This window comes from Methylobacterium sp. TK31 (genome assembly GCF_055361545.1).
Genome location: NZ_CM143964.1, coordinates 1580077 through 1634692, shown reverse-complemented (window position 1 = coordinate 1634692; position 54616 = coordinate 1580077). Strand labels below are relative to the sequence as shown.

53 protein-coding genes (1 of these 53 cut by a window edge) are annotated in these 54616 nt (G+C 72.5%); 31 read left to right on the top strand and 22 right to left on the bottom strand.

What is annotated here, in order from left to right; genetic code table 11:
• Nucleotides 1–30 precede the first annotated feature (30 nt).
• Nucleotides 31–1083 carry an HpcH/HpaI aldolase/citrate lyase family protein gene (locus ACXJY8_RS07510; RefSeq protein WP_463778217.1) on the bottom strand — a complete coding sequence of 351 codons (1053 nt, stop codon included), beginning with the start codon at nt 1081–1083 and terminating at the stop codon, nt 31–33.
• A 205-nt stretch (nt 1084–1288) separates the two neighbouring features.
• Here ACXJY8_RS07510 and ACXJY8_RS07505 point away from each other — a divergent pair, with 205 nt between their 5' ends.
• Nucleotides 1289–2572, top strand: coding sequence for a patatin-like phospholipase family protein (locus ACXJY8_RS07505; RefSeq protein ID WP_463778213.1), 1284 nt, complete (start codon nt 1289–1291; stop codon nt 2570–2572).
• Here ACXJY8_RS07505 and ACXJY8_RS07500 read toward each other — a convergent pair whose 3' ends face one another.
• Nucleotides 2573–3784 (bottom strand): FAD-dependent monooxygenase, encoded by a 1212-nt coding sequence (locus ACXJY8_RS07500; RefSeq protein WP_463778210.1) that lies wholly within the window; start codon nt 3782–3784, stop codon nt 2573–2575. It abuts the gene before it with no gap.
• A 186-nt stretch (nt 3785–3970) separates the two neighbouring features.
• On the opposite strand from ACXJY8_RS07500, the gene ACXJY8_RS07495 reads away from it, so the two are divergent.
• Nucleotides 3971–5362 (top strand): GntP family permease, encoded by a 1392-nt coding sequence (locus tag ACXJY8_RS07495; RefSeq protein ID WP_463778207.1) that lies wholly within the window; start codon nt 3971–3973, stop codon nt 5360–5362.
• A 56-nt stretch (nt 5363–5418) separates the two neighbouring features.
• On the opposite strand, the gene ACXJY8_RS07490 is transcribed toward ACXJY8_RS07495, so the two are convergent.
• The gene (locus ACXJY8_RS07490) at nt 5419–5631 is read right to left on the bottom strand and encodes a hypothetical protein (protein ID WP_463778203.1); all 213 of its coding nucleotides are present in this window, start codon (nt 5629–5631) and stop codon (nt 5419–5421) included.
• Nucleotides 5632–6013: 382 nt separating this feature from the next.
• Here ACXJY8_RS07490 and ACXJY8_RS07485 point away from each other — a divergent pair, with 382 nt between their 5' ends.
• A complete protein-coding gene (locus ACXJY8_RS07485) occupies nt 6014–6988 on the top strand; it encodes a quinone oxidoreductase family protein (RefSeq protein ID WP_463778200.1) in 975 nt (324 codons plus the stop codon).
• Nucleotides 6989–7032: 44 nt separating this feature from the next.
• Entirely contained in the window at nt 7033–7665 is a 633-nt protein-coding gene (pncA, locus tag ACXJY8_RS07480; protein ID WP_463778197.1) for a bifunctional nicotinamidase/pyrazinamidase, read from the top strand.
• 287 nt (nt 7666–7952) lie between these two features.
• On the opposite strand, the gene rimO is transcribed toward pncA, so the two are convergent.
• The gene (rimO, locus tag ACXJY8_RS07475; protein ID WP_463778195.1) at nt 7953–9320 is read right to left on the bottom strand and encodes a 30S ribosomal protein S12 methylthiotransferase RimO; all 1368 of its coding nucleotides are present in this window, start codon (nt 9318–9320) and stop codon (nt 7953–7955) included.
• Between the two features lie 307 nt (nt 9321–9627).
• On the opposite strand from rimO, the gene pabB reads away from it, so the two are divergent.
• From pabB to ACXJY8_RS07455, 4 genes are read left to right on the top strand one after another with little or no spacing between them, the layout of a single operon-like run.
• Complete coding sequence (gene pabB, locus ACXJY8_RS07470; RefSeq protein ID WP_463778192.1) at nt 9628–11055, top strand: aminodeoxychorismate synthase component I; 1428 nt, start codon at nt 9628–9630, stop codon at nt 11053–11055.
• The gene (locus ACXJY8_RS07465; protein ID WP_463778189.1) at nt 11052–11672 is read left to right on the top strand and encodes an anthranilate synthase component II; all 621 of its coding nucleotides are present in this window, start codon (nt 11052–11054) and stop codon (nt 11670–11672) included. The genes pabB and ACXJY8_RS07465 overlap by 4 nt, the downstream gene beginning before the upstream one ends.
• On the top strand, nt 11659–12489 hold the full coding sequence (locus ACXJY8_RS07460) for an aminotransferase class IV (protein ID WP_463778185.1): 831 nt from the start codon (nt 11659–11661) through the stop codon (nt 12487–12489). The genes ACXJY8_RS07465 and ACXJY8_RS07460 overlap by 14 nt, the downstream gene beginning before the upstream one ends.
• Nucleotides 12486–12929: a DoxX family protein gene (locus ACXJY8_RS07455; RefSeq protein WP_463778181.1), complete on the top strand. Its 444-nt coding sequence runs from the start codon at nt 12486–12488 to the stop codon at nt 12927–12929. Before ACXJY8_RS07460 ends, ACXJY8_RS07455 begins: the two co-directional genes overlap by 4 nt.
• Here ACXJY8_RS07455 and mazG read toward each other — a convergent pair.
• A complete protein-coding gene (gene mazG, locus ACXJY8_RS07450) occupies nt 12895–13731 on the bottom strand; it encodes a nucleoside triphosphate pyrophosphohydrolase (protein WP_463778177.1) in 837 nt (278 codons plus the stop codon). The two genes, ACXJY8_RS07455 and mazG, sit on opposite strands and share 35 nt — an antisense overlap.
• A 631-nt stretch (nt 13732–14362) precedes the next feature.
• Between mazG and ACXJY8_RS07445 the strand changes: the two genes are divergently transcribed.
• Both ACXJY8_RS07445 and ACXJY8_RS07440 read left to right on the top strand, forming a co-directional pair.
• Nucleotides 14363–15457 (top strand): replication protein RepA, encoded by a 1095-nt coding sequence (locus ACXJY8_RS07445; RefSeq protein WP_463778175.1) that lies wholly within the window; start codon nt 14363–14365, stop codon nt 15455–15457.
• Nucleotides 15458–15573: 116 nt separating this feature from the next.
• A complete protein-coding gene (locus ACXJY8_RS07440) occupies nt 15574–16065 on the top strand; it encodes a hypothetical protein (RefSeq protein ID WP_463778172.1) in 492 nt (163 codons plus the stop codon).
• 22 nt (nt 16066–16087) lie between these two features.
• On the opposite strand, the gene ACXJY8_RS07435 is transcribed toward ACXJY8_RS07440, so the two are convergent.
• The 5 genes from ACXJY8_RS07435 to ACXJY8_RS07415 form a co-directional block, all read right to left on the bottom strand.
• Nucleotides 16088–17860, bottom strand: a complete 1773-nt coding sequence (locus tag ACXJY8_RS07435; protein WP_463778168.1) for a methanol/ethanol family PQQ-dependent dehydrogenase — start codon at nt 17858–17860, stop codon at nt 16088–16090.
• Between the two features lie 145 nt (nt 17861–18005).
• The gene (locus ACXJY8_RS07430) at nt 18006–18326 is read right to left on the bottom strand and encodes a GCG_CRPN prefix-to-repeats domain-containing protein (protein WP_463778166.1); all 321 of its coding nucleotides are present in this window, start codon (nt 18324–18326) and stop codon (nt 18006–18008) included.
• Nucleotides 18327–18398: 72 nt separating this feature from the next.
• Nucleotides 18399–19598 carry an acyltransferase family protein gene (locus ACXJY8_RS07425; protein WP_463778163.1) on the bottom strand — a complete coding sequence of 400 codons (1200 nt, stop codon included), beginning with the start codon at nt 19596–19598 and terminating at the stop codon, nt 18399–18401.
• Nucleotides 19595–20914, bottom strand: coding sequence for an O-antigen ligase family protein (locus ACXJY8_RS07420; RefSeq protein ID WP_463778158.1), 1320 nt, complete (start codon nt 20912–20914; stop codon nt 19595–19597). The genes ACXJY8_RS07425 and ACXJY8_RS07420 overlap by 4 nt, the downstream gene beginning before the upstream one ends.
• A 113-nt stretch (nt 20915–21027) precedes the next feature.
• Nucleotides 21028–21735, bottom strand: coding sequence for a DJ-1/PfpI family protein (locus ACXJY8_RS07415; protein WP_463778155.1), 708 nt, complete (start codon nt 21733–21735; stop codon nt 21028–21030).
• A gap of 57 nt (nt 21736–21792) precedes the next feature.
• Here ACXJY8_RS07415 and ACXJY8_RS07410 point away from each other — a divergent pair, with 57 nt between their 5' ends.
• The 5 genes from ACXJY8_RS07410 to ACXJY8_RS07390 all read left to right on the top strand — a co-directional run bounded on the left by ACXJY8_RS07410 (nt 21793) and on the right by ACXJY8_RS07390 (nt 26452).
• Nucleotides 21793–22908 (top strand): GlxA family transcriptional regulator, encoded by a 1116-nt coding sequence (locus ACXJY8_RS07410; protein WP_463778153.1) that lies wholly within the window; start codon nt 21793–21795, stop codon nt 22906–22908.
• A gap of 123 nt (nt 22909–23031) precedes the next feature.
• Entirely contained in the window at nt 23032–24771 is a 1740-nt protein-coding gene (locus ACXJY8_RS07405; RefSeq protein ID WP_463778150.1) for an ArnT family glycosyltransferase, read from the top strand.
• Between the two features lie 20 nt (nt 24772–24791).
• Entirely contained in the window at nt 24792–25517 is a 726-nt protein-coding gene (locus ACXJY8_RS07400) for a glycosyltransferase (protein ID WP_463778146.1), read from the top strand.
• A gap of 3 nt (nt 25518–25520) precedes the next feature.
• Nucleotides 25521–25862 (top strand): lipid-A-disaccharide synthase N-terminal domain-containing protein, encoded by a 342-nt coding sequence (locus ACXJY8_RS07395; protein WP_463778142.1) that lies wholly within the window; start codon nt 25521–25523, stop codon nt 25860–25862.
• A complete protein-coding gene (locus tag ACXJY8_RS07390) occupies nt 25859–26452 on the top strand; it encodes a pyridoxamine 5'-phosphate oxidase family protein (RefSeq protein ID WP_463778138.1) in 594 nt (197 codons plus the stop codon). Before ACXJY8_RS07395 ends, ACXJY8_RS07390 begins: the two co-directional genes overlap by 4 nt.
• Nucleotides 26453–27140: 688 nt before the next feature.
• On the opposite strand, the gene metC is transcribed toward ACXJY8_RS07390, so the two are convergent.
• The 3 genes from metC to ACXJY8_RS07375 form a co-directional block, all read right to left on the bottom strand.
• Complete coding sequence (gene metC / locus ACXJY8_RS07385; RefSeq protein WP_463778134.1) at nt 27141–28328, bottom strand: cystathionine beta-lyase; 1188 nt, start codon at nt 28326–28328, stop codon at nt 27141–27143.
• Nucleotides 28329–28793: 465 nt separating this feature from the next.
• Nucleotides 28794–29081, bottom strand: coding sequence for a GIY-YIG nuclease family protein (locus tag ACXJY8_RS07380; RefSeq protein ID WP_463780463.1), 288 nt, complete (start codon nt 29079–29081; stop codon nt 28794–28796).
• A 249-nt stretch (nt 29082–29330) separates the two neighbouring features.
• Nucleotides 29331–30281 (bottom strand): IS110 family RNA-guided transposase, encoded by a 951-nt coding sequence (locus tag ACXJY8_RS07375; RefSeq protein ID WP_463778131.1) that lies wholly within the window; start codon nt 30279–30281, stop codon nt 29331–29333.
• A gap of 423 nt (nt 30282–30704) precedes the next feature.
• On the opposite strand from ACXJY8_RS07375, the gene ACXJY8_RS07370 reads away from it, so the two are divergent.
• The 7 genes from ACXJY8_RS07370 (at nt 30705) to ACXJY8_RS07340 (ending at nt 37783) form a co-directional block, all read left to right on the top strand.
• Nucleotides 30705–31736: an amino acid ABC transporter substrate-binding protein gene (locus tag ACXJY8_RS07370; RefSeq protein WP_463778129.1), complete on the top strand. Its 1032-nt coding sequence runs from the start codon at nt 30705–30707 to the stop codon at nt 31734–31736.
• A 306-nt stretch (nt 31737–32042) separates the two neighbouring features.
• Nucleotides 32043–33191 carry an amino acid ABC transporter permease gene (locus ACXJY8_RS07365; protein WP_463778126.1) on the top strand — a complete coding sequence of 383 codons (1149 nt, stop codon included), beginning with the start codon at nt 32043–32045 and terminating at the stop codon, nt 33189–33191.
• Between the two features lie 13 nt (nt 33192–33204).
• Nucleotides 33205–34356, top strand: a complete 1152-nt coding sequence (locus ACXJY8_RS07360; RefSeq protein ID WP_463778122.1) for an amino acid ABC transporter permease — start codon at nt 33205–33207, stop codon at nt 34354–34356.
• Nucleotides 34353–35081, top strand: a complete 729-nt coding sequence (locus ACXJY8_RS07355) for an amino acid ABC transporter ATP-binding protein (protein ID WP_463778119.1) — start codon at nt 34353–34355, stop codon at nt 35079–35081. Before ACXJY8_RS07360 ends, ACXJY8_RS07355 begins: the two co-directional genes overlap by 4 nt.
• Before the next feature lie 111 nt (nt 35082–35192).
• On the top strand, nt 35193–35654 hold the full coding sequence (locus ACXJY8_RS07350; protein WP_463778116.1) for a hypothetical protein: 462 nt from the start codon (nt 35193–35195) through the stop codon (nt 35652–35654).
• A gap of 171 nt (nt 35655–35825) precedes the next feature.
• Entirely contained in the window at nt 35826–36683 is an 858-nt protein-coding gene (gene rarD, locus ACXJY8_RS07345) for an EamA family transporter RarD (protein WP_463778114.1), read from the top strand.
• 71 nt (nt 36684–36754) lie between these two features.
• Nucleotides 36755–37783: a P1 family peptidase gene (locus ACXJY8_RS07340; protein WP_463778112.1), complete on the top strand. Its 1029-nt coding sequence runs from the start codon at nt 36755–36757 to the stop codon at nt 37781–37783.
• A gap of 42 nt (nt 37784–37825) precedes the next feature.
• On the opposite strand, the gene ACXJY8_RS07335 is transcribed toward ACXJY8_RS07340, so the two are convergent.
• The gene (locus tag ACXJY8_RS07335; RefSeq protein ID WP_463778109.1) at nt 37826–38110 is read right to left on the bottom strand and encodes a hypothetical protein; all 285 of its coding nucleotides are present in this window, start codon (nt 38108–38110) and stop codon (nt 37826–37828) included.
• A gap of 22 nt (nt 38111–38132) precedes the next feature.
• Nucleotides 38133–38339 (bottom strand): hypothetical protein, encoded by a 207-nt coding sequence (locus ACXJY8_RS07330; RefSeq protein WP_463778107.1) that lies wholly within the window; start codon nt 38337–38339, stop codon nt 38133–38135.
• A 399-nt stretch (nt 38340–38738) separates the two neighbouring features.
• Between ACXJY8_RS07330 and ACXJY8_RS07325 the strand changes: the two genes are divergently transcribed.
• Entirely contained in the window at nt 38739–40307 is a 1569-nt protein-coding gene (locus ACXJY8_RS07325; protein WP_463778105.1) for a helicase HerA domain-containing protein, read from the top strand.
• Between the two features lie 27 nt (nt 40308–40334).
• Here the strand turns inward: ACXJY8_RS07325 and ACXJY8_RS07320 are convergent, their stop codons facing one another.
• Nucleotides 40335–41366, bottom strand: coding sequence for an ABC transporter substrate-binding protein (locus ACXJY8_RS07320; protein WP_463778103.1), 1032 nt, complete (start codon nt 41364–41366; stop codon nt 40335–40337).
• A 353-nt stretch (nt 41367–41719) separates the two neighbouring features.
• Here ACXJY8_RS07320 and ACXJY8_RS07315 point away from each other — a divergent pair, with 353 nt between their 5' ends.
• Nucleotides 41720–42133 carry a DUF3597 domain-containing protein gene (locus ACXJY8_RS07315; RefSeq protein WP_056468570.1) on the top strand — a complete coding sequence of 138 codons (414 nt, stop codon included), beginning with the start codon at nt 41720–41722 and terminating at the stop codon, nt 42131–42133.
• A gap of 144 nt (nt 42134–42277) precedes the next feature.
• On the opposite strand, the gene ACXJY8_RS07310 is transcribed toward ACXJY8_RS07315, so the two are convergent.
• The 3 genes from ACXJY8_RS07310 to ACXJY8_RS07300 form a co-directional block, all read right to left on the bottom strand.
• Complete coding sequence (locus ACXJY8_RS07310; protein ID WP_463778100.1) at nt 42278–42610, bottom strand: BrnA antitoxin family protein; 333 nt, start codon at nt 42608–42610, stop codon at nt 42278–42280.
• Nucleotides 42573–42944 (bottom strand): BrnT family toxin, encoded by a 372-nt coding sequence (locus ACXJY8_RS07305; protein ID WP_463778096.1) that lies wholly within the window; start codon nt 42942–42944, stop codon nt 42573–42575. The genes ACXJY8_RS07310 and ACXJY8_RS07305 overlap by 38 nt, the downstream gene beginning before the upstream one ends.
• A gap of 69 nt (nt 42945–43013) precedes the next feature.
• Nucleotides 43014–43919, bottom strand: a complete 906-nt coding sequence (locus tag ACXJY8_RS07300) for an ATP-binding protein (RefSeq protein ID WP_463778094.1) — start codon at nt 43917–43919, stop codon at nt 43014–43016.
• Between the two features lie 258 nt (nt 43920–44177).
• Between ACXJY8_RS07300 and yajC the strand changes: the two genes are divergently transcribed.
• The 5 genes from yajC to ACXJY8_RS07275 all read left to right on the top strand — a co-directional run bounded on the left by yajC (nt 44178) and on the right by ACXJY8_RS07275 (nt 48710).
• Entirely contained in the window at nt 44178–44513 is a 336-nt protein-coding gene (yajC, locus tag ACXJY8_RS07295; RefSeq protein WP_056468563.1) for a preprotein translocase subunit YajC, read from the top strand.
• A 78-nt stretch (nt 44514–44591) separates the two neighbouring features.
• Nucleotides 44592–46202, top strand: a complete 1611-nt coding sequence (gene secD, locus ACXJY8_RS07290) for a protein translocase subunit SecD (protein WP_463778091.1) — start codon at nt 44592–44594, stop codon at nt 46200–46202.
• Between the two features lie 266 nt (nt 46203–46468).
• Nucleotides 46469–47416: a protein translocase subunit SecF gene (gene secF / locus ACXJY8_RS07285; protein WP_463778089.1), complete on the top strand. Its 948-nt coding sequence runs from the start codon at nt 46469–46471 to the stop codon at nt 47414–47416.
• A 9-nt stretch (nt 47417–47425) separates the two neighbouring features.
• The gene (locus ACXJY8_RS07280) at nt 47426–47815 is read left to right on the top strand and encodes an Mth938-like domain-containing protein (RefSeq protein ID WP_463778085.1); all 390 of its coding nucleotides are present in this window, start codon (nt 47426–47428) and stop codon (nt 47813–47815) included.
• Nucleotides 47816–47828: 13 nt separating this feature from the next.
• Entirely contained in the window at nt 47829–48710 is an 882-nt protein-coding gene (locus ACXJY8_RS07275; RefSeq protein ID WP_463778083.1) for a phytoene/squalene synthase family protein, read from the top strand.
• 133 nt (nt 48711–48843) lie between these two features.
• Here the strand turns inward: ACXJY8_RS07275 and ACXJY8_RS07270 are convergent, their stop codons facing one another.
• Nucleotides 48844–49767 (bottom strand): manganese catalase family protein, encoded by a 924-nt coding sequence (locus ACXJY8_RS07270; RefSeq protein WP_463778079.1) that lies wholly within the window; start codon nt 49765–49767, stop codon nt 48844–48846.
• A gap of 312 nt (nt 49768–50079) precedes the next feature.
• On the opposite strand from ACXJY8_RS07270, the gene ACXJY8_RS07265 reads away from it, so the two are divergent.
• Complete coding sequence (locus tag ACXJY8_RS07265; RefSeq protein ID WP_463780461.1) at nt 50080–51798, top strand: L-lactate permease; 1719 nt, start codon at nt 50080–50082, stop codon at nt 51796–51798.
• 183 nt (nt 51799–51981) lie between these two features.
• On the top strand, nt 51982–52512 hold the full coding sequence (locus tag ACXJY8_RS07260) for a GNAT family N-acetyltransferase (RefSeq protein WP_463778077.1): 531 nt from the start codon (nt 51982–51984) through the stop codon (nt 52510–52512).
• Here ACXJY8_RS07260 and ACXJY8_RS07255 read toward each other — a convergent pair.
• Both ACXJY8_RS07255 and trmFO read right to left on the bottom strand, forming a co-directional pair.
• Nucleotides 52493–53842 carry an MFS transporter gene (locus ACXJY8_RS07255; RefSeq protein ID WP_463778075.1) on the bottom strand — a complete coding sequence of 450 codons (1350 nt, stop codon included), beginning with the start codon at nt 53840–53842 and terminating at the stop codon, nt 52493–52495. The two genes, ACXJY8_RS07260 and ACXJY8_RS07255, sit on opposite strands and share 20 nt — an antisense overlap.
• Before the next feature lie 137 nt (nt 53843–53979).
• Nucleotides 53980–54616, bottom strand: the 3' portion of a protein-coding gene (gene trmFO, locus ACXJY8_RS07250; RefSeq protein WP_463778073.1) for a methylenetetrahydrofolate--tRNA-(uracil(54)-C(5))-methyltransferase (FADH(2)-oxidizing) TrmFO. Its footprint extends 782 nt past the window's final position; 637 of the gene's 1419 nt are visible here — the last part of the coding sequence; its start codon lies beyond the right edge, outside the window; the stop codon is at nt 53980–53982.

The window sequence follows — 54616 nt, the reverse complement described above, 5'->3', positions numbered from 1 at the left end:
CGCCGATGACGAAGGAGACGGGAAAAACGCTCAGGCGAGACCGTAGGTCTTGGCCAGCTCCGGGTCCTTCTCGGCGACGAGCCTGGCGAGATCGACGATGACCTTGGCCTGCTTCCAGGTGGCGTCGTCCTGCATCTTGCCGTCGAGCATCACCGCGCCGGTGCCGTCGGGCATCGCCTCGACGATCCGCACCGCGAAGGCGACCTCCGCCGGATCGGGGGCGAAGACGCGCTTGGCGATGGCGACCTGGTTCGGGTGCAGGGTCCAGGCCCCGGCGCAGCCCATCAGGAAGGCGTTGCGGAACTGGGCCTCGCAGGCCTCGCCGTCGGAGAAGTCGCCGAAGGGGCCGTAGAAGGCCTTGAGGCCGTTCGCCATGCAGGCGTCGACCATCTTCGCGATCGTGTAGTGCCAGAGGTCCTGCTGGGCCGAGGCGCGGGCGGCGCCGTCGCTCGTCGGGTCGGCGATCACCCGGTAGTCCGGGTGGCCGCCGCCGACCCGGGTGGTCTTCATGCCGCGGGAGGCCGCGAGATCGGCGGGGCCGAGGCTCATGCCGTGCATGCGCGGCGAGGCGGAGGCGATGGCGTCGACGTTGGCGACGCCCTCGGCGGTCTCGAGGATGGCGTGGACGAGGATCGGCTTGCGCACGCCGTGCCGGGCCTCGAGCTGGGCGAGCAGCTGGTCGACGTAGTGGATGTCCCACGGCCCCTCGACCTTGGGCACCATCACGACGTCGAGCTTGTCGCCGACTTCGGAGACGATCTCGAACAGGTCGTCGAGAATCCAGGGCGAGTTCAGGGCGTTGATGCGGGTCCAGAGGCCGGTGCCGGAGGCGGCGAAGTCGGTGGCCCGGGCCATGGCGACGAAGCCCTTGCGGGCGGCCTCCTTCTGGTCGATCGGCACCGCGTCCTCGAGGTTGCCGAGCACCACGTCGACGGTGGCGGCGAGGTCCGGCACGCGGGCCCGGACCTTCTCGTTGTGGGGCGGCACGAAGTGGATCATCCGCTCCAGCTTGACGGGGAGCTCGCGGAAGGGAGCCGGTGCGCCGGTGGCGAGCGGCTGGAAGAAGCGGCGTGGCAGTTTCATGGGCGTTTCTGGCTCCCGGAGATTTCTTTGTGAGATCGGCGTCCCGAACCAGCGGTTAGGGCAAGGCCGGCCCCGCCGTAAAGGTGCGCGGGCGCACGCAAGCCGTTTGCCATGCCGACGCCGCGGGCCGGGCGGCGGAACGCCGGTCCCCGGCTCACGTTCTCACGATCGAGGGGGGCACCTCACCGAATACGAAGGACGACCCATGTCCGGATCATCGACGAGGCGGACCGGCTTCCGTCATCCGGCGCTGCTCGGGGCAGCCCTGATCGGCCTCGGCCTTCCGCAGACCGCCTTCGCCGCCGAGCGCGCCAAGCCGCCGGCCGAGAAACAGGTCCCGGCCGAGACGCAGGCCGGGCGCATCGCCTTCACGGCCGCCGAGGCCGCGACGGCACGCCCCGACGGGCTGGCCCCGGGCTTGCGCATCCCGGGCGACGATGCCGCCGCCTTCCGCACACTCATCGACGGAGCATCGGCCGCGGACCGGCCCTGGCTCGTGCTCTCCGGCGGCGGCGAGAACGGCGCCTACGCGGCCGGTCTCCTCAACGGCTGGAGCGAGGCCGGCACCCGACCGGATTTCGGTGTCATCACCGGCGTCAGCACCGGCGCGATGATCGCGCCCTTCGCCTTCATCGGCGCCTCCGGCGACGCCGCCCTGCGCCAGAACTACACCGAGATCTCCGCCGCCGACGTGTTCGAGTTCGGGGGCACGAACGAAGCCCTCACGGACACCTGGCCGCTCAAGCGCCGGATCGACCGGGCGGTGACCCCGGCCCTGCTGAAGGCGGTGGCCGCGGAGCACGCCAAGGGCCGCCGGCTCCTGGTGGCGACCACGGCGGTGGACGGCGAGCGGCCGGTCCTGTGGGACATGGGCGCCATCGCGCAGACCGGCGGCCCGAAGGCGCTGGCGCTGTTCCGCTCGGTGATCCTGGCCTCCTCGGCGGTGCCCGGCGTGTTTCCGCCGGTGATGATCGACGCGGTGGCGGGGGACGGCAAGCGCTTCCAGGAGATGCACGACGACGGCGGCACGACCGCGCCGTATTACCTCGCCCCGGAATCGATGCTCCTGGCGGCGAACCCGGCGCCGCTGCCGACGCGCCAGGTCTATCTCGTCGTCAACAACAGCCTGGCACCGGACTTCCAGATGGCGTCGCGCACCACCTTGAGCGTGCTCGGACGTTCGATGTCGGCGGCGATCAAGGCGCAGACGCGGGCCGCGCTCGCTCTCAGCCAGGGCTTTGCCCGGCGCACGGGCCTCGACCTGCAGGTCACCCAGATCGACGGGCGCTTCGGGAAGACCTCCGCCGCGCCGTTCGACCAGGGCTACATGAAGGCCCTGTTCGACCACGGCGTCGCCCTGGGCAGGGGCGGCACCGCCTTTCAGGACGGCCCGGCGGACCCGGCGGAGATCGCCACCGGCTCTCTGGACCGGAGAGCCGCGCAGGACGGCCAGGCCCCGCCGGCGGTCCGGAGCATGGCCGGGCGCTGATCAGCGCATCAGGCTCGGGGCACCGAGGCGGGGCAGCACCCCCTCGCGCATGACGATGCGGCGCAAGGGGCCGATCGTCGTCATGGCGAGGAGGCCGAGGCCGCGCAGGGCGTCCACCGGCAGGAGGTCGGCGAGCAGGCTGCGGTTGAGCGCGTCGACGGCGGTCGACCGCAAGCGCGCGTCGAGGTCGCGCCCGCGGGCGAAGCCGGCCAGGGCCGCGCGCGAGCCAGGGTCGCGTCCGTCGTCCACCGCCCGCATCACCGCGTCGCGCAGCGAGGCCGCGTCGCGCAGGCCGAGGTTCAGGCCCTGCGCGCCGATGGGCGGGAAGACGTGGGCGGCCTCGCCGACCAGGGCGAGGCGGGCCGCGACCGGGCTCGGCACGGACAGGCCCCGCATCGGCACGAGGCCGCGCGGGCCGTCGATGCGCATCGGGCCCAGCATCGCCTGGGCCTGGTGCTCGACCGCCCGGGCGAGGGCATCGTCGTCGAGGGCGGAGAGACGCTTGGCCGGGCCCTCGCCCATCACCCAGACCAGGCTGGAGCGGAGCCCGCCGGGCAGCGGCACCAGGGTGAACGGCCCCTGCCGGGTGTGGAACTCGGTGGAGACGTCCCGGTGCGGCCGGGTATGGGCGAGGATCGTGGTGAGGGCGCTCTGCGGGTAGGACCAGGTGCGCGGCCGGATCCCGGCGGCCTCGCGCAGCCGCGAGCGGGCGCCGTCCGCCCCGGCGACGAGGCGGGCCGACAGGGTGGCGCCGTCGGCGAGCGTGATCGTGGCCGCGTCGGCGCCGGCCGCGAAGCCCGCGGCATCCGCCTCGACCAGGGTCAGGTTGGCGGCCGCCCTCGCCTCGGCGCGCAGGCCCTCGACCAGGCGGGCGCTCTCGACGTTCCAGCCGAAGGCGTCGAGGCCGATCTCGGTGGCGACGAAGCGGGACGGGGGCGGGCGGAACAGGCTGCCGGTGTCGTCGACGATATGGAGCTCGGCCAGCGGGCTCGCATGGGGCGCGATCGCGGCCCAGACCCCGAGGGCATCGAGGAAGCGGACCGAGCCGTCGAGGAGCGCCACCGTGCGCCCGTCGGCCACGGGGGCGTGCCGGCCGACGAGGGCGGTGGCGACGCCCGCGCGGGCGAGCGCCAGGGCGAGGCTGAGGCCCGCGGCGCCGGCGCCGACCACGGCGACCGCGAAGGATTCGGATTTCGGAGGAAGTGTCGCCACGGGCTCGCGGTCTCCTGCACGGCATCGGGCCCGCCGGCGTTGTCCGGACCGACGCAGCCCCCTGGACCCTGACGCTTACAGAGGCCTGTCACCCCGCCGGTCAAGGCCGCAATGGTGCCGCAGGGACGGGGCTTGTAGCATCCGGCCCAGGGCCGTGGACATCGGCTGCCCGGAGGCCACCCGACCATGAGCCTGTTGATCGCGCTGCTGGCGCTCGGCTTCCTGATGCTCGTCGCCTATCGCGGCTTCAGCGTCATCCTGTTCGCGCCGGTGGCCGCCCTGCTGGCGGTGCTGCTCACCGATCCCGCCGCGGTGCTGCCGGTCTTCTCCGGCCTGTTCATGGAGAAGATGGTCGGCTTCGTGAAGCTGTACTTCCCGGTGTTCCTGCTCGGGGCGGTGTTCGGCAAGGTCATCGAGATGTCGGGCTTCTCCCGCTCGATCGTGACCGCCGTGATCGACCTGGTGGGCGCCCGGCGGGCCGTGCTCTCCATCGTGCTGGTGTGCAACCTGCTCACCTACGGCGGCGTCTCGCTCTTCGTGGTGGTGTTCGCGGTCTATCCCTTCGCGGCGGAGGCCTTCCGCCTCAGCGACATCCCCAAGCGCCTGATCCCCGGCACCATCGCGCTCGGCGCCTTCTCCTACACGATGGACGCGCTGCCCGGCACGCCGCAGATCCAGAACATCATCCCCACCACCTTCTTCGGCACCAACACCTGGGCCGCCCCCTGGCTCGGGCTGATCGGCGCGGCCTTCATCCTCGTGGTCGGCGTCGCCTATCTCGACCGGCGCATCGCCTCGGCCAAGCGCCGGGGCGAGGGCTACGGCACCGGCCACGGCAACGAGCCGCAGGTGATGGACGAGGCCGCACGCACCCATCCGGCCATCGCCCTGCTGCCGCTGGTCGTGGTGGGCCTGTCGAACCTCGCCTTCACGGCCGCGATCCCACGCCTCTACGGCACGAGGGCCGAGACCGCGCTCGCCGGCCTCGACAAGCCCATCGTCACCGCGGTCTCCCCGGTGACCGCGATCTGGGCGGTGGAGCTGGCCCTGCTCGCCGGCATCCTCACCGTGCTGGTCTTCGCCTGGCGCCCGGTCTCGCAGGGCTTCGCCGAGGGCAGTCGCGCGGCGGTGGCGGGCTCGCTGCTGGCCGCCATGAACACCGCCTCCGAATACGGCTTCGGCGCGGTCATCGCGGCCCTCCCGGGCTTCCTCGTCATCCGCGACGCCCTCTCGGCCATCCCCAACCCGCTGGTGAACGAGGCCGTGACGGTGACCGCGCTCGCCGGCATCACCGGCTCGGCCTCGGGCGGCATGAGCATCGCGCTCGCGGCCATGTCCTCCACCTTCATCGCGGCGGCGCAGGCCGCGAATATCCCCATGGAGGTGCTGCACCGGGTCGCCGCCATGGCGAGCGGCGGCATGGACACCCTGCCGCATAACGGCGCCGTCATCACCCTGCTGTCGGTGACGGGCCTGACCCACCGGCAGGCCTATGCCGACGTCTTCGCCATCACGCTCCTGAAGACCGCGGCGGTGTTCCTGGTGATCGGGGTCTACTACCTCACCGGCATCGTCTGAGCCGGCGCACCACCCGAGACCGGCCGGCCCTGAGAGACCACCCGTCCCGGCAGGGATCAGTCCGGTCCGGTCCGCCCCGGCGCCGCCTCCGTCTCGACGAGCCGCAGGGTGAGCTCGGTGAAGGGCCGGATGTCCCAGGCCGGCCCGGCATGGAACATCATCACCACGGGCCGGCGCGCCAGGACGCGGAATTCCGGCAGCCCCGCATCCGGGCGCAGGATCGTGCCCGGCTGGACGGCGGGGTCGTACCCGGCGGGACGTATCCACACGATCTCATCCATCCCGCCGACCCGCCGACCCGCCCTCCCGATCGTACCGGCCGGACCCGGTTCGGCCGTCTCCCGATGCGCCCGCGCCCGCCGGACGCGGCGCGGGCGCAGGGGTTAACCTGCGTTAATCACGCGCCCGCCGCCGATGCAATCGGATCGCGCGGGGAGGGCCGTGGCCGCCGGGTCCGGTGCGCGGGCGCACATGGCGGGAGGGCGGCGGGATGAGAGCCTGCGCCATTGCTGGAATGCCAGGCGCGACTATGTCGCTGTCCGTCGGGGACGGCGTCCCCGCGCCGACCCCGGCGACGATCGGCCCAAACTTCAAGACAAGATCTCAAGACCAGCCCGAACCGGCTGACGACCCAGAGCGAGGAGCGAGACGATGCCGAAGGCGATCCAGGTTCACGAGTACGGCGGCCCCGAGGTGATGCGCTACGAGGACGTGACGCTGCCGGCCCCGGGCCCCGGCCAGATCCACGTCCGCCAGACCGCCATCGGGGTCAACTTCATCGACATCTACTTCCGCTCGGGCGCCTACAAGGCGCCGCAGCTGCCCTTCACCCCCGGCAAGGAGGGCGCCGGCGTGATCGTGGCGCTCGGCGAGGGCGTCACCGACTTCCGGGTCGGCGAGCGGGTGGCCTACGGTTCGGCCGCCAGCACCTATGCGGAGGAGGTGGTGATCGAGGCGAGCGCCGCCGTGCACCTCGCCGACGGCGTCGACGACAAGACGGCCGCCGCGATGATGCTCAAGGGCCTCACCGCCGAGTACCTGCTGCACCGGACCTACGCGGTGAAGCCGGGCGACACCATCCTGTTCCACGCCGCCGCCGGCGGCGTCGGCCTCATCGCCTGCCAGTGGGCCAAGCACCTCGGCGCCACGGTGATCGGCACGGTGGGCTCGGAGGAGAAGGCGGAGCTCGCCCGCGCCAACGGCTGCGACCACGTCATCCTGTACCGGAACGAGGATTTCGCGGCGCGCGTCAAGGAAATCACGGGGGGCAAGGGCGTGCCGGTGGTCTATGACGGCGTCGGCAAGGACACCTTCCCGGCCTCCCTCGACTGCATCAGCCCGCTCGGCATGTTCGTCAGCTTCGGCTCGGCCTCCGGCCCGGTGGACGATTTCAGCCTGGCGCTGCTGGGCCAGAAGGGCTCCCTCTACGCCACCCGCCCCTCGCTCTTCGCCCATGCGAGCAAGCGCGAGACCCTCGACGCCATGGCCAAGAACCTGTTCTCGGTGGTGGCGAGCGGCGCCGTGAAGATCCCGGTCCACAACACGGCCAGGCTCGCCGACGTGCAGCAGGTCCACCGGGACCTCGCCGCCCGCAAGACCACCGGCGCCACGGTGATGATCCCGTGATCCGGGACTCCCAGGATCGGGGGCTCCCGGGATCGGGGGATGCCGTGATCCCGGGGGAGCGGGACGTCCTCCTCGTCATCGACGTGCAGGCGGACTTCCTGCCCGGCGGGGCGCTCGCGGTGCCCGACGGCGATGCCGTGATCGCCCCGGTCAACCGCCTTCTGCGCCTGTTCCCGCACGCGGTGCTGACGCAGGACTGGCATCCGCCGGGCCACGTCTCCTTCGCGACGAGCCATCCCGGCCGGGCGCCCTTCGACACCGTGCCGTTGGCCTACGGCCCGCAGGTGCTGTGGCCGGAGCATTGCGTGCAGGGGAGCGCCGGGGCCGCCCTCGCCCCCGGCCTCGCGGCGGACCGCGCCGAGCTGGTGATCCGCAAGGGCCATCACCGCCACGTCGACAGCTACTCGGCCTTCCTGGAGGCCGACCGGCGCACGCCCACGGGGCTGGCCGGCTACCTGCGCGAGCGCGGCTTCACCCGGGTGGTCCTGTGCGGCCTTGCCACCGATTACTGCGTGGCCTGGAGCGCCCTCGACGCGCGGGCGGCGGGCTTCGAGGCGCTGGTGGTCGCGGACGCCGTGCGGGGCATCGACCTGGACGGCTCGCTGGCGCGGGCCTGGGCCGACATGCAGGCGGCCGGGGTCGGGCAAATCACGAGCGAGGCGATCGGAGGCGGGTAGGCCTCCGAGGTCTTCTCTCGGCAGCGCCGACCTCTCCCTTGGGACAGGATGATCGCCGATGCCGATAAGCTCTCCGGAAACCCGCCCGCAGCCCCACGTCATCCCGGGGCCGCGCAGCGGAACCCGAGATCCAGACGCGCAGATGGTGCAGGACCTGACGCCGTCAGCGGTTCTGGATTGCACGCCGCTGGCGCGCTCCTTCGGGTCCGGGTTCGCCTTCGGCGCCCCGGAAGGACGGAGCGCCATCGGCGATCGACCCGCCCTTGGGGAGCGGGACGCGTCGCGGTCTACACAGCGCTCCCATAGAGATCGTACGCATCCGCGCGCTCGATCTTCACGGTGACGATGTCGCCCGCCCGCAGGGGGCGGCGCGCCGTGACGTGGACGTTCCCGTCGATCTCGGGGGCGTCGTATTTCGAGCGACCCTTGGCGACGGTGCCGTCGGCCGCATCGATGATCACGGGCAGGCGCTTGCCGATCCGGGCCTTCTGCAGGCGGGCGGAGACGCCCTGCTGCGCCTCCATGAACCGGCGCTTGCGCTCGGCCTTCACCTCCGGGGGCACCGGGTCGCCGAGGCCGTTGGCCACCGCCCCGCCCACCGGCTCGAACTCGAAGCAGCCGACGCGCTCGAGCCTGGCTTCGCGAATCCAGCTCAGCAGCTCCTCGAACTCGGCCTCGGTCTCGCCGGGGAAGCCGACGATGAAGGTCGAGCGGATGGCGAGGTCCGGGCAGATCTCGCGCCAGCGCCGGATGCGCTCCAGCTGCTTCTCCTGGTTGCCGGGCCGGCGCATGCGGCGGAGCACCGAGGGGCTCGCGTGCTGGAGCGGCATGTCGAGGTAGGGCAGGATCTTGCCCTCCGCCATCAGGGGGATGACCTCGTCCACGTGCGGGTAGGGGTAGACGTAGTGCATCCGCACCCAGGCCCCGAGCTCGCCGAGCTCGGCGGCGAGGTCATAGAACTTCGCCCGCACCGCCCGGTCGCGCCAGGGGCTCGTGGCGTAGCGGATGTCGACGCCGTAGGCGCTCGTGTCCTGCGAGACCACCAGCAGTTCCTTGACGCCGGCCTTCACCAGCTTCTCGGCCTCGCGCAGCACGTCGCCCGCCGGCCGGCTGACGAGGTCGCCGCGCAGGGACGGGATGATGCAGAAGGTGCAGCGGTTGTTGCAGCCCTCGGAAATCTTCAGGTAGGCGTAGTGGCGCGGGGTGAGCTTCACCCCCTGCGGCGGCACGAGGTCGAGGAACGGGTCGTGGGCCGGGGGCACCGCCTCGTGCACCGCCGCCACCACCGATTCGTAGGCCTGCGGCCCGGTGACCGCGAGCAGGTTCGGATACTTTTCGCGAATTTCCTCGGGCTGGGCGCCCATGCAGCCCGTGACGATGACGCGGCCGTTCTCCGCCATGGCCTCGCCGATGGCCGAGAGCGACTCGGCCTTGGCCGAATCGAGGAAGCCGCAGGTGTTGACGATGACGACGTCCGCGCCGTCATGCCGCCGGGCGAGCTCGTAGCCCTCGGCGCGCAGGTGCGTGAGGATGCGCTCGGAATCCACCAGCGCCTTCGGGCAGCCGAGGGAGACGAAGGAGATCTTCGGAGCGCCGTTGGCGGCGGCCTTGGGCGCCGCCTCGGCGGCGGGCGATGACAGGGGGGATGCGGTCATGGATGCTCGTCGGGCCGGCGCGGCTGCGGGAACCGGACCGGCCGTGGAATCGGGGGAGGGCGGGACAAAGAGGTTGACAGCCCTATAACGGGATTCGCCCGCCGAGGCGAGCCGGGCGGGTCCGAGCCATGCGCGGATCGCGCTTTTGCCACGCCGTCGCGCATGCCACCTGTGCATGATATCGCAGGCCGCGACGGATGCTTCGACCCCGGCGCTCGGGCTCCCGGGCTTCCGCCCCAAACCTTCCCCCGAGGATTCCACCCCTCGGGATCGTTGGTCCGTCGCCGCCCCAAACCTTCGAGTCGTCATGTGGATTGCTGACATCCCGTTCGTCGAGCCCGTCGCGGCGGCCGAAGCCCTGGCCGCCCTGCCGGGGCTCGCCTTCCTCGACAGCGCCATGCACCACGACACCCTGGGGCGGACCTCGACCCTGGCGGCGGACCCGTTCGGGCGCTTCCGGTTTCGCGATGGCCGAGCGACGCTGGACGGACGCCCCGTGCCGGGCTCCGGCCTGGAGGCGCTGCGCGCCTGCCTCGCCCCCTACCGCACGGCACGCGACCCGGACCTGCCGGACTTCGCGGGCGGCGCCATCGGCTACGTCGCCTATGATTTCGGCGCGGCCCTGGAGCGGGTGGCGCCCCCGGCCCGGCGGGCGGGCCTCTGCGACGACATCGCCTTCAACCTCTACGACACGGTGCTGAGCATCGACCACGGCACCGGGCGCTGCCGCCTCCTCGCCACCGGCTTTCCCGAGACCGCGCCGGCGGCGCGCGAGGCCCGGGCCCGGGCCCGGCTGGCGCAGTTCGGCGCATGCCTGGCGGAGGCCCGGCCGAGCCCGGAGCCGGCGGCGCAGGGGCCCCTCGCCTGGCGCTCGAACTTCAGCCGCGCGGGCTACGAGGCGGCGGTGGAGCGGGTGCGCGACTACATCCGCGCCGGCGACATCTACCAGGCCAACATCGCCCAGCGCTTCGAGGCCGACCTGCCGGAGGGCTTCGACCCGTTCGGGCTCTACCGGCGCCTGCGCGCCACCAACCCGGCGACCTTCGGCGCCTATCTCGACTTCGACACCCTGCGCGTCGCCTCGAGCAGCCCCGAGCGCTTCCTCAAGCTCAGCGGGCGGGCGATCGAGACCCGGCCGATCAAGGGCACGGTGCGGCGCGTGGCCGACCCGGCGGCCGACGCGCGCCTGGGCGAGGCGCTGCAGGCCAACGCCAAGGAGCGGGCCGAGAACATCATGATCGTCGACCTGCTGCGCAACGACCTCTCGCGCATCTGCGAGCCCCACAGCGTGCGGGTGCCGGTGCTGTGCGGCCTCGAATCCTACGCCTCGGTCCACCATCTCGTGTCGGTGGTCACCGGAACCCTGAAGGCGGACATGGATGCCCTCGACCTGATCGCCGCCACCTTCCCGGGCGGCTCGATCACCGGCGCGCCGAAGCTGCGCGCCATGGACATCATCACGCAGATCGAGGGCGACGCGCGCGAACTCTATTGCGGCGCCATCGGGGCGCTGGGCTTCACCGGCGACCTCGACACCGCGATCGCCATCCGCACCGTGTTCATGGACGGGAGCCGGGCCGTGCTCCAGGCCGGCGGCGGCATCACCCTGCTGTCCGAGCCGGGACCCGAATACGAGGAGACCCTGACCAAGGCCGCCCGGGTGTTCCAGGCCTTCGAGCCCGATGCCCGCGATCCCACCTGCGAACCCGACACCGGGGCGGGGAGGGCGCCGTGATCCTCGTCATCGACAACTACGACAGCTTCGTCTTCAACGTGGTGCGCTACTTCGAGGAGCTGGGCGAGACCGTGCGGGTGGCGCGCAACGACGCCCTCGACGTCGCCGGCATCCGCGCCCTCGCCCCGGAGGCGATCGTGATCTCGCCGGGCCCCTGCACCCCGGCGGAGGCCGGCATCTCGCTGCCCGCCATCCGCGAGCTTTCCGGCGCGGTGCCCCTGCTCGGCGTCTGCCTCGGCCACCAGGCCATCGGCGCGGCCTTCGGCGGCCGGGTCGCGCGGGCCGGGCGCCCCCTGCACGGGCAGGCGACCCCGATCCGTCACGACGGCGCCGGGCTCTTCACCGGCCTGCCCGACCCGATGCAGGTCGGGCGCTACCACTCGCTCATCGTCGCGCCGGAGCCCGGCATGGCCGACCGCCTCAGCGTCGACGCGGTCTCGGCGGAAGGGGAGGTGATGGCGCTCTCGCACCGGAGCCATCCGACCTGGGGCGTGCAGTTCCACCCGGAATCGGTGCTCACCGAGAACGGCCACGCCCTCTTCGCCAACTTCCTGCGCCTCGCCCGCGACTGGCGCGCCGACCACGCCCTGCCGGCCAAGACCGATGCTGTGGTTTGACGGCGGCCTCACCGAGGGGCCGGTGCCCTTCGACCTCGCCGACCGGGGCCTGACCCTCGGGGACGGGGTGTTCGACACCGCGCTGGCCCGGCACGGCCGCATCCTGTTCGCGGCAGCCCATGTCGACCGCCTCGCCGCCGCCACCGCGACCCTGGGCTTTGCCGTGGCGCCCGAGCGCATCGCGGGAGCCATGCGGGCGCTCGCCGAAGCGATGGGCCGGGCGCATCCCCTGGCGGCGATCCGCACCACCGTGACCCGGGGCTCCGGCCCGCGCGGGCTCAGCCCCCCGGCCGAGCCGCGGCCGGTGCTGTGGGCCAGCGCCGCCCCGGTGGGAGCGGCGCTCGCCTTCGCGCCCCTGACCCTCCACCCGACGCAGATCCGCCGCAACGAGACCTCGCCGGCCGCGGGCCTGAAGACGCTGGGCTACCTCGACGCGGTGCTGGCCGCGGGCGCGGCCCGGGCCGCCGGCTTCGACGAGGCCCTGTTCCGGAACACGCGGGGGGCCGTCGCCTGCGCCGGCACGGGCAACCTGTTCGCGGTGATCGACGGCACCCTCGTCACCCCGCCCCTCTCGGACGGCGTGCTGCCCGGCATCCTGCGCGCCGAGATTCTGGCGCGCGCGCGACGGCTGGGCCTCGCCGTCGCCGAACGGAGTTTCGACCTCGACGCGCTCCTGCACGCCGAAGCGGTGGTGGTGACCAATTCCCTGCGGGGCCTCGCCCCCGTGACGGCGATCGGCGAGACCGCCTTCGCCAGCCCGGCGCATCCCGTCGTGACGGCCCTCGAGGCCGATCTGCGGAAGACCTTCGCGCCATGAGGGCGTCGCGCCTCCGGTGGCGCCTGCCCCTGATGGCGGCCTACGGCTTCATCGGAATCGTGCATCTCGCCGCCCCCGACGCCTTCCTGCCGATCATGCCGGGCTGGGTGCCGGAGCCCCGCCTCGTGGTGATCGCCACCGGCCTGTGCGAACTCGCAGGCGTGCTCGGCCTCGCCTGGGGCCCGACCCGGCGCTGGGCCGGGATCGGGCTGGCCCTCTACGCGGTCTGCGTCTTCCCCGCCAACCTCAAGCACGCCCTGGAGGGGATCGTCGTGCCGGGGCTGCCCGACAGCTGGTGGTACCACGGGCCCCGGCTGGCGTTTCAGCCGGTCTTCGTCTGGTGGGCGCTCTATGCCGGCGGCGTCATCGACTGGCCGTTCCGCCGCCCGGCCGGACCGCCCGCGGTCAGCTCTTCTCAGGGCCCTTCTCGGACACCTTGACCGCCGCCCAGGCCGCCTCCATCGCGTCGAGGTCGCTGTCGGCGAGGCCGGTCCCTCGCGCCTCCAGGGCCGCCGCCATGGCGTTGAAGCGGCGCTCGAACTTCATATTCCCTTTTTGTAGGGAATATTCCGGATCGATACCGAGGTGGCGGGCGAGGTTGGCCACCGAGAACAGCAGGTCGCCGAGTTCCTCCGCCACCGCCGCCCGGGTCCCGTGGGCCATGGCGTCGGCGACCTCGTCGATCTCCTCGCGCACCTTCAGCACCACCTGTGCCGGGTCGGTCCAGTCGAAGCCGTAGCCGGCCGCCCGGGCCGAGAGCTTCTCCGCCCGGGTCAGGGCGGGCAGGGGCAGGGGGATGCCCGCCAGCAGTCCCGGCTCCCGCGGCGGCTTCGACCGGCGCTCCTCGGCCTTGATCGCCGCCCATTGGGCGGCCACGGCCTCCGGGTCGCGCCGGGGCGAGCCCGCGGGCAGGAGGGAGCCGTCCGGCGCGAAGACGTGCGGATGGCGCCGGACCATCTTCGCCATCACCGCCCGGACCACGTCCGGAAACGCGAAGAGCCCGGCCTCCTCGGCGAGGCGGGCGTGGAAGACCACCTGGAACAGCAGGTCGCCGAGCTCGTCGCGCAGGTCCTCCGCGTCGCCCCGCGCGATGGCGTCGGCCACCTCGTAGGCCTCCTCCACCGTGTAGGGCGCGATGCTGGCGAAATCCTGGGCCACGTCCCAGGCGCAGCCGGTCTCCGGGTCGCGCAGCTGCGCCATCAGCGCCAGCAGATCCTCGATCCTCACCCCGTACCTCCGCATCCGGCCTCGATCCGCCTCCCTTAGCGGATTGCGGGCCAAGCCGTGAGGCTGGGGATGGAGGCGGGAGAGGCGGTGGCTTCGTCTGGAAAATTCCCATGAAAAAGCCTTGGCCGGGGGTGTGTTCGTTCTTCCGAACGGCTCCCGGACCCTTAGGAAAGGTATCAGTAAGAGATTCTCAGAGAGTCATTTCTGAGAGTTATATGGAGGCGCCGAAACCCCTTTGTCTCCCTGGGCTTGGCGGCTGTTCGCGTATCGAACTCTGCGCGGGTGCGTATCGAACTCTGCGTGTCGGCGTATCGAAGTCTGCGTGCCGAAACCCGGCCGGCGCATGCGATTCTGCGTGGATGCGTATCGAGTTCGGCGTGGATCGGGGTGAGGGCGGTGAACTCTGGGGATCGTGCCGGATCCGGCCCCGTATTGAACTCTGCGTCGCGCTTCGTCGACGGGATCGGACCCGCGGGCCGGCCGGGATTTCGCCCGTCCCGGCCGGTGGATAGCCGGGATGACGTCCGGATCCGGCTTCGGCCGCCGAGACTCCCGGGCGGGGAATCGGGCATGGTCGCCGCGCGGCACGGTCCGGGCTCGATGGAGCCGGGCTCGCTCGGGCCGGGATCGATTGGGGCGGCGTCTGTTGGGGATCGAGGACACATTGGCGGGCATCCGCGACGCCGACCTCCTCGCCGAGGTCGAGGCGGCCCGCGGCAGCTTCCTGTTCGCCACCATCGCGGAGACCATCCTGCACCGGCAGCGGGCCCGGGACGCGGAGGCCGCCGCCCGCGGGGCCGTGGCCGGCCGGCGCCAGGCCATGGGCCGGGACCAGCGCCGGCGCGACGCCATCCGCGAGGTCATCGAGACCGAGCCCACGGGGCCGGAGAACCTGCAGCACATCCATTCCGTGCTGGCGCTCTGCGGCCTGCCCTATCGCGATCCCGGGGACACCCGCGAATTCTTCCGGGAATACGGGCGCAATTCCCTCAGTCTCCTGGCGGGGCGCCTCAAGAACCCCGCCACCGGCGAGATGGAATTCCAGGGCCTGCCCTACGGCCCCAAGGCCCGCCTCGTCCTGCTGCACCTCTGCACCGAGGCCGTGCGCCAGCGCAGCCCCACCGTGGCGGTGGCCGACAGCCTGTCGGGCTTCATGAAGGAGATGGGCTTCGCCGTCACGGGCGGCGAGCGCGGCACCATCCGGCAGTTCAAGGAGCAATTGGCGCGGCTGGCCGCCTGCACCCTGCAGATCGGCCTCTGGGACGGGGCCGGCAGCGCCAGCACCCTCAACGTGCCGCCCTTCCGCCAGCTCGACCTCTGGCTGCCGCAGGGCGCCGACGGGGTGGTCTGGCAGAAGAGCGTCCAGTTCCACCAGGATTTCTACGACAACCTGATCCAGCACGCCCTGCCGGTGGATATCCGCGCGGCCCGGGCCTTCTCGGGCTCGGCGCGCAAGCTCGACCTGCTGTTCTGGGTCGGCTACCGCCTGCGCGCCCTGCAGCGGCCCCTGCGGCTGACCTGGGAGAACCTGCACAAGCAGTTCGGCGCCGACAATGCCAGCCTCCGCAGCTTCCGGCAGGCCTTCAAGGCGGACCTCGCCCATCTGCAGGAGGTGTTTCCGAAGCTGCCGATCCGGCTCGACGACGGCGGCATGCTGCTGCAGCCCGCCGATCCGAGCGCCCTGCTGATCCCGCCGCGCGGCGCCAGGCCGCCGCGCAAGGCCGTACAGGCCGTGGCCTGACGGAACATTCCCTATAGCCTGTAAGGAATATGGCTTGCGGCCAATCCGCTGACAGGGAATATGCGTGGAATGATCCGTCGCTCGACGGCTCCCCCAAGATATTCCGTGAGGCGTCCATGTTCCTGTCGGAGGCCGAGGCCGAGGCGGCCCTGCGCGATCTGCGCCGCCGGCGCGACGAACTCGACCGCGCCATCGCCGAGCACCAGCTCTACCTCGAACTCGGGCGCCGCCTCGGCGCACCGGGCCGCGCCGCCGAACCGGCCCGGCCCGGGCCGGCGGCGCCGGACTCTGGAGCTGGCCCCGGCGCGGTGAGCGTGCCCGAGCGGGCACCGGATCCGGGCCGGGCGGGCGAGGACCTGGTCGCCGCGCGCCGGCACGGGCGCGCCCTGGTGGCGGCCGCCGTCAACCTGCTGCACGAGGCCGGCCGGCCGCTCCATGCCGGTGAGATCCTGGAGGGCCTGACGGCGCTCGGCTTCGCGGTGCCGGGCCACGACCCCGTGGCCGCCCTCAACACCCGCCTGTGGAAGCGCTCCGGCCCGGGCGGCCCGCTCAAGCGCCTGGGCGAGGCGGTCTACGCTCCGTCCGAGGAGGACGAGGATCTCGGCTGACCGCCATCGCGTGGCCGCGCCCTCACTCCGGCAGGGCGAAGACGGTGAGCTGGCCGCCCAGCGCCGTGTAGCGGGACAGGGCGGCGTAGCCGCCCACCGCGCCGGCGCCGTCGTTCGGGTCCGTGAGGCCGGCCGCCAGGCCGATCCCGGCCCAGCCGCCGACGCCGGAGAGCACGGCCACGTATTGCCGGCCCCGGTGGCGGTAGGTGGTGACGTTGCCGACGATGCCCGAGGGGGTCTTGAAGCGGTAGAGCGCGCGGCCCGAGCGGGCGTCGACCGCCTTCAGATAGCCCTCCAGGGTGCCGTAGAACACCACGTCCCCGGCGGTGGCGAGGACCCCGGACCAGACCGAGAACGGCTCGGGGATCGACCAGCGGATCGCGCCCGCGACCCCGTCCCAGGCGGTCAGGGTTCCGGTGCGGGGATCGTCGGGCGCCGGGTGCAGGCTCACGGTGGCGCCCACATAGGGCAGGCCGGGGGTGTAGCTGACCTGGAACGGCTCGTAATCCATGCAGATGTGGTTGGTGGGGACGTAGAACAGCCGGGTGCGCGGCGAGTAAGCCGCCGGCTGCTGGTTCTTGGCCCCGATGGCGCCGGGGCAGATGCCCCGGGTGGTCTCGTCCTCGCCGGTGGCCTCCGGCGAGGAGCGCGGGTCGCGGACCGGGCGGCCGTAGTCCGGCGAGGCCGGGTCGAGGTCGACACGGGTCGCCCAGTTCACGGCGGGGTCGAACTTCTGCGCCACCAGGAGCTCGCCGGTGGCGCGGTCGAGGGTGTAGCCGAAGCCGTTGCGGTCGAAATGGGTCAGGAGCGGGCGGGTGACGCCGCCGATGGCCTGATCGGTGAGGATCATCTCGTTGACGCCGTCGTAGTCCCACTCGTCGTGGGGCGTCATCTGGTAGAGCCAGCGCGCCATGCCGGTCTCGGGGCTGCGGGCCACGATCGAGGCCGCCCAGCGGTTGTCGCCGGGGCGCTGCGCCGGGTTCCAGGTCGAGGGATTGCCGGTGCCGTAATAGACGAGGTCGAGCGCCGGATCGTAGGCGAACCAGCCCCAGGCGCAGGCGCCGCCGGTCCTCCACTGGTCGCCCTCCCAGGACCTGAGCGAGGAATCCCGGCCGACCGGCCTGCCGAGCGACGTCGTGCGCTCGGGGTCGATCCGCATCGCCTCGTCGCTGCCCGTCGCGGTGGCGCGCCAGAGCCGGGCCCCGGTCCGCGCGTCGTAGGCGGTGACGTGGCACTGGACCCCGAACTCGCCCCCCGAGAGGCCGACCAGGACCTTGCCCTTCACGGGCAGGACGGCGGCGGTGTTGGTCTCGCCCCGGGCCGGGTCGCCGTTGCGGACCGACCAGTTCACCCGGCCGGTCTTCGCGTCGAGGGAGACCAGGGTGGTGTCGGCCTGCTGCAGGAAGAGGGCGCCGTCGGCATAGGCGAGGCCGCGATGGACCGTGTCGCAGCACAGCAGGGCCAGGACCCCCGGATCCTGCTTCGGTTCGTAGCGCCAGAGGATGCGGCCGTCATGGTCGAGGTCGAGGGCCGTGACGGTGTTGGGGAAGGGGGTGTGGACGTACATCACCCCGTCCACCACCAGGGGGGCGCCCTCGTGGCCGCGCAGGACCCCGGTGGAGAAGGTCCAGGCGACCTGGAGCCGGCCGACATTGGCGGCGGCGATCTGATCGAGATCCGAATAGCGGGTGTTGGCCGCGTCGATCGTGGGCAGCACCGTCTGGGCCGGGGCCGGGGCCGGAGCCGGGCCGAGGAGGGCGCCGGCCAGCAGGCCGAGCAGGAGGAGCGCGCGCATGGAAAGTCCCCGGGTGCGGGGTTTCGGGACAGGCCCAGGGTCCTAGTCCCGGCGCGCCGCCGGCGCGCGGCAGCGAAGTGACGCGGGCGGCGCGCCGCCGCCCGGTCGCGTGTCGGGACGCGCCCGAGTCGGAGCGTCCCCGATCCTAGAAGTAGGGTCCGAAGAGCGGCCGCGGGCGGTAGTAGCCGTAGCGCGGTCCGTAGAAGGGACGGGGTCCGTAGAACGGCCGCGGGCGGTAGTCGCCGTAGGGGCGGTAGATCGGCCGGCAATAGCCGAACCGGTTCGGGATGAAGCCGGGACCGCAGCCATAGGCGACGGTCTCGACGGCGGCGCCCGCCAGCGTCCCGGCGGGGGCCGGGGCGATCGGCGCCACCTCGGCGGCCGCGGTGAGGCCGACGGCGACGCCGAGCGTCGCGGCCAGAGCCGTGCGGGCGAGCATCGTGCGAAACAGCGATTTCACGGACATGACGCCATGACCCTCTGCTGGTGTGACCTTTGCGGTTGTTGATCCTCCGGCCTCGTGGAGGTTCGAAGACCATCACAGGGCTCGAGGATCTCCAGGATGCCGGGCGGTTGCTGAACGCGCGCTGACGGGGCCGGCGGTCCGCGGGCGGCCCGCCCAGCGCAGGATGCGCCGGCGCGCCGGCTCCTCGAGGCCGCGATGCAGGAGGACGCTGAGGGCGAGGGCCAGGGCGGCGGCGAGCCCCGCTCCGAGCCAGGGGGCCGCGGCGAGCCGGCCCCCGAGGGCGACCCGGTCGAGGCTGTTCACCAGGGCGTAGGCCGGGACGTGGATCAGGTAGAGGGCGAACGAGATCCGGCCGAGGAAGACGAAGCCGGGCGTCACCAGGGGGCCGCCGCGGAGCTGGGCGCCGGCCAGGATCAGGGGCGCCCAGGCCAGCGCCGTGAGCCCGTTGTGGAGCAGCACCTCGGGCAGGTGGGGGGCGGCCGCCACCAGGGCGAGGCCGGCCAGGGCCGCGGCGGCGAGGAGGGCGGGGGTGGGCAGCCGCCAGCGGGTCCAGGCCCCGTAGAGCAGCAGCCCGGCGACAAATTCCGGCAGGCGCATCAGGGGGTTGTACTTGATGGCCTGGGCCAGCAGCACCGGGCCGGCGCCCCCCGGCTCCGGCCCGATGAGCGAGATACCGGGGGCGTAGCGCGCGAAGGCGAGGGCGGCCCCGCCGGTCAGGACGATCCAGGCGGCGAGGGTGAGCCGCGCGGTGCGCCCGGGCGCCCCGAGCGCCAGGGGCAGCAGGAGGGGAAACAGGGCGTAGAAGACCACCTCCACCGAGACCGACCAGCTCGGGCAGTCGAGGGCGCAGGCCGCCCCCGGCACCCAGGCGTGCAGGCCCAGCGGCGCCAGCACGGCGCCCGCGGCCATCAGCCCCTGCAGGGGCGGGGCCGACTTCGCCACCCAGGCGACGAACCAGGGCAGGGCGAGGACGAGGCACAGGAGGTAGACCGGATAGACGCGTGCCACCCGCGCCCAGGCGAACCGCGCGCGGGCGGCGCGGTCGGTGAGGTCCACGTCCCGGTAGGTGTAGGCCAGGATGAAGCCCGAGAGCAGGAAGAAGAAGGTCACCCCGGAATAGCCGAGCCGCACCACCCCGGGGATCGCCGCGTCGGCAAAGAAGAAGGCCGCGTAGTGGAACGCCACCACGTAGGCGGCGGCCACGAAGCGCAGGGCGGTGAGCGCCGGCAGCGGCGCCACCGGTGGATGGGCGGGCGGGGGCAGGGCGCTCACCGCGGGCTCCCCGCGACGACCCGCCCGGCGGCGCCGAAGCGCAGGCCGAGGACCGAGAGGGCGAGGAGGAAGAACAGCGCGTTGGTGGCCTGGTAGAACACCGATTCGAAGACCCCCACCATCAGGCCGAACAGCCAGATCCGCAGGAAGAGCAGCCGCAGGGGGTCGAGGGCGCGGCCGGCCTCGGCCCGGCCCTGGGCCTGGAGGTCGGAGAGGGGCGCCAGCACCATCCACCACAGCGTCAGGGCGAGGCCCGTCCAGCCGCTCTCCAGGGCGGTGTTGAGGTAGCCGTCATGGGCGTCGGTGGCGCGGTTGACCCAGGTCGTGGCATCGCCGCCGCCGCCGTAGAACACGCTCTCCCAGAAGGCCCCGTAGCCGAAGCCGGTGAGCGGCTTCTTGGCGATGTTGTCGAGGGCGAAGCTCCAGATCTCGGTGCGGCCGGTATAGGTCGGGTCCGCGGCCAGGCTCGCGACCAGGGCGCCGAGGCCGGGCGACATCACCGAGCCCACGGTGAGCAGGAGCAGCAGGGCCAGGGGGCCGAGCAGCACCAGCCGGCGCCAGGCGCCGGAGGCCGAGAGGGTGCAGGCCCAGGTCAGGCCGAGCACCGCCGGGGTCATGATCAGGGAGGTCTTGGCGTTGGTGAAGACGAGGAACACGCCCGCCAGCCCCACGACCCCGTAGCCGAGCAGGCGCCGGCCCATCCCGGCCCAGAACAGCCCGACGAAGATGAACAGGCTCATGGCCGCCCCGGCCCCGTTCTTATGCGCGAAGACGCCCCGCCAGCTGCCCGCGTGCTCGGGCTCGATCAGGTCGAGGGCGGTGTGCATCGCGCGCTCGGGCACCAGCCCGAGGCCGAGATAGCAGGTCGCCAGCACGAGGAGGACGGTGCCGCCGAGGACGTGGGCGAACTGGCGGGCGTCGCGGGCGAGCACCAGCACGCTCACCACCCCGCCGAACATGATGACGAGGGAGACGAGGCGGCGCGCCGAGACGGCGGGCTCGATCGAGAGCGCGGTGGAGACGCCGATCCAGCCCAGCGTGGCCAGGATCGGCAGGGTGGCCAGCGGCCGCAGGGCCTCGCGCCCGCGCCAGGCGAGCACCGCCACCGCGAGGCCGCCCATGATCAGGAACAGCACCTGGTTGACGAGGTTTCCGCCGGCCCGCGAGGCGGCGTTCTCCGCCGCCGTCCCGTCGAGGAACGGATCGGCCCCGATCAGCACGAAGAGCAGGATCGCGCCCATCACCCCGATGCGCAGGGCGTCGGGCAGGTCCGCCCGCTGCGTCGTGGCCGCGCCGGTGGCGATGCCCGTCGTCATGGTCCACTCCCGCGCTCGAGGGCCGGCAAGGTCGCGCAGTCTAGAGTCGCCGGCCCCGTCCGATAGGCGCGCAGAATACGTTTAAGAACGCGCAAAGGACCGGCGGGCCCGCCTCACGGCCGGGCCGGGCCCCAGGCGACGATGTCGGTCGCGCCCGTGATCGCGCCCACGATGCGCTCGCGCTCGGCCCGGCCGGCGGCGAGGCGCCCCCGCACCGTTGCCAGCACGGCCGGGTCGGCGCTGGCGGGCGTGCCGGCGGCGAAGGGCGGCGCCGGCGCGTATTCGAGGCCGAGCTGGATCGCCTCCGCCGCCGGCCGCCCGGAGAGCTCGGCCGCCAGGGTCAGGGCGAAGTCGATCCCGGCGGTGACGCCGCCCCCGGTCAGGAGGTTGCCGTCGCGCACCACCCGCTCGGCCACCGGGATCGCCCCGAAGGCGGCCAGGAGGTCGAGGCTGGCCCAGTGGGTGGTGGCGCGCCGGCCCCGCAGGAGCCCGGCGGCCCCGAGCACCAGGGCCCCGGTGCAGACGGAGGTGATGTAGCGGGCGCGCGCCGCCTGATCGCGCAGGAAGGCGAGGACCGCGGCATCCCGCATCAGCGGGTTCACCCCGAGGCCGCCGGGAACGCAGAGCACGTCGAGCTGCGGGCACGCGGCCATGGTCAGCGTCGGGGCCAGCGCGAGGCCGGTGGAACTGGTCACCGGCGCCCGGTCGGCGGCCACGAGGTGGACCCGCGCCCCGGGAATCCCGACGAAGACCTCGTAGGGCGCGGTCAGGTCGAGCTGCTGGACGTTCGGGAAGGTGAGGAGCCCGATCTCGAGGGGCATGAGGCTGTCTCCGGCTGTCTGGACAGGCCGACCCTAACCCGTCAGGCTCTGGCCGGAATGACGAAGAGCCCTCGGTTCCTGCCAGATCGCGCCGCGGACGAGTCCCGGTCCATCGAGATCCTCGCCTTCCCGGGGGTGCAGCTCCTCGACGTGTCGGGGCCGCTCCAAGTCTTTGCGACAGCGAACGACCTCTTCGCCACGGCGAACGATCGCCCGGCCGCCGGCCTCGCGGGCGCCGGCGCGGCGCCCTATGCCCTGCGGGTGGTGGCGGCGGGCGGCGGCACGGTCGCCAGCTCCGCCGGGCTCGGCCTCGCGACGGAGCCGCTGCCGTCCGCGGACCGGCCGGTCGACACCCTCGTGGTCGCCGGCGGGCGCGGCGTCTCCGGGGCGATCGCGGACGGGCTGCCCGCCTGGGTCGCCGCCCGGGCACCCCACGCCCGGCGGGTGGCCTCGGTCTGCACCGGCGCCTTCCTGCTCGGGGCGGCGGGCCTCCTCGACGGGCGCCGGGCGGTGACCCACTGGACCCGCTGCGCCGAACTGGCGCGCCGCCATCCGGAGGCGCGGGTCGAGCCCGACCCGATCTTCATCCGGGACGGCACGCTCTGGACCTCCGCCGGGGTGACGGCGGGCATCGACCTGGCACTCGCCCTGGTGGAGGCGGATCTCGGCCAGGCCGCCGCGCTGGCGGTCGCCCGGCACCTCGTGGTCTTCCTCAAGCGCCCGGGCGGGCAGGCCCAGTTCAGCACCGTCCTGTCGCAGCAGGTCCTGTCGCCGCAGGTCCAGTCGCCCATGGCGGGCGGCGCGCGCTTCGAGGCGCTGCAGGCCTGGATCGCGGACCATCTCGGCGAGGACCTCACCGTGCCGCGCCTGGCCGAGGCGGCCGGCATGAGCCCGCGCGGCTTCGCCCGCCACTACCGCGCGGCCACGGGGCTGACCCCGGCCCGCGCCCTCGAGCGCCAGCGCGTCGAGGCGGCCCGGCGGCTCCTGGCCGAGACCGCCCTGCCGGTGAAGCGCATCGCCGCGCGCTGCGGCTTCGGCTCCGAGGAGACCCTGCGGCGCAGCTTCCTCCGCCACGTGGCGGTGGCGCCCGCTTCCTACCGGCAGCGGTTCCGCGCGGCCGGGGCGGCCGAGGCGGGTGGAGCGGCCGGCGACCTCGTGGAACCCGGGATTTGACATTCCCGGCCGCATCATCGACACCGCCGGCCTCGCGGCCTCGACCGGAATCAGCGACCGGATTCCCGGGTCGGGTGCCGGTCCGGAGCCGCGTATGTCCCCCCTGACGGCCCATCCGCCCGCATGACCGACCGCGCCACCGTGCCCCGCCCGGCCCGCGGGGACGCCTTCGCGTTCCCGGACAGCCTCCTGTCCGTCGCGACCCGGAGCCATGCCTGGGCCTGTGCCCTCCTGGTGGCCCTCTGCCTCGTCTGCTTCCTGCCCGGGCTCGGGTCGCTGCAGCCGATGGACCGGGACGAGCCGCGCTTCGCCCAGGCCTCCAAGCAGATGCTGGAGACCGGCGACCTCGTCGACATCCGCTTTCAAGGAGAGGCCCGGCACAAGAAACCCGTGGGCATCTACTGGGCCCAGGCCGCCGTGGTCGGCGCCACCGAGGCCCTCGGCGTGCCGAACGCCCGCACCACCATCGGCCTCTACCGCATCCCCTCCCTGCTGGGCGCCATCGGGGCGGTGCTCCTGACCTACTGGTCGGCCCTGGTCTTCCTGCCCCGGCGGGGGGCCGTCCTCGCCGCCGCCCTGTTCGGGGCCTGCGTCGTGCTCTCGGCCGAGGCGCGCCTGGCCAAGACCGACGCGCTGCTCTGCGCCTGCGCGGTGGCGACCTTCGGCGGCCTCGCCCGGGCCTGGCTCCGGCGCGACGCCGGTCCCGGGCGCCTCGACACCGCCACGGTGCTGGCCTTCTGGCTCGGCCTCGCCCTCGGCATCCTGATCAAGGGCCCGATGGTGCCGCTGTTCTGCGGCCTGCCGGCCCTGGTCCTCGCGCTGCGGTCGCGCTCCGGCCGCTGGCTCGGCGCCCTGCGGCCCGGCCTCGGCCTGCCGCTCACCCTGCTGATCGTGGCGCCCTGGTTCGCGGCCATCACCTGGAAGAGCGGCGGCGCCTTCTACGGCGAGGCGGTGGGCCACGACATGCTGAGCAAGGTCCAGGGCGGCTCGGAGAAGCACTTCGCCCCGCCCGGCGCCTATCTGGTGGCCTTCTTCGGCACCTTCTGGCCCGGCGCCGCCTTCGCGGCGCTCGCCGCGCCCTTCGCCTGGGGCTACCGGCGCGAGCCGGCCATCGCCTTCCTCCTCGCCTGGATCGTGCCGACCTGGATCCTGTTCGAGATCGTGCCGACCAAGCTGCCCCACTACGTGCTGCCGCTGATGCCGGCCATCGCCATCCTCACCGTGCGGGCGCTCGCCGCCGGTGCCCTGCACCCCGAGCGCCGGGGCGCGCGCCTCACCGCCGGGCTCGTGGTGCTGATCCCGGTCGGCCTCACCCTCGGCCTCTCGGCCTTCGCCTTCGCCTACGACCGGACCCTGCCCTGGGCCGGGCTGCCCCTGCTGCTGGCTGCCAGCGCCGTGGCGGCCCTGGCCTGGCGCGCCTTCGCCCGGGGCCTGCCCGAGCGGGCGCTGGCCCTCGGCATCCTGGCGTCGATGCTGCTCTCGCCGGCGGTCTTCGGCCTGACCCAGCCGGTGATGGCCGCCCTCAAGGTCTCGCCCCGCCTCGCGGCGATCCGCGATGCTCTGCCCTGTCCGCATCCGCGCGTCGCCAGCCTCGGCTACCGCGAGCCGAGCTTCGTCTTCCTGATCGGCACCGATCTCGCCATGCTCGGCACCGGCGCCGAGGCCGTCGACTTCCTGAAGGGCCAGGGTTCCGCCGAGGGTGGAGCCTGCCGCCTCGTCTACGTGGAAGGCCGGTTCGCGGCGGCGTTCGAGGCCGCCGCCGGGGCGGCCGGGCTGGCGCCGAACCGGGTCGGGACCGTCTCGGGCTTCAACATCAACGGCGGACGCCGGGTCGACCTCTCGGCCTACGCGGCGATGCCCTGACCCTCCTCGGATCGAACCCCATGCGCCTCTCCGTGATCATCCCGGTGAAGAACGAGGCCGGCAACATCGCGAGCCTCGTCGCCGAACTCGAGACCGCCTGCGCGCCGCTCGCGCCCTTCGAGGTGGTCTATGTCGACGACGGCTCCACGGACGGCACCGCCGAGGCCCTGCGGGCGGCGCAGGCCGGCCGGCCCTGGCTGCGGGTGCTCGCCCACGACCGCACCGCCGGCAAGGCCGCCGGCATCCGCAGCGGCATCGCGGTGGCCCGGGGGCCGGTCTGCGCCCTGATGGACGGCGACGGCCAGAACGACCCGGCCTTCCTGGCGCCCCTGCTCCAGGCCATCGAGGCGGGCGGCGCGGGCGTCGGCCTCGCGCAAGGCCAGCGCGTCGGGCGCAAGGACGGGCGGCTGAAGAGCCTGCAGTCGCGCATCGCCAACGGGGTCCGGGTGCGCATCCTGAAGGACGCCACCCGCGACACCGGCTGCGGCTACAAGCTCGTGCGCCGCGAGGTCTACCACACCCTGCCGTTCTTCGACGGGCAGCACCGCTTCATGCCGGCGCTGGTCGCCCGCGAGGGTTTCGGCGTGGTCCACCGCGACGTGATCGACCGGCCGCGCTTCACCGGCACCTCGAAATACGGCCTGTTCGACCGGCTCTGGGTCGGGCTCCTGGATCTCGCCGGCGTGTGGTGGCTGATCCGGCGCAAGCGGGTGACGCCGCGGGTCACGGACGTGACGGGAGCCTGAGCCATGCTGATCCAGCTCGCCGAGGACGTGCGCGGCTACGTCTACGACGTCTTCGTCACCCGCTTCGATGCCTGGCTGGTCTTCGGCATCCTGGCCCAGGCGGTGTTCGGCGCCCGCTTCGTGGTGCAGTGGCTCGCCTCCGAGCGGGCCGGCAAGAGCGTGATGCCGCTGGCCTTCTGGTTCCTCTCCATCGCGGGCGGCCTGATGACCCTGGTCTACGGCCTCGTGCGGCGCGAGCCGGTGATCATCTTCGGGCAGGCCCTCTCGACCTTCATCTACCTGCGCAACGTCGTCCTGATCCTGCGCGAGCGGCGCGCCGCCCGGGCGACCGCCCCGGCGCGATGACGCCGCTGCCGCCCTTCCACGACGACCTCGCCGCGGCCCTCGCCGAGGTCTGGCGCCTGCTGGCGGAGGGGCCCGCTTTGCGCCGCAACGCCTTCCACATGCCCGCGCTCGCCACCGTCGACGCCCGGGGCCACCCGCAGGTGCGCACCGTGGTGCTGCGGCACGCCGACCCGGCCGCCGGCGCCCTGCGCTTCCACTGCGACCGGCGCTCGGACAAGGCGGCCGAGATCGCCGCCTCCGGGCAGGCGGCCCTGCACGGCTACGATTCAGGATCGAAGATCCAGATCCGGGCGTCGGGCCCCGCGACGCTCCACACCGACGACGCCCTGGCGGAGGCGGCCTGGGCCGGGTCGATGGCGATGAGCCGCGTCTGCTACGGCGCCGACCCCGCCCCCGGCGCCCGCCTGCCCGCGGGCGGGGCCTACACCCTGCCGGACCCCGAGGCGGCCCTGACCCTCGGCCGGCCGAATTTCTGCGCCGTGGTGGTGACGCTCGCCCGCCTCGAATTCCTCTACCTCGACCGGCGCGGCCACCGCCGGGCCGCCTGGGACCGGGCCGACGGCTGGCGCGGAGCTTGGCTGGCGCCCTGAGGGCACGCCGCCGCCGAGCGGGCCATGATCGAGCGGGCCATGATCGTTGAGGCCATGCGGGCGCGGCCCCGCCGCCGGTGCCGGCGCGGGGGATGGCCCCAGAGACGCACCCGAAACGGGAGACGCGGGACGCCGCGAGACCACGTTTTTGGGATGAATATGCCGGTCTCCCGGCGTCCCTCGGCCCGGCCCCTGTCGGGGCCGGGCCTTTTCGTCACGACGTCTTCTCGGCACCGGCGACCCGGCTAATGGCAGCCCCCCTCCGGAATCCGGCGCCCCTGCGGGCGGCGACGTCCGGCGGCCGTCTGATCAGGGCACGAGGCCCCGAGCCCGCCTCGTAGTGGGCGGACCGTCCGATCTCTCGGTGCGTCCCAGGGGACCGGGTGCAGCCCTGCGGCCGTCCAGCCGTGCGGCCTTCCAGCCCTGCGGCCTTCCCGTCCGGGACGCCTTGCGTCGCCGATGCGGCCCGGGGCGATGGCGAAACCGGGCCATCGACGCGGGGCGCCGTCTCCTCCCCCCGAGCCCCCCGGCCCGGTCCGCCGGGGGGCCTCCCGTGTGGGAGGCGAGTGCCCGCACTGAACCACACGATAGGAATATTGTCAATGTTTTTCGGCGCAAAGCCGCCGCCCGACCGGACGGGCGCGCTGCGGCCCGGGGGGCGCCGGGAGGGCATCCTCCCGGCACCCGCTCACAGCGCCGCGCGCAACCGCGCGAAACCCGCGTCGAGATCCGCCTGCAGATCCGCGACATCCTCCAGGCCGATGTGGAAACGCAGGGCCGGGCCCTCGGGCGCCCACCGGGTGGCGGTGCGGTACTTCGTGCAGTCGAACGGGATGACGAGGCTCTCGAAGCCGCCCCAGGAGAAGCCCATCCCGAACAGTTCGAGCCCGTCGAGCATCGCCGCCACGGCCCGCTCCGAGGCGGGCTTCAGGATGACGCCGAACAGGCCCGAGGCGCCGGAGAAGTCGCGCTTCCAGATCGCGTGGCCGGGATCGTCGGGCAGGGCCGGATGGAGCACGCGGGCCACCTCCGGCCGGGCCTGGAGCCAGCGCGCCATGGCGAGCCCCTGCGCCCCGTGCTCGCGCAGGCGCAGCGCCATGGTGCGCAGGCCCCGCAGGGCCAGGAACACGTCCTCCGGGCCGGGGCACATGGCGAAGTGCTCGAAGGTCCGGTGCAGGGCCGGCCAGTACGCCGCGTTGGCCGAGGTCAGGCCGAGGAGCAGGTCCGAGCCGCCGGAGAGGTACTTGGTCCCGGCCTCGACCGCGATGTCGACGCCGCGCGCATGGGGCGGGAACAGCAGCGGCGTCGCCCAGGTGTTGTCCATGATCACGGCCGCGCCCCGGGCGTGGACGATCGCGGCGATGGCCGGGATGTCCTGCATCTCGAAGCTCTGCGAGCCCGGCGCTTCCACGAGGACCGCCTTCGTGGTGTCGCGCATCAGGGCGCCGATGCCGGCGCCGATCAGGGGATCGTAGTACTCGACCTCCACCCCGAAGCGCTTCAGGACGCCGTCGCAGAAGATGCGGGTGGGGCGGTAGGCGGAATCGCTGACCAGCAGGTGGTCGCCGGCCGAGACCACCGCCATCAGCGCCACCGTCAGGGCGGCGAGGCCCGACGGCGTCAGCACGGTGCCGGCGGCGCCCGCGAGCGCGCTCCAGGCGCTCGTGAGGGATTCCGTCGTCGGCGTGCCCGAGGTGCCGTAATCGAAGCGCCCGCGCCGGTGCTGGAGATCGTCGTAGGTTGGGAACAGCACCGTCGAGCCGCGATAGATCGGGGTGTTGACGAAGCCGTGCTGGGCGGAGGGATCGCGCCCCGCATGGACGAGGCGGGTGCTCGCCCCGAAGCGGGCGGGATCGCGGGGAGGGGTGTTCGACATCGGCACCGGTGGGCGAGGGGCAAGGCAAAGGGATGAGCCTGCCGCGACCGAAGCCCGGCCCGCGCGTTGGCGTCAAGCCGGGGGCGGTGCCCCGTGCGGCCGTCGAACCCCACCCCGTCATTCCGGGCCGCCGCAGGCGGACCCGGAATCCAGAGCCGCGACGACCGCGGAAAACGCGCTGACGCCGCGGGATCGTCGCCTCTTTCCTCCTCCACGACGCGTCGGCGGCACGACTGGTGGCCCGGCCGCGCGGTTCTGGATTCCGGGCTCGCCTGCGGCGCCCCGGAATGACGGGGTTGGGGCGGATGGCCGGTTTGGGCCTGCGCCGGCCGGAGAGGTTTGGATGGCTGTCGACACATCCGCGTCGATCCCATCGCCAACCCGGTCATTCCGGGCCGCCGCAGGCGGACCCGGAATCCAGAGCCGCGCGGCCGGGCCATCGCTCGCAGCCTCTGGGAGGAAGCGTCAGAGGGCGAGACTCCCCGTCAGGTCGGACCAGTCCGGGTTGAAGTCCTCGATCAGCCTGATCTTCCAATCGCGGCGCCACGTCTTGAGCGCCTTCTCGCGCTGAATCGCCTCGATGGGTCGATCATAGAATTCGTACCAGACCAGGCGGTCGACCGCGTAACGCGCCGTGAAGCCGGCCGTTCGCTTCGCCTTGTGCTCATGGACACGGCGCGCCAGGTCGTTCGTCACGCCGATATACAGCGTACCGTGTCGCCGGCTCGCGAGCATGTAGACGGCGAAGGGCATGGTTTTCGTCGCAGGGTCGGGGCACACGATCATGCGACGATCCGACGGCTGCGTCAGCGATCTTTCCACGTTCGTCGTGGGTCTGGATTCCGGGCTCGCCTGCGGCGCCCCGGAATGACGGGGTTGGGGCGGATGGCCGGTTTGGGCCTGCGCCGGCCGCAGGGGTCTGAAAGGCTGTCGAAGCATCCCCGTCGATTCCATCGCCAACCCGGTCATTCCGGGGCGCCGCAGGCGAACCCGGCGACTGTCTTACGGGTCAAGGGTTTTTGGCGGGCCGTAGGGGGTTTTGGTCTTGAGGACGGCGTTGGCAGTGACGAGGATGCGGCGTGCGATGGCGACGAGGGCGACCTTGGCGGGTTTTCCCTGGGCCCGCAGGCCGAGATAGGCGTCCTTGAGGGTGCGGTCGTGGCGCACGGCCACGAGGGCGCTCATGTAGAGAGCGGTGCGCACGCAGGGGCGTCCGCCGCCGATCATGGCCCGGGGCGGTGCGTTGCCGGACTGGCTCACGTGAGGCGCGAGCCCGGCCAGGCTGGCGATGCTCTTGCGGTCGCGGTGTCCCAGTTCGGGCAGGTCGCAGATCAGGACCCCGGCGACGCGCGGGCCGATGCCCGGCAGGGTGACGAGGAGGCGCTGGGCCTGGGCGCGCTCGGCATCGGCGGCGATGCGGGCGGCCAGTTCGGCCTCGACGGCGGCGCAGGCCGCGTCGAGGGCGGCGATGGTGGCCCGGTGGCTCTGGACGACGGCGGGTTCGTGGGCCTGCTTGAGCCGGGTCTTCTCCATGGCCCGCATGGTGACGAGCTGCTGGCGGCGGGTGGAGAGGGCCTTGAGCGCGCGGGCGGCGGCATCGGGCAGGGGACGGACGGCGTCGGACATCAGCAGAGCAAAGCGGGCGATGAGCTGCGCGTCCAGCCGGTCGGTCTTGGCCCGCCCGCCTTCGGCCTCGCGAAACGCCTTGATCCGACGCGGATTGACCACCCCGACGCTGAGACCGGCCTCCACCAGGGCGCTGACCAGGGGCTGGGCGACGGAGCCCACGGCCTCCAGCACGACCCGCACGACGCCCGTCCGGGTCAGGTGCGTCACCAGCCGGGCGATGTCGCCCGGTTCGTTCTTGTAACGCCGGGTCTCCCCGGTGGGGGCGAGGCCGAGATCGAGGAAGCGTTGGCCGGCATCGATGCCGGCGGCCAGAAGAGCTGCCATGGGACCGGTCCTGTATCCGGGCTGCCGGCGCCAGACCGTGGGAAGGCTTGGCCGGTGCCCAAGCGACTGTTCGATCGAAAAGGCTATCGAGCAGGCGCGCCCGTGCCGGGGCTACGATCTTGCCGGGATCGGGGATCCAACGGACTGCGCCTGCTCGCGCCACTCTACAGCAGCCGGATCAAGATACAGGGATCCAGAGCCGCGACGACCGCGGAAAACGCGCTGACGCCGCGGCACGATCGGAGCATCTTGCCCACTCCCTCGCTACGAGTCGGCCCAGGCCCTTCGTCGTCTCCAGGCTGACAATCCGGCGTCGTGCGTCCGGATTCCGGGCTCGCCTGCGGCGCCCCGGACTGGCGGGGTTGGGGCGGCTGGCCGGGGTTCCCGGCTTGACCACGGCCGCCGATGCCCTGCAATGCGCGCATGCGATCCCTGTCGATCCCGCTCCTCGCCGCCCTGCTCGCCGCGTCTCCGGCTTTGACCCAGACTGCGGCGCTCGCGCAGGGCGACACCCTCGCCCAGGTCAAGGCGCGCGGGCACCTCGTCTGCGGGGTCAGCGGCGGGGTGGCGGGCTTCAGCATGCCGGACGGGCAGGGGCGCTGGCACGGCCTCGACGTGGATTTCTGCCGGGCGCTCGCCGCCGCGATCTTCGACGATCCCGACAAGGTGCGCTTCATCCCGCAATCCTCGGCCGCGCGCTTCACCGCCCTGCAGTCGGGTGAGATCGACGTGCTCGCGCGCAACACCACCTGGACCCTGTCGCGCGACACCGCCGCGATGAACTTTCCGGTGATCACCTTCTTCGACGGACAGGGATTCCTGGTCCGGAAATCCCTGAACATCAGCCAGGTCAAGCAGCTCGACCGGGCCACGATCTGCCTGCAGCAGGGCACCACCACGGAGCTCAACACCGCCGACTGGTTCCGCACCCGGGGCCTGAGCTACCAGGTCGTCACCTTCGCCAACAGCGAGCAGACGCTGGGCGCCTACGAATCCGGCCGCTGCGACGCCTACTCGACGGACAAGTCCTCCCTCTACGGCGAGCGCCTGAAGACCGCCCACCCGGAGGAGCACGTGATTCTCGACGAGGCGATCTCGAAGGAGCCCTTCGCGCCCGGCGTGCGCCAGGGCGACGACGCCTGGCGCGACCTCGTCGCCTGGACCCACTACGCCATGATCGACGCGGAGGAGGCGGGCCTCACGCAGGAGAACGTGGACCGGCTCCGGCGCGAGACCCTGAGCCCGGACGTGAAGCGCATCCTCGGGCTGGAGGGCAAGTACGGCCAGGGCCTCGGGCTGACCGTCGACTGGGCCTACCGGATCGTCCACCACGTCGGCACCTACGGCGACGTCTTCGCCCGCAACCTCGGCGACGGCACGCCCCTGAAGATCCCGCGCGGGCTGAACGCCCTCTGGACGAACGGGGGCCTGCAATACGGGCCGCCGATCCGGTGAGGGCCGGTACGATGGAACGCGCGTCCGGGCGGACCCTCCCGCTTGTGTGGAGAGCGATCGGAGAGGTCGATCTGCGCATCGGAAACCCGCGCGTTGCACCCCGTCATCCCGGGGCCGCGCAGCGGAGCCCGGGATCCAGAAACACAGGTGGCGCAAGGTTTTACGCTGTCGGCGGCTCTGGATTGCACGCCTCCGGCGCGCCCCTTCGGGTCCGGGCTCGCCTGCGGCGCCCCGGACTGACGGGGTGCTGTCAGAGGTCATCGCCCTGCCCGCAGAGGGCGGATCTTGTGCCCAGTCGGTCGGCGCATGCCTAGATCCCCCCGCGCCCTCGCGCTCCAGGCCCTCGTCGCGCTGGCGCTCGCGGCGCTCGCCTATCTCGCCGTCACCAACGCGTCCGAAAAACTCGCGCGCCAGGGCATCACCGCCGGGTTCGGCTTCCTCGCGCGGGCCGCCGGGTTCGACATCAGCCAGCGGCTGATCCCCTACGCGGCCGCCACCTCGACCTATCTCGACGCGTTTTGCGTCGGCCTCCTCAACACGCTCCTGGTCTCGGGCCTCGCCATCGGGCTGGCCACGCTGATCGGGTTTTCCGTCGGCATCGCCCGGCTCTCGCCGAACTGGCTCGCCCGGACGCTGGCGGCCACCTATGTCGAGACCCTGCGCAACCTGCCGCTGCTGCTCCAGCTCCTGGTCTGGTACGTGGCCGTGCGGGTGGCGCTGCCCGAGGCGCAGCGTCCGGCCGCCTGGGGCGGGGCCTATCTCAGCCAGCGCGGGCTGGTCCTGCCGCGCCCCGAGTTTTTCGGATTCGCCTGGCTCGTGCCCCTGGCCTTCGCGGCGGGGATCGGTGCGGCGATCGCCTGGGGCCGCCGCGCGGCCCGGCGCGTCGAGGCCGGGGCCGAACCCGGCCCGGTCGCGGGGCCGGCCCTCGCCCTCGTGCTCGGCCTGCCGGCCCTGGCCTGGATCGGGCTCGCCCTGGCGGGGCACCCCGTCGGGATCGCCTGGCCGGCGCCCGGCCCCTTCGGCCCCGAGGGCGGGCTCGGGGTGCTGCCGGAATTCGCCGCCCTGCTCCTCGGGCTCTCCACCTACACGGCGGCCTTCATCGCCGAGATCGTGCGCGCGGGCCTCAACAGCGTGGACCGGGGCCAGGGGGAGGCGGCCGCCGCCCTGGGTCTGAGCCGGGCCAAGACGCTGCGGCTCGTGACGATCCCGCAGGCGATGCGGGTGATCGTGCCGCCGCTGACCAGCCAGTACCTCAACGTCACGAAGAACTCGTCCCTGGCGGTGCTGATCGGCTATCCCGACCTCGTCCACGTCTTCATGGGCACGGTGCTCAACCAGACCAACCAGGCCGTGGAGGTCGTGGCGATCACCATGGCGGTCTACCTCACCCTGAGCCTCGGCCTCGCCGCGCTGATGAACGCCTATAACCGCCGCGCGGCCCCCGGATCCCGATGAGGCAGGCGACGCGATGACCGTGATCCGCGAGACCCTCCTGCCCCCGGCCCCGCCCCCGCGCCGGACCGGCGGCCCCGTCGGCTGGCTCCGGGACAACCTGTTCTCGGGGCCCGGCAACACCCTGACCACCCTGGTGATCCTGGCCGGGCTGGCGCTGCTGCTGCCCCCGGTCGTCCGCTTCCTCGTCGTCGACGCGGTCTGGCACGGGGAGTCGGGCGAGGCCTGCCGCCCCGAAGTCGCCGGGCACCCGGTGGGGGCCTGCTGGGCCTTCATCGGGGCCAAGATCAACTACCTCGTCTACGGCTCCTACCCGGCGCCCGAGCGCTGGCGCCCGAACCTGTTCTTCGGCCTCGTGGCCCTGGGCACGGCCTGGATGCTGTGGCTCGACGCGCCGCGGCGCGGCCTCGGGGCGGTCTTCGTCTTCGGCGTCGGCCCGCTCCTGTCCTGCGGACTGCTCTCGGGCGGCCTGTTCCCGGGGATCCCGGTCCTCGGCCTCGCCCCCGTGGCCACCAGCCTGTGGGGCGGCATCCTGGTCACCCTGGTGGTCTCGCTGGTGGGCATCGTCGCGGCCCTGCCGCTGGGCATCCTGCTGGCGCTCGGGCGGCGCTCGGAGCTGCCGGTCCTGCGCTATGCCTGCATCGGCTTCATCGAGTTCTGGCGCGGGGTGCCGCTGATCACAGTGCTGTTCATGGCCAACGTGATGCTGCCGCTGTTCCTGCCCGGCGACCTCACCGTGGACCGGCTGGTGCGCCCGCTGGTCGGCATCGCGCTGTTCGCCTCCGCCTACATGGCCGAGGTGGTGCGCGGCGGCCTGCAGGCGATCCCGGAGGGGCAGGGGCGGGCGGCCCTGGCGCTGGGGCTGACCCGATGGCAGGCCCTGCGCCTCGTCGTCCTGCCCCAGGCCCTCAAGGTGGTGGTGCCCGGCATCGTCAACACCCTGATCGGCCTGTTCAAGGACACGACGCTCGTCTCCATCGTGGGCATCGCCGACTTCATCCGGGTGCTGGAGGCCGCCCGCGCCGATCCGCGCTGGTCGGCGCCGACGATCCCCGCCACGGCCTACGCCTTCGCGGCCCTGTTCTACCTCGCGGTCTGCTTCTCGATGGCGCGCTACGCCGCCTTCGTCGAGCGGCGCCTCGCCGCCGGCGAGCGGGGCCGGGCATGAGCGCGCCCGCCGTCGAGTTCCGCGCCGTGAACAAGTGGTTCGGGACCGCCCACGTCCTGCGCGACGTCTCGCTCACGGTCGCGAAGTCCGAGACCATCGTGATCTGCGGCCCCTCGGGCTCGGGCAAGTCGACCCTGATCCGCTGCGTCAACGGCCTCGAGCCCTATCAGGGCGGCACGATCCGGGTCGAGGGCCAGGACCTCACCCCCGCCCGCATCCCGGCTCTGCGCCGCTCCGTCGGCATGGTGTTCCAGCACTTCAACCTGTTTTCCCACCTCACCGTGCTGGAGAACTGCACCCTGGCGCCGATCCACGGGCGCGGGACCGGGCGCCGGGCCGCCGAGGCGCGGGCGCGGGATGAGCTCGGGCGCCTCGCCATCGCGGAGCTGGCGGACCGCTATCCGGGCCAGCTCTCCGGCGGCCAGCAGCAGCGGGTCGCCATCGCCCGCGCCCTCTGCCTCGACCCGGCCGTGATGCTGTTCGACGAGCCGACCTCGGCCCTCGACCCCGAGATGGTGCAGGAGGTGCTCGACACCATGAGCGATCTGGCGGCCCGCGGCATGACCATGCTCTGCGTCACCCACGAGATGGGCTTCGCCCGGCGGGTGGCCGACCGGGTGGTGTTCATGGACGAGGGCCAGATCGTCGAGGACGCCCCGCCCGAGGCCTTCTTCGACCGCCCCGAGCATCCCCGCACCCGGGCGTTCCTCGCGCGCCTCCTGTGAGCGGGGAAAGGTGTGCCGGCACAGGACGCCGCGCGCCCGGGCGGGCTCCGGTTCGTTAACGTCGATGCGCTAAATCCATCCCGGTACTCGCGTATCCGGGAAGCCCGTCCCTTGCGTATCCTGCGGAACATCGTCGTCGGCAGCGTCTTCGGCGGCAGCGCCCTGGCCATCGCCTTCGCCTGCGTCGACCGGCTCGACCATCCGGCGCCCCGGGCCGCCGCCTCCGCGCCGGTGGCCGCCCTCGCCCGGGCCCGCCCGCCCGAGCCCACCGTGACGGGCTCGCTCCCGGCCGAGGCCGGCCCCTCGATCAGCGACATCCTCGGGCGCGACGCGGTCGCCCGCCAGACCGTGACCCGTCCGCCCGTGCCCAAGGCCTCCACCGCCCGCGAGACGTCGACCCGCGAGACCCCCGCCCGCGAGGCGGCGGGCCGGGCCCCGGCCAAGCCCGTGGCCAAGGTCGCCGCCGCGCCGGCCCCGAAGCCGGCCCGGAAGGCCGCCGAGGGCTTCGACACCGAGCGCCTGAACGCCCTGATGCGCGGCGACCCCGCCGTCACCCTCGCCCGCACGCGCTGAGCGCGCCCCGGGCGCCGCACGCGCCATGCGCCATCCCGCACGGGCGCGCTTCTGAGGGCCTGCTATAAGCCGCGCCCGGTCCCCCGCGGGCCGCGGCCGGCCACAGGGCCGGCCAAGGGCTGGCCAAGAGCCGGCCGAGCCGACCAAGGGGTCGGCAAGGGGAGGCGGCCTTTGGGTCTGATCTATGCGCTCGGCGCCTATCTGAGCTGGGGACTCGTGGTCCCGGTGCATTTTCGCCTGCTCGACGCCGTGCCGGCCCCGAGCATCCTCGCCCACCGCATCGTCTGGTCGAGCCTGCTCGTCGCCGGCCTGCTCGTGGCCCTGCGCCGCCGGATCCGGAACCCCTTCCCCCTGGTGCGCCGGCACGGGCTCCTCGTCCTGTCGGCCGGCCTGATCGGGGTGAACTGGCTCCTCTACCTGCAGGCCGTGCAGTCCGGGCACATGCTCGACGCGAGTCTGGGCTACTTCATCAACCCGCTGATGAGCGTGGCTTTGGGCGCCGTGGTGCTGGGCGAGCGCCTGCGCCCGGTCCAGGCCGCGGCGGTGGCGCTGGCCGCCGGCGCCGTGCTCTTGGCCGTCGCCCTGGCGGGGAGCCTGCCCTGGGTCTCGCTCGCGCTGGCCGGCAGCTTCTCGCTCTACGGGCTCGCCCGCAAGGTCGTCGGCGTCGACGCCATGGTGGGCTTCGCCGCCGAGACGCTGGTGCTCCTGCCGGTGGCGCTGGTCTACCTCGCGGCCTTCGCGCCGCCGGTGATCCAGGGCGACCCCGTGCGGGCCGGCCTGATCCTGCTCACCGGGGCCACCACGGCGCTGCCGCTGATCTGGTTCGCGGCCGCCGCCGAGCGGCTCACCCTGGCGACGCTGGGGCTGATGCAGTACCTCGCGCCCTCCTGCCTCCTGGCCCTGAGCACCCTCGTCTACGGCGAGCGGCTGGAGCCCCACCGCGCGGTGCTGTTCGGGCTGATCTGGCTGGCGCTGGCGATCTACGCCGTCGACGCCACCCGCGCCGCCCGGCAGGCGCGGGCGGGCTGAGGGCCCTCGCCCGAACCTCTCGCCCGAACCCCTCGCCGCGTGCGATCCTGGACCGACCGGGAGAAGCGACCATGCTGACCAACCGCATCACCGACATCGCCGGCCTCCGGGTCGGCCACGCCAGCGATCCGCGCCTCGCCAGCGGCGTCACCGCGCTGCTGTTCGACGACCCCGTGGTGGCCGGCATCGACGTGCGCGGCGGCGGGCCCGGCACCCGCGAGACCGACCTCCTCGACCCCGAGCGCACCGTGGAGCGCATCGACGCCCTGGTGCTCTCCGGCGGCTCGGCCTTCGGCCTCGACGCCGCCGCCGGCGTCGCCGCCCATCTCGCCGAGACCGGGCGCGGCTTTCCCGTCGGCCCGGCCCGGGTCCCGATCGTGCCGGCCGCGATCCTGTTCGATCTCCTCAACGGCGGCGACAAGGCCTGGGGCCGGTTCTCGCCCTATCGCGACCTCGGCTACGCGGCGGCCCTGGCGGCGACGCGCGATGTCGCCCTCGGCTCCGTCGGGGCCGGCACCGGGACGGCCACCGCCAACCTGAAGGGCGGGCTCGGCTCGGCCTCGGCGGTGGTGGACGGTTTGCGGGATGGCGCGGGCTCGGGCCTCGTGGGCTTGGGCCTGCGGGTCGGCGCCCTGGTGGCGGTGAACGCCTTCGGCCGGGTGACGGTGGGGGCGGGGCCGCATTTCTGGGCCGGCCCCTACGAGATCGGCGACGAGTTCGGCGGCCTCGGGTGTCCCGCCGCGATGCCGGCCGACGCCTTCGACTGGCCGCGCAAGGGGCTGCCCGGGGCCAGCACCACCCTGGCGGTGGTGGCCACCGACGCCGTCCTCACCAAGGCGCAGGCGCGCCGCCTCGCCGTGATGGCCCAGGACGGCCTCGCCCGGGCGATCCATCCCGTGCACACGCCGCTGGACGGCGACGTCGTCTTCGCCGTGGCCACCGGCCGGGTGCCTCTGGCCGACCCCGTCCTCGACCTCGCCCGGATCGGCGACGCGGCGGCGCGGACCCTCGCCCGCGCGGTGGCGATCGGCGTGCATCGCGCGACGGTGCCGCCCGGATGGGCCGGGCCGCCGGCCTGGGCGGACCGGTTCGGGGGATGAGACTCGGCCGCGTTTCCGCGTTTCCGCTCGGGAATCGCCGGCTCAGCTCTGGCCGAGTTCGGCCTTGGCATCCGCGATCAGGCCGGCGAGGCCCGCATCGACCTCGGCCCCGAGCAGGCGGCGCTCGGCCTCCGTCAGGTCGGCGGCCCAGCCGCGCTGGCCGAAGCCCTCGGCGCATTTGGCCCGCTCGGCCGCCAGATAGGCCTCGGTCTCGGCCGGCTGCGTGCGCATGGCCTGGACGAGGCCGAACCAGGCGGCCCGCTCCACCACGGCGAGGCGGGCGCGCAGGCGGATCATCACCGCGCGTTCGGGGCTGACATCGTCCATCGGTGGCTCCGTTCCGGCCGGTTCAGCGCCGCGGTTCGCAGCGCGTCTTCACGTAGGTACCCGGCTCGCTGCCGTGCCCGGCATTGGCGGCCAGGACCGGCCCCTGCACCAGGCATTCCTGCAGGGTGTGGGCCGGGCCGGTGATGATGTCGAGGGCCGTCTCGCGGGAGCAATCCGGGGCCTGGACGGTGGAGGCGCAGACGAGGGCGACGACGAGGATCGGGTTCATGGACGGATTACCTGGGTCGGGCCGGCCGTGCGGCAAGGGCGGGTCCCGGATTCGTGTGCAGCTTAGTGCCGATCCGGCCGCCGCACCGGGCGGAGTTCCGTGTCCGTTCCGGGAAGGCGGGAGCAGCATCGTGCCGATAGGTCGGAAAGCCCAGGACAGAGAACCTACGCCGATATTCCTAGGACACGAGGCTCAGTCCGGATCGAGCCCGCTCGGCCCGTCGAACGAAAGCGGAACGAAACGGCATCGCGCCGGTCCGCCGGCCACCGGGTGCGTCCCCTGGCCTGTGGACGCCGCTCCCGCCGGGCGGACCCGCCGCGGGGCGCGCGTGTTAAGACCTTCGTGCGAGAGCTTGAGGGAGCCCCGGGGACGAGCCTCGGCGCGGGAGCCGGAGCAGGCATGACGGTCGGCATCGAGATGGGTCTGAGCATGGGGCCGGGGGCGGAGCCCGCGCGCCTCGACCTCGAGGAGCTCCTGGCCACGCGTCTCCTGGTCCAGGGCAATTCGGGCTCGGGCAAGTCGCACCTGCTGCGGCGCCTGCTGGAGCAGAGCGCCGGCGCGGTGCAGCAGGTGGTGATCGACCCCGAGGGCGACTTCGTCACGCTGGCCGAGGCCTACGGCCACGTGGTGGTGGACGGCGCCCACGGGGAGGCCGACCTCCAGGCCATCGCCGCGCGGGTGCGGGCGCACCGGGTCTCGGTGGTGCTCACCCTGGAGAGCCTCGACATGGAGGCGCAGATGCGCGCCGCGGCCGCCTTCCTGGGCGGCCTGTTCGAGGCCGAGCGCAGCCATTGGCACCCCGCCCTGATCGTGGTCGACGAGGCCCAGATCTTCGCGCCGGCGGCGGCCGGCGACGTCTCGGACGAGGCGCGCAAGGCCTCGCTCGGCGCCATGACCAACCTGATGTGCCGGGGCCGCAAGCGGGGCTTGGCCGGCATCATCGCGACCCAGCGCCTCGCCAAGCTCGCCAAGAACGTCGCGGCCGAGGCCACCAACTTCCTGATGGGGCGCACCTTCCTCGACATCGACATGGCGCGCGCGGCCGACCTCCTCGGCCTCGACCGGCGCGGCGCCGAGCGGTTTCGCGACCTGTCGCGCGGCGAGTTCGTGGCGCTGGGCCCGGCCCTGAGCCGGCGGCCCCTGGCCCTGCGCATCGGCCCGGTGACCACCTCGGCGCGCTCGGGCTCGCCCAAGCTCGTGCCGCTGCCCGCCCCGGCGGATGCGGACCTGCGCGCCCTCATCCTCACCCGCGCGCCCGACGAGCCGGCCCAGGGCTGGGCCCCGGCGCCGCGCACGCCGCCCGTGCCGCGCGCCACCCCGGCCGACCTCATGCGCGAGCTCAGCGCCTACCGGCCCGAGCCGGTGGAGGCGCCCACGCCGCTCAGCGAGGAGGAGATCCGGGCCGGGCTCGACACGGTCCTGCGCGGCATCGCCGCCGACCCGGATGCCGGCGGCCAGCCGGTGGCGGTGGTCTACCAGGACTTCCTCGTGCGCTGCCGGATGCGCGGCCTCGACGGCGAGGCGATCAGCCTGGCGGCCTTCCGCCGCCGCCTCGGCGTCGCCCGGGCCGGGTTCGACGGGGCCGACGTCGCCCCGGACGAGGCGGACGGGCGCTGGGAGGAGGCGCAAGCGGTCGCCGCCACCCTGCCGGACGAGGTCCAGGGCCTGTTCCTCCTCCTCGCCCGCGCGGCGCTCGCCGGGGAGCCCTGTCCCGGCGACGAGGCCCTGGCCCGGGCGATCGGCAGCCGCTCGCCGGGCCGGGCCCGGCGCCTGCTCGCCTATGTGGAGACCCGCGGCACCATCGTGTGCCGCATGGATTACCGCGGCAACCGCATCGTCGCCCTGCCGGCGCTCGCCTGCGAGACCGGGCCGGGCGACCCGAAGGCCCCGACCGAGGCGAAGCCCGGCGGCCCGGCCGCGCCCCCGGCGGGGGATGCCGGCCTGCCCGGGCTGTTCGCTGCCGAGTAGGCCCCCGGGCGAACCGGCCCGGACGCCTCAACGCTTCGTGGCGGCCTCGTAGTATTTCGGCTCGAACAGGCCCTCCAGGGGCACGTCCTTGTCGAGGGTGCCGATGGAGACCTGGTAGGCCTGCATCTTCTTCGTGGCCTCGATGATCTGGCGCGGATCGGCGGTGAACCGGGCGGCCGGCGAGGTCAGGGCCCGGGTGATGGTCGCGGTGTCGGTGATGCCCTTGCCCAGCGCCGCCTCCACGGGCTTGGCCGCGCGGGCCGGGTCGCTCTTCAGGAGCTCGGTGGCCCGCACCACGGCCTTGACCAGGCCCTCGACGGCGGCGGGGTTCTTGTCGGCGAAGGCGCCGAACACGCCCACCACGGTGCCGGGCTGGTCGGGGAACATCTCGCCCCCGGTGGCGATGAGCTTGATGGCGGGATTGCGCATCTGCACGATGGTGAGCGCCGGCTCGCGGATCGAGGCGCCGTCGACGGCCCCGGCCAGCATCGCCTGCTGGGTCGCGTCGATGCCCATGGGCACCACCTCGGCATTGGCCTTGTCGGCCTTGGCCACCTGCCAGAGCCAGTGCTGCAGGGTGGTGTTGGGCACCGAGCCCGGCGGCTGGGTGGCGAGGCGGGCGGCCTTGCCCTCCTGGGCCCGGAACTTCGCGAAGGCCTGCGCCTTGTCGGCGCCGTCGGCGAAGTAGGGGGCGAGCTTCGGGCCCGCCACGAACACCATCTCCTCGACGGCCGTGGCGGCCACCACCCGCACGTCGATGCCCTTGGTGCGGGCGACGGCCAGGGGCGCGACGCCGGCGACGTAGACGTCGATGGTGCCCGAGGCCAGGGCCTGGATCATGTTCGGGCCGGATTCGAAGGTGGTGAAGGTCGGGCTGAGGCCCGCCTCCTTGAGCCAGCCCTCGCCGTTGGCCACGAAGATCGGCGCCGCCCCGATCACCGGGATGACGCCGATGCGCACCGGGACCGGGGCGGCTGTCTGCGCCGCGGCCGGGCCGGCGGCGAGGGCGAAGAGCGTGGCGAGGGTGGCGAAGGCGGCGGCACGGCGGGTCGGGCGCATCGATCAGGGATCCGGTCGGGGGCGGGGCCCGCCCCACGCGGCGGGACGGCGTGCGGCGGGGCCGGGGAGGATGCCGCGCAGTGGCACGCACGGGGCGCCAGTGCAAGAATCCGCTCTCGTCTCGGCCTCCCGCCCCGGATGTTTGGCGTTTTCATCTCCGCCGATCGCGTCACGGAGAAGAGGAATCTCTGGCCAACGAAGATCGACGGGGCCGGCCGGCCCCGTCGAGAGTCCGTCGAATTCGCCTGCGCCGCCGTCCTGATCCGTCCCGTTACGGGAACGGGTCCGGACCCACCCCGTTGTCACCCCGTCGCGGCACCGGCCGCCGACGTGAGATTGAGGGAAGAACTGTTATGAGCCTCCTCGGCAGCATCGTCAGCAAGATCCTCCATCCCTTCGGCGGCGGCGACGCGCAGGCCAAGCCGTCCGAGGCGAACGCACAGCCCTCCGCCGGCGGCTCGGACGCCCCCGCCTCGACCCCGACCAGCACCGGCGCCCCGGCCGGCGGCCCGGTCGATGTCGAGGAGGTGCTCAACGGCATGGCGGCGAAGAATTCCCAGACCCTGAACTGGCGCACCTCGATCGTCGACCTGATGAAGCTCCTCGATCTCGATTCGAGCCTCACCGCCCGCAAGCAGCTCGCCGACGAGCTGCACTACACGGGCGACAAGGAGGACTCGGCCACGATGAACGTCTGGCTGCACAAGCAGGTCATCAAGAAGCTCGAGGAGAACGGCGGCAAGGTCCCGGCCGATCTCAAGGACTGATCTTTCCGGAGGTGTCCGGCGCGGCCTGATTTCGGGCCGCCTCCACGGGGGCAGGGGACGGCGTTCCCTGCCCTTTTTTTGAGGGCGGTCCGGGTCGCCGGCGGCTGCGCTAGTGAGGGGCAGGCCCGCGACGGAACGAGGCCCTCAGTCGGATGTCCGCCCCGCCTGCTCGTCCTCCATGTAGCGGCGCAGCACGGCGTTCATGCGGGCCTGATAGCCTTCGCCCCCGCGCTTGAAGAACGCGACGACGTCCTGGTCGAAGCCCACGGGAACGGTCCTCTGGACCGGCGGCAGCGTGGTCGTCGCCTCGGTCCAATGGCTCTCGTCGGTGGCCGGATTGTCGACGTCCTCCGCCGCCATCCGCTCGACCTCCGCCTCCGTTCTGGCGCGGAGGGCGACCCAGTCCGTACGTCCTGCACTCCTCTGGCCAGAACTTCTCTCACCCGGGATCCCCTCGGCCGGCTTGCTCGCAGTCATGGAAGGTCCTCCTTTCCTTCCGGCCCGCGAGGCGGGCCGAAATGATCCGATACTTGGGCGTACGCACCGCGAACGTGACGTTCAGAATGACCCCGCCGTGCGCGACGAGCATATTGAACCGTTTTTCGCCGTAGTCCCACCGTCTATCCTCGACGACCAGCGCGAAGCGTCCGTCGAAGACATCGTCGAGGTCCGCAAAATCGATTCCGTGAAGCGCACGGTTCGAAGCGCCCTTGAGATCATCCCAGACCGTGCGCTCCGTCTCGCCCATCGTTCCCCGGCCGGTGGTATGACGTGCGGAGAGGATCGCTGTCGCGATCGACCCGACGCGCATACGATCTTAGGGAGTGGTACTCCTGGTCTGCAACCAGTGGTGTTGTCGCGCGGTGGGTTCGGACCGCCTTTAGCCCTCCAGCCGCTGCCCCAGGCGGCCGGCGAGGTCCTGGATGAACTGGAACGCGGTGCGGCCCGAGCGCGAGCCGCGGGTGGTCGCCCATTCCAGCGCCTCGGCCCGGACGCGGTCGGGGTCCGCCTTCAGGCCGTGCTGCGCCACGTAGGCGCGGATCATCGCCAGGTACTCGTCCTGGCTGCACTTGTGGAAGCCGAGCCAGAGGCCGAAGCGGTCCGAGAGGGAGACCTTCTCCTCCACCGCCTCGCCCGGGTTGATCGCCGTGGAGCGCTCGTTCTCCACCATGTCCCGGGCCAGGAGGTGGCGCCGGTTCGAGGTGGCGTAGAACAGCACGTTCTCGGGCCGTCCCTCGATGCCGCCGTCCAGCGCCGTCTTCAGGGACTTGTAGGAGGTGTCGTCGCCGTCGAAGGAGAGGTCGTCGCAGAAGACGATCCAGCGATGGGCGTCGCCCCGCAGGGTCGCCATCAGGTCGGGCAGCGCCTCGATGTCCTCGCGGTGGATCTCCACGAGCTTCAACGGGAGGGCGCCCGGCGCCCGCGCGGCGTTGATCTCGGCCTGCGCCGCCTTGACCAGGGAGGACTTGCCCATGCCGCGCGCGCCCCAGAGCAGCGCGTTGTTGGCCGGCAGGCCGTCGGCGAAGCGCTGGGTGTTCTCCACCAGGGTGTCGCGGGCCCGGTCGATGCCGGTGAGCAGGCCGATCGCCACCCGGTTGACGCGGGCCACCGGGATCAGCCGCCGCTCCGGGCCCCACAGGAAGGCGTCGGCTTCCGTCAGGTCAACGGGCGCGCGCGGGGCGGGGGCGGCGCGCTCCAGGGCGGCGGCGATCCGCTCCAGCACCGGCAGGAACGCCGCCAGGGTTGCCGGATCGACGGCCGGGTCGGCGGGGGGCGTGGCGGTCATGGACGGTTCCTCGAACTCAAGGTCCAGCGCTGGGGCCGGTGCGGCGGGTGCCGTGCTTTACGGTGCCGGGACGCCGCGATGAACCCGATAAATCGCATCCCGGCCGGCGATTTGCGGAGCGGCGACCCATTCGCCTCACCCGGGCGGCGTTGCTTTCACTTAGGCCGTGGCTATAGTCCGCGCGCTTTTTGACAAGCCCGGACGCCCCCTCGACCGAGGGTCTGGCGGCGCGGGCCTTATCCTTGAGGAGTCACCCGCTTGATCACCCCCGCCTTCGCGCAAGGGGCCACCTCGGCCGCTGGCGGAGCGGACATCGCCTTGCAGGTGGTGCCGTTCGTCCTCATCTTCGTCATCATGTACTTCCTGATCCTCCGCCCGCAGCAGCGCCGCGTGAAGGAGCATCAGAACATGGTCAAGAACGTGCGCCGCGACGACACCGTCGTCACCACCGGCGGCATCGTCGGCCGCGTCACCAAGGTGGCCGACGAGGCCTCGGAGATCGAGGTCGAGATCGCGCCCAACGTCCGCGTCAAGGTCGTGCGCACGATGATCTCGGAAGTCCGCGTCAAGGGCGCGCCGGTCAAGGCCGCCTGAGGCGGCGACCCGGGCGCTGCGGGCGGGGCTACGGCCCGCGGCACCCATGAGGAAACGGACACAGGACGGACCCGGCGGATGCTGCGCTTCTCGAGAACCAAGATCGTCACGACGCTGGCCGTCATCCTGATCGGCCTCAGCCTCGCCGTGCCGAGCTTCTTCTCGGCCGAGCAGCGCGGCCACTTCATGGCCTCCCTGCCGGGCTGGTTCCCGAGCTGGATCGTGCCCCAGCGCGCCATCGTGCTCGGCCTCGACCTCCAGGGCGGCTCGCAGCTCCTCCTCGAGGTCGACCAGAACGACCTCGCCAAGTCCCTGACGACGGCCCTGCGCGACGACGTCCGCCGGGTCCTGCGCGAGGCCGGCGGCGTCACGCCGGAGGGCGGCATCCAGATCATCCCGCGCGGCGTCCAGCTCCGGATCTCGAACGAGGCCGCCCGCGCCAAGGTGCTGCCCAAGCTGCGCGAGCTCTCGCAGCCGATCTCCAACGCCCTGGTGGGCCAGGGCGGCGGCCAGACCCTGGCCATCGCCGAGAAGCCCGAGGGCGTGATCCAGCTCACCCTGACGGATGCGGGCCTCACCGACCGGACGCGCCGGGCCGTGACCCAGGCCATCGAGGTCATCCGCCGCCGCATCGATTTCGGCGGCACCAAGGAGCCCTCGATCCAGCAGCAGGGCGCCGACCGCATCCTGGTCCAGGTCCCGGGCCTCCAGGACCCGCAGAAGCTGGAGGACCAGCTCGGCAAGACGGCCAAGCTCGAGTTCCGCATGCTGGCGGATTCGCCCTCCGGCGACGTCGACCTGCTGCCCTCCAAGGACGAGAAGGGCGCCCGCGTCCCCGTCGAGCGCCGCGTGATGGCCTCCGGCGCCGACCTCACCGACGCGCAGCCGGCCTTCGACCATCAGACCCAGGAGCCGATGGTCAGCTTCAAGTTCAACCTGAAGGGCGCCCAGAGCTTCGGCCAGGCGACCTCGGAGAATGTCGGCCGCCGCATGGCCATCGTGCTCGACAACGAGGTGGTCTCGGCCCCCCGTATCAACACGCCGATCACCGGCGGCTCGGGCCAGATCACCGGCAACTTCACCGTGGCCCAGGCCAACGAGCTCTCGATCCTGCTGCGGGCCGGCGCGCTGCCGGCCAAGCTCACCGTGGTCGAGCGCCGCGTGGTCGGCCCCGGCCTCGGCAGCGACTCGATCCAGGCCGGCAAGTACGCCACCCTGGTGGCCGGCGCCCTCGTGATCGCCTTCATGTTCGCCACCTACGGGGTGTTCGGCTTCTTCGCCAACATCGCCCTCATCGTGCACGTGGGTCTCATCCTCGGCCTGATGTCGGTGCTGGAGGCGACCATGACCCTGCCGGGCATCGCCGGCATCGTGCTCACCATCGGCACGGCGGTGGATTCCAACGTGCTGATCTACGAGCGCGTGCGCGAGGAGGTGCGGGCGGGCCGCTCCATCGTCTCGGCGCTCCAGGCCGGCTTCGACAAGGCCTTCGCCACCATCATCGATTCGAACTCGACCATGGCGATCGCCGCCCTGATCCTGTTCTTCCTCGGCTCCGGCCCGGTGAAGGGCTTCGCCGTGGTGTTCATCCTCGGCATCCTCACGACGGTCATCACCGCCGTGACCCTGACCCGGATGATGATCGCCCTGTGGTACAACATGGCCCGGCCCAAGGCCCTGCCGTTCTAATCCGCCGTCCGCACGTTCACCGTTTGCAAGAGGAGGTCGATCCGATTTTCGCGTGATCCGCTCGGTCGCCACGCCACCACGTCATTCCGGGGCCGCGCAGCGGAGCCCGGAATCCAGACGCACCGGCGCGGCAGGACGATCTCCGCCTGTGTTTCTGGATTCCGGGCTCGCCTGCGGCGCCCCGGAATGACGTGGAGCCCGGAGGAGACGAGCGCGGCCACGCAGAAGCCCGATCGACCGCATCGCCGAAAGACCCGAGACCGATCATGCGCCTGCTCCGCCTCTGGCCCGACGAGTCGCACGTCGACTTCATGCGCTTCCGGCGCCTCACCTTCCCGCTCTCGGCCTTCCTGTCGGTGGCCACGGTGGTGCTGTTCCTCACCGTCGGCCTGAATTTCGGCATCGACTTCAAGGGCGGCACCCTGGTGGAGCTGCAGGCCAAATCGAGGACGGCCGATGTCGGGGCCGTGCGCCACACCGCCAACGGCTTCGGCTTCGGCGAGACCGAGGTGCAGGAACTCGGCGGCGAAGGCACCGTGCTGGTGCGCTTCCCCCTGCAGCCGGGCGAGCAGGGCCAGACCGCGGTGATGCAGAAGGCGCATGCCGCCTTCGACGCCGACTACGAGTTCCGCCGCACCGAGACCGTGGGCCCGCGCGTCTCGGGCGAGCTCGTGCAGTCCGGCACCATCGGCGTCGTGCTTTCCGTGCTGGCGGTGCTGTTCTACCTCTGGTTCCGCTTCGAGCGGGAGCTGGCGCTCGGCGCCATCGTCGGCACCCTGCACGACATCGTGCTGACGCTCGGCGTCTTCGTCATCACCCGCATCGAGTTCAACATGACCTCGATCGCCGCGATCCTGACCATCGTCGGCTACTCCCTGAACGAAACGGTCGTGGTGTTCGACCGGACCCGCGAGCTGATGCGGCGCTACAAGACCATCCCCACGGTGGAGCTCCTCAACCTCTCGATCAACTCCACCATGTCGCGCACCGTGATGACCGCGACCTCGGCCTTCCTGTCGCTGCTCGCCCTGGTGCTGTTCGGCGGCGAGGCCATCAAGGGCTTCGCCGTGGTGATGCTGGCCGGCGTCGTGATCTGCACCTACTCGGCGATCTTCGTCTCGACGCCGGTGCTGATCTATCTCGGCCTGATGCTCTCGGGGGTGAAGGCGCAAGGCCGCCCGGCCGGCGGGCGCCTGCCCCAGGCGGCGGAGTAGGGGGCGGCCATGGCGTCCTCCGGCAGCCTGCACGACGGCTTCGTTCCCGGGCGCCACCTCATCGACGCCTACGGCAACGGCGGCTTCCGCTTCGCCGAGATGTCGCATCGCGGCTCGATCCTGGTCACGCCGTCCGGCATCCGGGCCTGGGACGTGACCGAGCCCCGCGCCATCGACCGGAACGCCCTGCGCCCGGTCCTCGCCGAGGCCGGGGCGGTGGAACTCCTCCTCGTCGGAACCGGGCTCGACATCGCGCCTTTTCCCGATGCGCTCCGGCGCTGGCTCAAGGAGGGCGGCATCGGCCTCGACGTGATGCAGACGGGGGCCGCGGCGCGCACCTACAACATCCTCATGGCGGAGAACCGCAAGGTCGCCGCCGCCCTGATCGCGGTCGCATGATGAAGCGCGGGACATGACGGATTCGGACACCCGGACCAGCCCGGCCGAGGACAACCTCGGCTTCGCCTTCCAGCACTGCGAGGCCCTGGTCCGGGAGGGCGATCCCGACCGCTACTTCGCCACCCTCTTCGCGCCCGCTTCCGCCCGGCCCCACCTCTTCGCCCTCATCGCCTTCAGCCTCACCGTCGCGCGGGTCCGCGAGGCCGCCTCCAACCCGATGGCGGGCGAGATCCGCCTGCAATGGTGGCGCGATGCCCTCCAGGGCGAGGCCCGCGGCGACGTGAAGGCCAACCCCGTCGCCGCCGCCCTCGACGACGCCATCGTGCGGCGCAAGCTCGGGCGCCAGCCCTTCGTCGACCTGATCGATGCCCGGGTCTTCGACCTCTACGAGGACCCGATGCCCCGGGTGAACGACCTCGAGGGCTATTGCGGCGAGACCGTCTCGGCCCTGATCCGCCTCGGCGGCCTCGTGCTCTGCGACGGGGCCGAGCCCGGCGGCGCGGCCGCGGCCGGCCATGCCGGCGTCGCCTACGGGGTCACCGGCCTGCTGCGGGCGCTGCCCTGGCACGCCCGCGCCGGCCAAGTCTACCTGCCCGCCGACATCCTCAAGACCTACGGCGTCACCCGCGAGGACATCGTCACCGGGCGCGGCGGGCCCGGGCTCCTGCGCGCCGCCGCCGACCTGCGGGCCCTCGCGCGCCGGCACCTCAAGGCCTACGAGGCGGCCCGCGCCACCATCGCGCCGGCCGCGCGCCCCGCCTTCCTGGCCGTCGCCCTGGTGGAGCCCTACCTCGCCGCCATGGAGCGGCCGGGCTACGACCCGCTCAACACGGTCGTCGAGATTCCGCGCTGGCGCCGCCTCTGGACCCTGTGGCGCGCCTCCCGCCGGGGCTGAGCCGCATCCGTCGGCCGGGCTTGGAGCAGGGCCGCGGCCACGAAGAAGGGCGGCCACGAAGGAGCCGCCCCGTGTCGTCCCGTGCCGAGGTCCGGGCCGAGGGCCGCGAGGCGTCCCGCCCGGAGCCTCCGGCTCAGCGGGCCTTCTTCGTCAGCTTCTCGGCGATCTCGAACATCTCCTGCGGCGCGTAGTCCGGGGTGAAGGCGGAGGGGACGCCGGTGAGCTGGTGGATCTTGCCGCCGTCCGGCATGCCCTCGACGACGCTGAGCTCGCCCGGCGGGTCGCCCGGCAGGGCCATCTCGCCGTTGCCCCAGATGCCGGCCATCTCGGTGTAGTCGCCCGGGCTGAAGGTGTAGAGCCGGCGGTGCGAGCCCTCCTGCAGGTACTTCTGGCACTCGGGGATCTTGTCGAGGTTGATGTTCGGCGTCGGCAGGAACTTCTCGATCTCGACGCCGGTGATCTTCTTCAGGGCCAGGGCGTAGGCGTGGGCGTGGACCGAGCCGCGCACCAGCAGGTAGCCGCAGACCTCGCGGCCGGTCGGGTCGGTCAGGGTCTCGTAGACCCGCAGCTTGTGCAGGCGGGCGCCGCATTCGAGGTGGAAGTTGTGCAGCAGGTCCACCACGACGTTGCCCGTGGTGGTGATGAAATCGTTGTTCCAGGAGGCGCCGTTGCTGTTCACCGGCGTCACGCCGCCGCCGTTCGACAGGAAGGCGGCCGCCAGACGGATGTCCTTCATGTCCTCGAACGGCGCCTTCGAGATGTCGCCGCCGTCCTTGGCGTCGCCGTCGTTGTCGGGACCGTTGTTGAGCATCGCCACGCCGTTGCTGACCAGCTCCACGTGACCGAGTTCCTCGGCCGTGATCGCGGCGACCAGGCTATAGAACGGGCGCAGTTTCGACTTGCTGCGGAAATTGAAGCTCTGGAACATGTAGTTTCCCAGAGTCGACATCTCGCCGTACTTGCCCCCGAGCAGTTCCTGCAGGGCCGCGGCGGCATTCGGATCCTTCCGCTTCGGGGCGGGCAGCTCGGCCTGCAACTTGTCGACGCGCATAAACATAGATCGATCTCCGCTTCCATTCGCCTGGGGTCTCGATAGGGAAGTGGCCGCCGGAGGTGCATGTTCCGCGCGCTCCGGCCGGAATGCGTGGGCCGCGACATCACGGAGTCCTGGCAGAGTCCTGGCGGAGTCCTGGCGGAGTCCGGGCGGAGAACGCGGGGCGCGCCGCGACGTCGGGCGCGGGTCTACGTGCAACACCCTCTGAATACATGATTAACCGCGTTGAGCCGGCCGAATGGCTCTGCTAGCTACAGGAGCAAGGCCCGGCACGAGATCGGGCTGCCCTGGAGGAGTACGGCGCCCGTGAACACAGTGACCACCTGGAATCAGGTCTACGACCCATTCGGGAACGCCTGGCTCTCGACCCTGGCGGCCTCGCTGCCCGTCATCGCCCTGCTCGGCATGATCGCGAGCGGCAAGGTGCAGGCCCATATCGCGGCCGTGCTCTCCCTCGTGCTGGCCTTCTGCGTCGCCGTCTTCCTGTTCGGCATGCCGGGCGACCTCGCCCTGCGCGCCTCCGGCTACGGCGTCGCCCTCGGCCTGTTCCCCATCGGCTGGATCATCCTCAACGTCATCTTCCTCTACCGCCTGACGGTGGAGAAGGGCTGGTTCGCCACCCTGCAGCAATCGGTGGCGGGCATCACCACGGACCGGCGGCTCCAGCTCCTGCTGGTGGCCTTCGCCTTCGGCGCCTTCTTCGAGGGCGCGGGCGGCTTCGGCACCCCGGTGGCGGTGACGGGCGCGATCCTGATCGGCCTCGGCTTCTCGCCGCTCGCCGCCTCGGGCCTCTCGCTCATCGCCAACACCGCACCGGTGGCCTACGGCGCGCTCGGCGCGCCCATCCAGGGCCTCGCCTCGGTGACGGGCTACGACCCCTACATCCTCGGCGCCATGATCGGCCGGCAGCTGCCGTTCTTCTCGATCATCGTGCCGTTCTGGCTGATCTGGGTGTTCGCGGGCTTCCGCGGCATGATCAAGATCTGGCCCCCGATCCTGGTCTGCGGCGGTTCCTTCGCGGCGGCCCAGTTCCTGATCTCGAACTACGTCAACCCCTGGATCGTCGACATCGGCGCCTCGCTGATCTCGATGGCCGCCCTGGTGGCCTTCCTCAAGGTCTGGCAGCCCAAGGAGATCTGGACCTCCCCGGCGCTGCGCGGCAACGACCCGTCCCTCGGCTACGTCAACGGCGGCCGTCCGGTCTCGCTCGGCGCCGCCGTGCCGGGCGACCTGCCCAAGGTGGATCTCGGCGGCCGCACCGCGACCTCCCGCGAGATCGCGATGGCCTGGGTCCCGTGGATCATCCTCTCGGTGATCGTGGCGATCTGGGGCACCGGCTGGTTCAAGAGCCTCGTCAACCCGATCTTCACCTGGAAGTACGAGGTGCCGGGCCTGCACAACGTGATCATGAAGGTACCGCCGGTGGTGGCCAAGGCCCATCCGGAAGCGGCCGTCTTCGCCTTCACCTACATGTCCTACACCGGCACCGGCGTGCTGTTCGCGGCGATCATCTCCGGCCTGATCATGCGCTTCTCGCCCTGGCGCCTGGTGACGGCCTACATCGAGACGATCTGGGTGCTGCGCTACTCGCTCATCACCATCGCGGCGATGCTCGCGCTGGGCGTGCTCACCCGCTACGCTGGCGTCGACGCCACCCTGGGTCTCGCCTTCGCGGGCACCGGCATCCTCTACCCGTTCTTCGGGACGCTGCTCGGCTGGCTCGGCGTGGCGCTCACGGGCTCGGACACGGCCTCCAACGTGCTCTTCGGCGGCCTGCAGAAGATCACCTCGGAGCAGCTCGGCCTGTCGGGCATCCTCATGGCCTCGGCGAACTCGTCGGGCGGCGTGATGGGCAAGATGATCGACGCCCAGTCGATCGTCGTCGCCTCCACCGCCACCGGCTATTTCGGCCAGGAGGGCAAGATCCTGCGCTTCGTGTTCTGGCACTCGATCGTGCTGGCCTGCCTGGTCGGCGGCCTCGTGATGCTGCAGGCCTACGTGCACCCGTTCAGCGCGATGGTGATCCACCCCTAGGGGCGATTCGCCCCCCCGCCCGACGACAGGGCCCGCCCCGGAGACGATCCGGGGCGGGTTTTTTGTTGCCCCACGCGGCTTTTTCCCGGTGCCACGCGGCTTTTTCCCGGCGCCACGCGGCTCCGTGTCCGGCCGCGCGCGATGCCGCTTGTGTCCGGGACCGCGCGGGGGCAAGTCCTGGGGATGTTCTTCCGCAAGCTCGCCGCGCGCTACAGCCTCGCGAACCTCAAGCCGGTCGAGACCGGGCGGCTGCGCCTCGCGCCGCTGGCGCCGTCCGACGCCGAGGCCCTGCGCGCCCTGACCGACGACCCGGCCATCACCGGGGCGGTCGACTTCCTGCCCGCGCCCTTCACCCTGAAGGACGCGCGCCAGCTCATCGGCCCGGCCAAGGTGACGAAGGATTGCTTCCTCGGCGCCTGGCTGCGGGCGGACGGCGCGCTCGCGGCGGTGATCGGCCTGCACCTGCGCGGCGACCACGCCGTCGAGGTCGGCTACTGGGTCGGCGGGGCGTCGCGGGGGCAGGGGCTCGGCACCGAGGCGGTCACCGCCGCTCTGGGCCTGCTGCGCGCGCGCTTCCCCCACCGCGTCATCATCGCCCAGGTCCGCCCCGAGAACGCGGCCTCGGTCGGCCTCCTGCGCAAGGTCGGCTTCCGCGATACCGGCGACCCGGGCCAGCTGCCCGGGCGCCGGATCTTCACGGTCGCGCCGGCGTGACCGGCGGGACCTGGGCCTGGGCCTGGGTTTTGGCCTGGGCGCCCCGCTCCGCCCCGCGGGCGCGCTGGCGGTAGATGACGGCCGTGGCGAGGAGGCCGCAGGCGCCGCCGAGGGCCATCCAGAGGCCGGGGGCCGCCTTGTTGGCGGTGGCCTCGATGAGCGAGGTCGAGATCAGCGGCGTCATCCCGCCGAAGAGGGCGGTCGCCAGGGAATAGGCCAGGGAGAACCCGGCCGTGCGCACCTCCGGCGGCACGATCTCGGTGAGCGCCACCACCATGGCGCCGTTGTAGCTGCCGTACAGGAAGGACAGCCACAGCAGCACCGCCAGCATGGTCTCGAAGGTCGGGTGCGCCACGAGCCAGGCCAGGGCCGGATAGGCGGTGACGAGGGTCAGGCCCGAGAACAGCAGCAGGATCGGGCGCCGGCCGATCCGGTCGGAGAGCGCCCCCATCACGGGGAGCCAGAACAGGTTCGAGACCGCGACGCAGAAGGTGACGATCAGGCTGTCGGTGTCGGAGAGCTTGAGCACGCTCTTGCCGAAGGTCGGCGTGTAGACCGTGATGGCGTAGAACGCGATCGTGGTCATCGCCACCATCAGCATCCCGAGCCCGACGATCCGCCAGTTCCGCCCCAGGGTGCGCAGCACCGTGCCCACCGGCGGGTGGACCTTGCGGGCCTGGAAGGCCGGGGTCTCCTGCAGCGAGCGCCGGATGTAGAACAGGAAGGGCACCAGCAGGCAGCCGATCAGGAACGGGATGCGCCAGCCCCAGGCGCCCATCTCGGCCGGCGACAGCAGGCGGTTGAGGGCGTAGCCGATGGCCGCCGCCGCCATGATCGCCACCTGCTGGCTGCCCGACTGCCAGGCGACGTAGAAGCCCTGGCGGCCCGGGGGCGCCAGCTCGGCGAGGTAGACCGAGACGCCGCCGAGCTCGACCCCGGCCGAGAAGCCCTGGAGCAGGCGGCCGACCAGCACCAGGGCGGGCGCCAGGAGGCCGAGGGTGGCGTAGTCGGGCACGAGGGCGATCAGGACCGTGCCGGCGGCCATGATCGCCAGGGTGACGATGAGCCCCTTCCGGCGCCCGACCCGGTCGACATAGGCCCCGAGCAGCACCGCCCCCAGCGGGCGCATCAGGAAGCCGGCCCCGAAGGTCATGAAGGTCAGCATCAGCGAGGCGAACTCGTTCTCGCTGGGGAAGAACGCCTTGGCGATGTAGGAGGCGTAGAACCCGAACGCGAAGAAGTCGAACATCTCCAGGAAGTTGCCGCTCGTCACCCGCAGGACGGCGGCGGCCCGGGAGCCGCCCTGGTCGTGGTCCGGATGGCCCGCCATCGGAGCTCCTCCCCTGATACGTTCGACATTGGGTCGTTCATCCCAACGTGATCGTATTTTTTCGTCGAGGCTAGGGCGGGGGAGGGGCGGAGCGGTTTCAATGCGGGCGGCGTGTTCGGGGCGCCGCGGCGGGCTCCCTACTCGGCCGCGATCTGCGCCGGTCCGTGGCCGAGCCAGGCCGCGAGGTCGGCCCGGGCCCGGTCGGTGAGGGCCTTCTTCTTGGCCACCGCCTTCTCCGGGCCCTTCAGGCGCTTTCCGCCCTCGCCCTTCGGGGCGTGGTCGAGGGGCGGGAACAGGCCGAAATTCACGTTCATCGGCTGGAACGAGCGCGGGGTGCCGGCGTCCTCGGCCGCGATGTGGCCGCCCGTGATGTGGCCGATCAGGGCGCCGAGCGCCGTGGTGGCGGGGAGGGGTTCGAGCGCCTCGCCCCGCGCCTCCGCCACCGCGAAGCGGCCGGCCATCAACCCGATGGCGGCGCTCTCCACGTAGCCCTCGCAGCCGGTAATCTGGCCGGCGAAGCGCAAGGACGGCCGGGCCTTCAGGCGCAGGGTCGCGTCGAGGAGGCGGGGGCTGTCGAGATAGGTGTTGCGGTGGAGGCCGCCGAGGCGCGCGAACTCAGCGTTCTCCAGGCCCGGAATCGTGCGGAACACCCGGACCTGCTCGGAATAGGTCAGCTTCGTCTGGAAGCCGACCATGTTGTAGAGGGTGCCGAGCGCATTGTCCTGGCGCAGCTGGACGATGGCGCAGGCCTTCACGGTGGGGTCGTGCGGGTTG

Bases quoted from the DNA above. Each gene is read 5' to 3' on its own strand.
- ACXJY8_RS07510 (WP_463778217.1), bottom strand. From the start codon at position 1,083: ATGAAACTGCCACGCCGCTTCTTCCAGCCGCTCGCCACCGGCGCACCG.
- ACXJY8_RS07505 (WP_463778213.1), top strand. From the start codon at position 1,289: ATGTCCGGATCATCGACGAGGCGGACCGGCTTCCGTCATCCGGCGCTG.
- ACXJY8_RS07495 (WP_463778207.1), top strand. From the start codon at position 3,971: ATGAGCCTGTTGATCGCGCTGCTGGCGCTCGGCTTCCTGATGCTCGTC.
- ACXJY8_RS07485 (WP_463778200.1), top strand. From the start codon at position 6,014: ATGCCGAAGGCGATCCAGGTTCACGAGTACGGCGGCCCCGAGGTGATG.
- rimO (WP_463778195.1), bottom strand. From the start codon at position 9,320: ATGACCGCATCCCCCCTGTCATCGCCCGCCGCCGAGGCGGCGCCCAAG.
- pabB (WP_463778192.1), top strand. From the start codon at position 9,628: ATGTGGATTGCTGACATCCCGTTCGTCGAGCCCGTCGCGGCGGCCGAA.
- ACXJY8_RS07460 (WP_463778185.1), top strand. From the start codon at position 11,659: ATGCTGTGGTTTGACGGCGGCCTCACCGAGGGGCCGGTGCCCTTCGAC.
- ACXJY8_RS07455 (WP_463778181.1), top strand. From the start codon at position 12,486: ATGAGGGCGTCGCGCCTCCGGTGGCGCCTGCCCCTGATGGCGGCCTAC.
- mazG (WP_463778177.1), bottom strand. From the start codon at position 13,731: ATGCGGAGGTACGGGGTGAGGATCGAGGATCTGCTGGCGCTGATGGCG.
- ACXJY8_RS07440 (WP_463778172.1), top strand. From the start codon at position 15,574: ATGTTCCTGTCGGAGGCCGAGGCCGAGGCGGCCCTGCGCGATCTGCGC.
- ACXJY8_RS07435 (WP_463778168.1), bottom strand. From the start codon at position 17,860: ATGCGCGCGCTCCTCCTGCTCGGCCTGCTGGCCGGCGCCCTCCTCGGC.
- ACXJY8_RS07430 (WP_463778166.1), bottom strand. From the start codon at position 18,326: ATGTCCGTGAAATCGCTGTTTCGCACGATGCTCGCCCGCACGGCTCTG.
- ACXJY8_RS07420 (WP_463778158.1), bottom strand. From the start codon at position 20,914: ATGACGACGGGCATCGCCACCGGCGCGGCCACGACGCAGCGGGCGGAC.
- ACXJY8_RS07415 (WP_463778155.1), bottom strand. From the start codon at position 21,735: ATGCCCCTCGAGATCGGGCTCCTCACCTTCCCGAACGTCCAGCAGCTC.
- ACXJY8_RS07410 (WP_463778153.1), top strand. From the start codon at position 21,793: ATGACGAAGAGCCCTCGGTTCCTGCCAGATCGCGCCGCGGACGAGTCC.
- ACXJY8_RS07405 (WP_463778150.1), top strand. From the start codon at position 23,032: ATGACCGACCGCGCCACCGTGCCCCGCCCGGCCCGCGGGGACGCCTTC.
- ACXJY8_RS07400 (WP_463778146.1), top strand. From the start codon at position 24,792: ATGCGCCTCTCCGTGATCATCCCGGTGAAGAACGAGGCCGGCAACATC.
- ACXJY8_RS07395 (WP_463778142.1), top strand. From the start codon at position 25,521: ATGCTGATCCAGCTCGCCGAGGACGTGCGCGGCTACGTCTACGACGTC.
- ACXJY8_RS07390 (WP_463778138.1), top strand. From the start codon at position 25,859: ATGACGCCGCTGCCGCCCTTCCACGACGACCTCGCCGCGGCCCTCGCC.
- metC (WP_463778134.1), bottom strand. From the start codon at position 28,328: ATGTCGAACACCCCTCCCCGCGATCCCGCCCGCTTCGGGGCGAGCACC.
- ACXJY8_RS07380 (WP_463780463.1), bottom strand. From the start codon at position 29,081: ATGCCCTTCGCCGTCTACATGCTCGCGAGCCGGCGACACGGTACGCTG.
- ACXJY8_RS07375 (WP_463778131.1), bottom strand. From the start codon at position 30,281: ATGGCAGCTCTTCTGGCCGCCGGCATCGATGCCGGCCAACGCTTCCTC.
- ACXJY8_RS07370 (WP_463778129.1), top strand. From the start codon at position 30,705: ATGCGATCCCTGTCGATCCCGCTCCTCGCCGCCCTGCTCGCCGCGTCT.
- ACXJY8_RS07365 (WP_463778126.1), top strand. From the start codon at position 32,043: ATGCCTAGATCCCCCCGCGCCCTCGCGCTCCAGGCCCTCGTCGCGCTG.
- ACXJY8_RS07360 (WP_463778122.1), top strand. From the start codon at position 33,205: ATGACCGTGATCCGCGAGACCCTCCTGCCCCCGGCCCCGCCCCCGCGC.
- ACXJY8_RS07355 (WP_463778119.1), top strand. From the start codon at position 34,353: ATGAGCGCGCCCGCCGTCGAGTTCCGCGCCGTGAACAAGTGGTTCGGG.
- ACXJY8_RS07340 (WP_463778112.1), top strand. From the start codon at position 36,755: ATGCTGACCAACCGCATCACCGACATCGCCGGCCTCCGGGTCGGCCAC.
- ACXJY8_RS07335 (WP_463778109.1), bottom strand. From the start codon at position 38,110: ATGGACGATGTCAGCCCCGAACGCGCGGTGATGATCCGCCTGCGCGCC.
- ACXJY8_RS07330 (WP_463778107.1), bottom strand. From the start codon at position 38,339: ATGAACCCGATCCTCGTCGTCGCCCTCGTCTGCGCCTCCACCGTCCAG.
- ACXJY8_RS07325 (WP_463778105.1), top strand. From the start codon at position 38,739: ATGACGGTCGGCATCGAGATGGGTCTGAGCATGGGGCCGGGGGCGGAG.
- ACXJY8_RS07320 (WP_463778103.1), bottom strand. From the start codon at position 41,366: ATGCGCCCGACCCGCCGTGCCGCCGCCTTCGCCACCCTCGCCACGCTC.
- ACXJY8_RS07315 (WP_056468570.1), top strand. From the start codon at position 41,720: ATGAGCCTCCTCGGCAGCATCGTCAGCAAGATCCTCCATCCCTTCGGC.
- ACXJY8_RS07310 (WP_463778100.1), bottom strand. From the start codon at position 42,610: ATGACTGCGAGCAAGCCGGCCGAGGGGATCCCGGGTGAGAGAAGTTCT.
- ACXJY8_RS07305 (WP_463778096.1), bottom strand. From the start codon at position 42,944: ATGCGCGTCGGGTCGATCGCGACAGCGATCCTCTCCGCACGTCATACC.
- ACXJY8_RS07300 (WP_463778094.1), bottom strand. From the start codon at position 43,919: ATGACCGCCACGCCCCCCGCCGACCCGGCCGTCGATCCGGCAACCCTG.
- secD (WP_463778091.1), top strand. From the start codon at position 44,592: ATGCTGCGCTTCTCGAGAACCAAGATCGTCACGACGCTGGCCGTCATC.
- secF (WP_463778089.1), top strand. From the start codon at position 46,469: ATGCGCCTGCTCCGCCTCTGGCCCGACGAGTCGCACGTCGACTTCATG.
- ACXJY8_RS07280 (WP_463778085.1), top strand. From the start codon at position 47,426: ATGGCGTCCTCCGGCAGCCTGCACGACGGCTTCGTTCCCGGGCGCCAC.
- ACXJY8_RS07275 (WP_463778083.1), top strand. From the start codon at position 47,829: ATGACGGATTCGGACACCCGGACCAGCCCGGCCGAGGACAACCTCGGC.
- ACXJY8_RS07270 (WP_463778079.1), bottom strand. From the start codon at position 49,767: ATGTTTATGCGCGTCGACAAGTTGCAGGCCGAGCTGCCCGCCCCGAAG.
- ACXJY8_RS07260 (WP_463778077.1), top strand. From the start codon at position 51,982: ATGTTCTTCCGCAAGCTCGCCGCGCGCTACAGCCTCGCGAACCTCAAG.
- ACXJY8_RS07255 (WP_463778075.1), bottom strand. From the start codon at position 53,842: ATGGCGGGCCATCCGGACCACGACCAGGGCGGCTCCCGGGCCGCCGCC.